General features: G+C 63.7%; 51 protein-coding genes. 28 read left to right on the forward strand and 23 right to left on the reverse strand.

Translation table 11 applies throughout. The annotated features are described in order from the left end of the window. Positions 1–490 precede the first annotated feature (490 nt). On the reverse strand, positions 491–1,441 hold the full coding sequence (gene uriH, locus QMK22_RS16595; RefSeq protein ID WP_283498760.1) for a uridine-preferring nucleoside hydrolase UriH: 951 nt from the start codon (positions 1,439–1,441) through the stop codon (positions 491–493). A 204-nt stretch (positions 1,442–1,645) separates the two neighbouring features. On the opposite strand from uriH, the gene QMK22_RS16600 reads away from it, so the two are divergent. Genes QMK22_RS16600 through QMK22_RS16610 form a run of 3 tightly spaced genes read left to right on the forward strand, consistent with a single transcriptional unit; the run spans position 1,646 to position 3,517 of the window. Further along, complete coding sequence (locus QMK22_RS16600) at positions 1,646–2,764, forward strand: adenosine deaminase (protein WP_283498761.1); 1,119 nt, start codon at positions 1,646–1,648, stop codon at positions 2,762–2,764. Between the two features lie 31 nt (positions 2,765–2,795). Beyond that, positions 2,796–3,245: a PTS sugar transporter subunit IIA gene (locus QMK22_RS16605; RefSeq protein WP_283498762.1), complete on the forward strand. Its 450-nt coding sequence runs from the start codon at positions 2,796–2,798 to the stop codon at positions 3,243–3,245. Then, positions 3,242–3,517, forward strand: coding sequence for a PTS sugar transporter subunit IIB (locus tag QMK22_RS16610; RefSeq protein WP_283498763.1), 276 nt, complete (start codon positions 3,242–3,244; stop codon positions 3,515–3,517). The genes QMK22_RS16605 and QMK22_RS16610 overlap by 4 nt, the downstream gene beginning before the upstream one ends. A 114-nt stretch (positions 3,518–3,631) precedes the next feature. Here the strand turns inward: QMK22_RS16610 and QMK22_RS16615 are convergent, their stop codons facing one another. Beyond that, complete coding sequence (locus QMK22_RS16615) at positions 3,632–5,365, reverse strand: phospho-sugar mutase (RefSeq protein ID WP_283498807.1); 1,734 nt, start codon at positions 5,363–5,365, stop codon at positions 3,632–3,634. 566 nt (positions 5,366–5,931) lie between these two features. Then, positions 5,932–6,765 carry a purine-nucleoside phosphorylase gene (locus tag QMK22_RS16620; protein WP_283498764.1) on the reverse strand — a complete coding sequence of 278 codons (834 nt, stop codon included), beginning with the start codon at positions 6,763–6,765 and terminating at the stop codon, positions 5,932–5,934. A gap of 182 nt (positions 6,766–6,947) precedes the next feature. On the opposite strand from QMK22_RS16620, the gene QMK22_RS16625 reads away from it, so the two are divergent. After that, positions 6,948–8,384 (forward strand): NAD(P)H-quinone dehydrogenase, encoded by a 1,437-nt coding sequence (locus QMK22_RS16625; RefSeq protein ID WP_283498765.1) that lies wholly within the window; start codon positions 6,948–6,950, stop codon positions 8,382–8,384. Between the two features lie 443 nt (positions 8,385–8,827). Here QMK22_RS16625 and QMK22_RS16630 read toward each other — a convergent pair whose 3' ends face one another. Beyond that, entirely contained in the window at positions 8,828–10,600 is a 1,773-nt protein-coding gene (locus tag QMK22_RS16630; RefSeq protein WP_283498766.1) for an acetyl/propionyl/methylcrotonyl-CoA carboxylase subunit alpha, read from the reverse strand. Between the two features lie 79 nt (positions 10,601–10,679). Further along, entirely contained in the window at positions 10,680–11,366 is a 687-nt protein-coding gene (locus QMK22_RS16635) for a Maf family protein (protein ID WP_283498767.1), read from the reverse strand. Between the two features lie 113 nt (positions 11,367–11,479). On the opposite strand from QMK22_RS16635, the gene QMK22_RS16640 reads away from it, so the two are divergent. The 4 genes from QMK22_RS16640 to QMK22_RS16655 are packed head-to-tail and all read left to right on the forward strand — an operon-like array spanning position 11,480 to position 15,909. Then, the gene (locus QMK22_RS16640) at positions 11,480–12,799 is read left to right on the forward strand and encodes a class I SAM-dependent RNA methyltransferase (RefSeq protein WP_283498808.1); all 1,320 of its coding nucleotides are present in this window, start codon (positions 11,480–11,482) and stop codon (positions 12,797–12,799) included. 38 nt (positions 12,800–12,837) lie between these two features. Continuing rightward, positions 12,838–13,545: a response regulator transcription factor gene (locus tag QMK22_RS16645; RefSeq protein ID WP_283498768.1), complete on the forward strand. Its 708-nt coding sequence runs from the start codon at positions 12,838–12,840 to the stop codon at positions 13,543–13,545. Between the two features lie 43 nt (positions 13,546–13,588). Then, positions 13,589–14,869: a sensor histidine kinase gene (locus tag QMK22_RS16650; RefSeq protein ID WP_283498769.1), complete on the forward strand. Its 1,281-nt coding sequence runs from the start codon at positions 13,589–13,591 to the stop codon at positions 14,867–14,869. Then, the gene (locus QMK22_RS16655; RefSeq protein ID WP_283498770.1) at positions 14,866–15,909 is read left to right on the forward strand and encodes a DUF8320 family protein; all 1,044 of its coding nucleotides are present in this window, start codon (positions 14,866–14,868) and stop codon (positions 15,907–15,909) included. Before QMK22_RS16650 ends, QMK22_RS16655 begins: the two co-directional genes overlap by 4 nt. A gap of 381 nt (positions 15,910–16,290) precedes the next feature. On the opposite strand, the gene QMK22_RS16660 is transcribed toward QMK22_RS16655, so the two are convergent. Both QMK22_RS16660 and QMK22_RS16665 read right to left on the reverse strand, forming a co-directional pair. After that, positions 16,291–16,524 (reverse strand): acyl-CoA carboxylase subunit epsilon, encoded by a 234-nt coding sequence (locus QMK22_RS16660; RefSeq protein ID WP_283498771.1) that lies wholly within the window; start codon positions 16,522–16,524, stop codon positions 16,291–16,293. Then, entirely contained in the window at positions 16,524–18,128 is a 1,605-nt protein-coding gene (locus tag QMK22_RS16665) for an acyl-CoA carboxylase subunit beta (RefSeq protein WP_283498772.1), read from the reverse strand. The genes QMK22_RS16660 and QMK22_RS16665 overlap by 1 nt, the downstream gene beginning before the upstream one ends. Positions 18,129–18,340: 212 nt before the next feature. Here QMK22_RS16665 and QMK22_RS16670 point away from each other — a divergent pair, with 212 nt between their 5' ends. Both QMK22_RS16670 and QMK22_RS16675 read left to right on the forward strand, forming a co-directional pair. After that, the gene (locus QMK22_RS16670) at positions 18,341–19,183 is read left to right on the forward strand and encodes a biotin--[acetyl-CoA-carboxylase] ligase (protein ID WP_283498773.1); all 843 of its coding nucleotides are present in this window, start codon (positions 18,341–18,343) and stop codon (positions 19,181–19,183) included. A gap of 8 nt (positions 19,184–19,191) precedes the next feature. Further along, entirely contained in the window at positions 19,192–19,776 is a 585-nt protein-coding gene (locus tag QMK22_RS16675) for a PH domain-containing protein (protein WP_283498774.1), read from the forward strand. Here QMK22_RS16675 and QMK22_RS16680 read toward each other — a convergent pair. Then, positions 19,753–20,307 carry a GtrA family protein gene (locus tag QMK22_RS16680; protein ID WP_283498775.1) on the reverse strand — a complete coding sequence of 185 codons (555 nt, stop codon included), beginning with the start codon at positions 20,305–20,307 and terminating at the stop codon, positions 19,753–19,755. The two genes, QMK22_RS16675 and QMK22_RS16680, sit on opposite strands and share 24 nt — an antisense overlap. Positions 20,308–20,432: 125 nt before the next feature. On the opposite strand from QMK22_RS16680, the gene QMK22_RS16685 reads away from it, so the two are divergent. From QMK22_RS16685 to QMK22_RS16695, 3 genes are all read left to right on the forward strand, one after another. Then, the gene (locus tag QMK22_RS16685; RefSeq protein WP_283498776.1) at positions 20,433–21,587 is read left to right on the forward strand and encodes a 5-(carboxyamino)imidazole ribonucleotide synthase; all 1,155 of its coding nucleotides are present in this window, start codon (positions 20,433–20,435) and stop codon (positions 21,585–21,587) included. Positions 21,588–21,696: 109 nt separating this feature from the next. After that, positions 21,697–22,164 (forward strand): 5-(carboxyamino)imidazole ribonucleotide mutase, encoded by a 468-nt coding sequence (purE, locus tag QMK22_RS16690; RefSeq protein ID WP_283498809.1) that lies wholly within the window; start codon positions 21,697–21,699, stop codon positions 22,162–22,164. A gap of 50 nt (positions 22,165–22,214) precedes the next feature. Beyond that, on the forward strand, positions 22,215–23,525 hold the full coding sequence (locus tag QMK22_RS16695) for an LCP family protein (protein ID WP_283498777.1): 1,311 nt from the start codon (positions 22,215–22,217) through the stop codon (positions 23,523–23,525). Between the two features lie 134 nt (positions 23,526–23,659). Here QMK22_RS16695 and QMK22_RS16700 read toward each other — a convergent pair whose 3' ends face one another. The 4 genes from QMK22_RS16700 to rfbB are packed head-to-tail and all read right to left on the reverse strand — an operon-like array spanning position 23,660 to position 27,070. Next, positions 23,660–24,085: a GtrA family protein gene (locus QMK22_RS16700; RefSeq protein ID WP_283498778.1), complete on the reverse strand. Its 426-nt coding sequence runs from the start codon at positions 24,083–24,085 to the stop codon at positions 23,660–23,662. Positions 24,086–24,088: 3 nt separating this feature from the next. Continuing rightward, a complete protein-coding gene (locus QMK22_RS16705; RefSeq protein ID WP_283498779.1) occupies positions 24,089–25,231 on the reverse strand; it encodes a glycosyltransferase family 4 protein in 1,143 nt (380 codons plus the stop codon). Beyond that, the gene (gene rfbD, locus QMK22_RS16710) at positions 25,228–26,082 is read right to left on the reverse strand and encodes a dTDP-4-dehydrorhamnose reductase (RefSeq protein ID WP_283498780.1); all 855 of its coding nucleotides are present in this window, start codon (positions 26,080–26,082) and stop codon (positions 25,228–25,230) included. The genes QMK22_RS16705 and rfbD overlap by 4 nt, the downstream gene beginning before the upstream one ends. Position 26,083: 1 nt before the next feature. Next, the gene (gene rfbB / locus QMK22_RS16715) at positions 26,084–27,070 is read right to left on the reverse strand and encodes a dTDP-glucose 4,6-dehydratase (protein WP_283498781.1); all 987 of its coding nucleotides are present in this window, start codon (positions 27,068–27,070) and stop codon (positions 26,084–26,086) included. A 72-nt stretch (positions 27,071–27,142) separates the two neighbouring features. Between rfbB and QMK22_RS16720 the strand changes: the two genes are divergently transcribed. Both QMK22_RS16720 and rfbA read left to right on the forward strand, forming a co-directional pair. Continuing rightward, the gene (locus QMK22_RS16720) at positions 27,143–27,751 is read left to right on the forward strand and encodes a dTDP-4-dehydrorhamnose 3,5-epimerase family protein (protein WP_283498782.1); all 609 of its coding nucleotides are present in this window, start codon (positions 27,143–27,145) and stop codon (positions 27,749–27,751) included. A 2-nt stretch (positions 27,752–27,753) separates the two neighbouring features. Then, complete coding sequence (rfbA, locus tag QMK22_RS16725) at positions 27,754–28,623, forward strand: glucose-1-phosphate thymidylyltransferase RfbA (RefSeq protein WP_283498783.1); 870 nt, start codon at positions 27,754–27,756, stop codon at positions 28,621–28,623. Between the two features lie 2 nt (positions 28,624–28,625). Here the strand turns inward: rfbA and QMK22_RS16730 are convergent, their stop codons facing one another. Then, complete coding sequence (locus tag QMK22_RS16730) at positions 28,626–29,489, reverse strand: glycosyltransferase family 2 protein (RefSeq protein WP_283498784.1); 864 nt, start codon at positions 29,487–29,489, stop codon at positions 28,626–28,628. A gap of 155 nt (positions 29,490–29,644) precedes the next feature. Here QMK22_RS16730 and QMK22_RS16735 point away from each other — a divergent pair, with 155 nt between their 5' ends. The 3 genes from QMK22_RS16735 to QMK22_RS16745 are packed head-to-tail and all read left to right on the forward strand — an operon-like array spanning position 29,645 to position 32,826. After that, positions 29,645–30,934, forward strand: a complete 1,290-nt coding sequence (locus QMK22_RS16735; RefSeq protein ID WP_283498810.1) for a rhamnosyltransferase WsaF family glycosyltransferase — start codon at positions 29,645–29,647, stop codon at positions 30,932–30,934. Next, complete coding sequence (locus QMK22_RS16740) at positions 30,927–31,856, forward strand: NAD-dependent epimerase/dehydratase family protein (RefSeq protein WP_283498785.1); 930 nt, start codon at positions 30,927–30,929, stop codon at positions 31,854–31,856. The genes QMK22_RS16735 and QMK22_RS16740 overlap by 8 nt, the downstream gene beginning before the upstream one ends. Next, positions 31,825–32,826, forward strand: coding sequence for a glycosyltransferase family 2 protein (locus QMK22_RS16745; RefSeq protein WP_283498786.1), 1,002 nt, complete (start codon positions 31,825–31,827; stop codon positions 32,824–32,826). The genes QMK22_RS16740 and QMK22_RS16745 overlap by 32 nt, the downstream gene beginning before the upstream one ends. Here QMK22_RS16745 and QMK22_RS16750 read toward each other — a convergent pair. From QMK22_RS16750 to QMK22_RS16760, 3 genes are read right to left on the reverse strand one after another with little or no spacing between them, the layout of a single operon-like run. Next, positions 32,791–33,978 (reverse strand): polysaccharide pyruvyl transferase family protein, encoded by a 1,188-nt coding sequence (locus tag QMK22_RS16750; RefSeq protein WP_283498787.1) that lies wholly within the window; start codon positions 33,976–33,978, stop codon positions 32,791–32,793. The two genes, QMK22_RS16745 and QMK22_RS16750, sit on opposite strands and share 36 nt — an antisense overlap. A gap of 39 nt (positions 33,979–34,017) precedes the next feature. Next, on the reverse strand, positions 34,018–35,205 hold the full coding sequence (locus QMK22_RS16755; RefSeq protein ID WP_283498788.1) for an ABC transporter ATP-binding protein: 1,188 nt from the start codon (positions 35,203–35,205) through the stop codon (positions 34,018–34,020). A gap of 3 nt (positions 35,206–35,208) precedes the next feature. Beyond that, the gene (locus tag QMK22_RS16760; RefSeq protein WP_349361307.1) at positions 35,209–36,069 is read right to left on the reverse strand and encodes an ABC transporter permease; all 861 of its coding nucleotides are present in this window, start codon (positions 36,067–36,069) and stop codon (positions 35,209–35,211) included. A gap of 660 nt (positions 36,070–36,729) precedes the next feature. Here QMK22_RS16760 and QMK22_RS16765 point away from each other — a divergent pair. Both QMK22_RS16765 and QMK22_RS16770 read left to right on the forward strand, forming a co-directional pair. After that, complete coding sequence (locus QMK22_RS16765; RefSeq protein ID WP_283498790.1) at positions 36,730–39,036, forward strand: hypothetical protein; 2,307 nt, start codon at positions 36,730–36,732, stop codon at positions 39,034–39,036. 177 nt (positions 39,037–39,213) lie between these two features. Beyond that, a complete protein-coding gene (locus QMK22_RS16770; protein WP_283498791.1) occupies positions 39,214–40,584 on the forward strand; it encodes a glycosyltransferase family protein in 1,371 nt (456 codons plus the stop codon). 35 nt (positions 40,585–40,619) lie between these two features. Here the strand turns inward: QMK22_RS16770 and QMK22_RS16775 are convergent, their stop codons facing one another. Continuing rightward, the gene (locus tag QMK22_RS16775; RefSeq protein WP_283498792.1) at positions 40,620–41,027 is read right to left on the reverse strand and encodes a DUF2304 domain-containing protein; all 408 of its coding nucleotides are present in this window, start codon (positions 41,025–41,027) and stop codon (positions 40,620–40,622) included. Beyond that, positions 41,024–41,761: a glycosyltransferase family 2 protein gene (locus QMK22_RS16780; protein ID WP_283498793.1), complete on the reverse strand. Its 738-nt coding sequence runs from the start codon at positions 41,759–41,761 to the stop codon at positions 41,024–41,026. Before QMK22_RS16780 ends, QMK22_RS16775 begins: the two co-directional genes overlap by 4 nt. Before the next feature lie 55 nt (positions 41,762–41,816). On the opposite strand from QMK22_RS16780, the gene QMK22_RS16785 reads away from it, so the two are divergent. The 7 genes from QMK22_RS16785 to QMK22_RS16815 all read left to right on the forward strand — a co-directional run bounded on the left by QMK22_RS16785 (position 41,817) and on the right by QMK22_RS16815 (position 49,297). Further along, a complete protein-coding gene (locus QMK22_RS16785; RefSeq protein WP_283498794.1) occupies positions 41,817–42,815 on the forward strand; it encodes a glycosyltransferase family 2 protein in 999 nt (332 codons plus the stop codon). Between the two features lie 51 nt (positions 42,816–42,866). Then, positions 42,867–44,120: a polysaccharide biosynthesis protein gene (locus QMK22_RS16790; protein ID WP_283498795.1), complete on the forward strand. Its 1,254-nt coding sequence runs from the start codon at positions 42,867–42,869 to the stop codon at positions 44,118–44,120. A gap of 133 nt (positions 44,121–44,253) precedes the next feature. Then, positions 44,254–45,024, forward strand: a complete 771-nt coding sequence (locus QMK22_RS16795; RefSeq protein ID WP_283498796.1) for a glycosyltransferase — start codon at positions 44,254–44,256, stop codon at positions 45,022–45,024. Between the two features lie 79 nt (positions 45,025–45,103). Beyond that, positions 45,104–46,195, forward strand: a complete 1,092-nt coding sequence (locus QMK22_RS16800) for a glycosyltransferase family 4 protein (RefSeq protein WP_283498797.1) — start codon at positions 45,104–45,106, stop codon at positions 46,193–46,195. After that, a complete protein-coding gene (locus QMK22_RS16805; protein WP_283498798.1) occupies positions 46,192–47,163 on the forward strand; it encodes a GDP-mannose 4,6-dehydratase in 972 nt (323 codons plus the stop codon). Before QMK22_RS16800 ends, QMK22_RS16805 begins: the two co-directional genes overlap by 4 nt. 110 nt (positions 47,164–47,273) lie before the next feature. Further along, complete coding sequence (gene gmd / locus QMK22_RS16810) at positions 47,274–48,305, forward strand: GDP-mannose 4,6-dehydratase (RefSeq protein WP_283498799.1); 1,032 nt, start codon at positions 47,274–47,276, stop codon at positions 48,303–48,305. A 2-nt stretch (positions 48,306–48,307) separates the two neighbouring features. Next, positions 48,308–49,297: a GDP-L-fucose synthase family protein gene (locus QMK22_RS16815; RefSeq protein ID WP_283498800.1), complete on the forward strand. Its 990-nt coding sequence runs from the start codon at positions 48,308–48,310 to the stop codon at positions 49,295–49,297. Between the two features lie 272 nt (positions 49,298–49,569). On the opposite strand, the gene QMK22_RS16820 is transcribed toward QMK22_RS16815, so the two are convergent. The 5 genes from QMK22_RS16820 to QMK22_RS16840 all read right to left on the reverse strand — a co-directional run bounded on the left by QMK22_RS16820 (position 49,570) and on the right by QMK22_RS16840 (position 55,722). Further along, positions 49,570–50,853: an O-antigen ligase family protein gene (locus QMK22_RS16820; RefSeq protein ID WP_283498801.1), complete on the reverse strand. Its 1,284-nt coding sequence runs from the start codon at positions 50,851–50,853 to the stop codon at positions 49,570–49,572. 29 nt (positions 50,854–50,882) lie between these two features. Continuing rightward, positions 50,883–52,289 carry an O-antigen ligase family protein gene (locus QMK22_RS16825; RefSeq protein WP_283498802.1) on the reverse strand — a complete coding sequence of 469 codons (1,407 nt, stop codon included), beginning with the start codon at positions 52,287–52,289 and terminating at the stop codon, positions 50,883–50,885. Between the two features lie 131 nt (positions 52,290–52,420). Then, a complete protein-coding gene (locus QMK22_RS16830) occupies positions 52,421–52,858 on the reverse strand; it encodes an SRPBCC family protein (protein WP_283498803.1) in 438 nt (145 codons plus the stop codon). Positions 52,859–52,880: 22 nt separating this feature from the next. After that, on the reverse strand, positions 52,881–54,365 hold the full coding sequence (locus QMK22_RS16835; RefSeq protein ID WP_283498804.1) for a phytoene desaturase family protein: 1,485 nt from the start codon (positions 54,363–54,365) through the stop codon (positions 52,881–52,883). A 178-nt stretch (positions 54,366–54,543) separates the two neighbouring features. Beyond that, a complete protein-coding gene (locus QMK22_RS16840; protein WP_283498805.1) occupies positions 54,544–55,722 on the reverse strand; it encodes an acyl-CoA dehydrogenase family protein in 1,179 nt (392 codons plus the stop codon). A 125-nt stretch (positions 55,723–55,847) separates the two neighbouring features. Between QMK22_RS16840 and manA the strand changes: the two genes are divergently transcribed. Beyond that, positions 55,848–57,176 carry a mannose-6-phosphate isomerase, class I gene (gene manA / locus QMK22_RS16845; protein ID WP_283498806.1) on the forward strand — a complete coding sequence of 443 codons (1,329 nt, stop codon included), beginning with the start codon at positions 55,848–55,850 and terminating at the stop codon, positions 57,174–57,176. The last annotated feature ends 252 nt before the right edge of the window (positions 57,177–57,428 follow it).

Consider the following 57,428-nt stretch of genomic DNA (forward strand, 5'->3'; position numbering starts at 1 on the left):
AACACGGGTGACACCACACAGCTTGACATCGCGCGCGCGCGGGAGTTGCGCCTGTGCGGGGGTGGCGCACGTCCCGCGCACTGGCGCACCTCCCGCGCATCGCGATCAGGGGCAGGGGCGAGGCCATGTGATCGTGAACGGATGCCGCCGCACCCGCAACACCGGTACCCGCCTCGCCAGTCCCTGCAACACCGGTACCCGCCGCACTGCCCATGCTGTGGGCCGTGAGCTGGGCGGCGAGCATGACGAGCCCGAGAGTGTTGGAACAGGTGCAGGGCGTTCGCGGGCCGGACGCGCCCCGATCCCGGACCCAGGCCGGGGACCACCAGACCCCCCGCCCCCGCGCAGGGACCTGCCCCTACCGTGACCTGCCCCTACCGTGCCCGGGCCCGGGCCCGGCAACTGGGCCCACGATAGATCATGGGCCCAGTTGCATAACATGGGCCCAGACGCGTCCGGGGCCCGACCGCGCTCGGCGCGCCCCGCCGGCCTAGGCCTGGTCCGGGTCGCCGATGCGCTCGAGGGCGTCCACGATCAGTGCCCAGAACTTCTCGTGATCGAGGTCGACGGCTACCTGCGTGGTGCAATCGGCCGGGGCCGGCGCCCGAAAATCGGCCACGGTCATGCCGAGCGTCAGGGTACCGGCCAATTCCACGTCGAGGGGAGCCTTGCGTACGGTGATCACGGTCGGGTCGATCACGTAGGCGACCGCGCACGGATCGTGCACCGGCGGGTAATCGAAACCCTGGGCATCCTTGTAGGTATGGGCGAAGAATTCGAGCAACTCGCCGACGAAGCGGGCCGGCGCCGTGCCGATAGCGGCGATGCGCCGGGCGACGTCGGGGGTGGCAAGGGCCTGGTGGGTCAGATCCAGCCCGATCATGGTCAGCGGCCACTTCTCGTTGAATACAATGTGGGCGGCCTCGGGGTCGATCACAATATTGAATTCCGCGGTGGCCGACCAGTTGCCCACGTGATAGCCGCCGCCCATGAGCACAACCTGCTTGACCCGTTCGACGATGCGTGGCTCCTTGCGCGCGGCGAGGGCAATATTGGTCAGGGCGCCGGTGGGCACGAGGGTGATCTCGCCGGGTTCATGCGCCATGATCGTGTCGATGATGAGGTCGACGGCGTGCCGTTGATCCAGCTCGAGGGTTGGTTCGGGCAGCACCGGACCGTCAAGGCCCGACTCGCCGTGAATGGTCGGTGCCGTCTCGATCTGCCGCACCAGCGGGCGCGGGCATCCGGCCGCGAACGGTACCCCGGTGATGCCGGCCACACGTGCGACGGCCAGTGCGTTGCGGGTGACTTTGGCAAGCGTCTGGTTGCCCATGACCGTGGTCACGGCAACGAGATCGATGTTCGGGTTGCCGTGGGCGAGCAGCAACGCGATCGCATCGTCATGGCCAGGGTCGCAGTCAAGAATTATTTTGGTGGGCACACTCGAGCCTAAGTCCTCGCGCCGACGCTTTCCGGGCCCGGGCCCGGAAACCGGGCCCACGTTAGATCATGGGCCCCGTTGCCGGGCCCGGGCCCGGTGCATCAAAGAGGGGGAGAATCTCCCATGGTCCGCTCAGAACGGCTCCGATAGGCTGGACGCGCGGCTGTAGTTCACATCCGCCCCCGTACCGAGGAGCTTGTTCGTATGACTTTGATCGAGGAATTCCTCATGCCCGGCGGCGGCACGAGCATCAACACCCTGCCCAAGATTTCGCTGCACGATCACCTCGACGGTGGCCTGCGCCCGCAGTCGATCATCGAACTGGCCGACTCCATCGGATTTGTGCTTCCCACAACGGATGCCGGCGCGCTCGGTGAATGGTTCGCCGACCAGTCCAACGCCGGCTCGCTCGTGGAATACCTCAAGACCTTCGACGTCACCACCGCGGTCATGCAGACCCGCGAGGGCCTCAGCCGGGTCGCCCGCGAATTCGTAGAAGACCTCGCCGATGACGGCGTGATCTACGGCGAGATCCGGTGGGCGCCCGAGCAGCACACGGCCCGCGGACTCACCCTCAACGACGCCGTCGAAGCCGTGCAGGACGGCATTGAAGCCGGCATCGAGAACGTCGAGCAGTCGGGTCGCAGCATCCGCATCGGCCAGCTCATCACCGCCATGCGTCACGCCAACCGCAGCCTCGAAATCGCCGAGCTTGCTGTGCGCTACCGTTTCGACGGCGTCGTCGGATTCGACATCGCCGGTGCCGAGGCCGGCTTCCCGGCCAGCAACCACCGTGCCGCCTTCGACCTGCTGGCCCGCGAATTCATGCCGGTCACCGTGCACGCCGGCGAGGCCGACGGACTCGACAGCATCCGCAGCGCCCTGTTCGACGGGCGCGCGCTGCGCCTCGGCCACGGTGTGCGCCTCGCCGAGGACGTCACCATCGAACGCCAGGACGACGACAACACCTTCGTCACGCTCGGCCCGGTGGCGCAATGGGTGCGCGACCGTGAGCTTCCGCTCGAACTGAGCCCGTCCTCGAACCTGCAGACCGGAGCGGTCGCAGCGTGGGGCGAGGACCTGTTCGACCACCCGTTCGATCTGCTCTACCAGCTCGGCTTCAAGGTCACCGTCAACACCGACAACCGCCTGATGAGCGACACCACCCTGACCCAGGAACTCGCTCTGCTGTCGGATGCCTTCGGCTACGACCTCGGCGACCTCGAGACGTTCCAGCTCAACGCGGCCCACGCCGCGTTCCTGCCGCTCGAAGACCGCGAGGAACTCGTTGAAGCCATCGAAGCCGGCTTCGGCGACGCCTGACGCCAGCTCGCCCGCTGATCCGAAAGTGACCATGCCACTCCCGCACCTTCCGCTTGATGCCATCACCATCGGCGCTCATGTCGACGACTGGCCGGCCGCGATCACGGCCGCCGGTGACGCCCTCGTGCGTTCCGGCGCCGCCACATCCGCTTACACCGATCGCATGATCGCGGTGATTGCCGAGTTCGGCGCCTACATCGTGATTGCTCCGGGCCTGGCGCTCGCGCATGCGCGCCCCGGAGCGGATGTTCTCGCCGATGGGCTCTGCGTTGTTACCCTTGCCGAGCCGGTCGCCTTCGGACACCCGCACAACGACCCGGTCAGCGTGATCGTCGGTCTGGCCGTGGCCAACGCCGACGACCACCTGCAGTTCGTCGCCGAACTCGCCAATGTGTTCAATGACCCCGCTGTGATTCCCGCGCTGGCCAGTGCGGCCACCGCGGAATTCGTGCAGAGCGTGTTCGAGAAGATCGATTCATGAAGATTGTCGTGATGTGCGGCATCGGCCTGGGGACCTCGGCCATTCTCAAAGTCAACGCTGAGCGAGCCCTGGAACGACTGGGCATCGACGCGGACGTTCAAGCCACGGATGTTGCGGGCGTGAGTGTGGCGGCCGCTGACGCTCAGGTCATTCTGACGTCGTCGGAGCTCGTCGAGGCGATCGGCAAGACCAACGCCGATGTCATCGTCATCAACAACTACTTCGACGTCGACGAACTGGCCGCCAAGCTCGAAGTAGCCTTGGGCTCCTAGCTCCTCCTGTTTCCGGGCCCGGGCCCGGAAACCGGGCCCATGATAGATCATGGGCCCGGTTGCATAAGGTGGGCCCGGGCGGGCGGGGCCGAATGCCCGCAGGCCGGTGCAGCGTTAGGCGATCAGCTCGCGCATTCCGCGGTCGAGTTCGTCCAGGGCGGCCTGCGCGGCCGCGCGACGCTCATCCAGGGTGCCCACCTTGCTGCGCGTGTCGATATAGACCTTGAGCTTGGGTTCGGTGCCGCTCGGGCGCACCATCACGCGTGATCCATCGGTCAAGCGGATGCGCAACACGTCGCTCGGCGGCAGGTCACCGAATCCCCAGCGAAAGTCATCGATCTCGTCCACGCGAATGCGTCCGACGTGAGTGGGCGGGGACTCGCGCAGGCGGGTCATCACCAAGGCGATCGTGGACAACTCGCTCACCCGCACCGAGATCTGCCCCGACGCGAAGTGTCCGAACTTCTCGCTGAAGCGGTCGAGATAGCCGGCCAGGGTCGTACCCTCCGACTTGAGGTCGCTCACGAGCGAGAGCAGTGCGACCGCGGCCGAAATTCCGTCTTTGTCGCGCACGGTGTCGGGATTGACCAGATAGCCGAGCGCCTCTTCGAAGCCGTAAACCAGATTCGGCACCCGGGAGACCCACTTGAAGCCGGTGAGGGTTTCTACGAAACGCAGACGGTAGGCATCCGCTACCGCGCGCAGCGAGGGGGACGAGACGATTGAGCAGGCCAGCGTGCCGGCGTTCTCGGCGAGGCCGTCGTCGGTGGTGAGGCCGTCGTCGGTGTCGAAAGTAGGGGAGGCAGCCAGCGCGGCGGCCCGCCAACCGAGGATGGCGCCAACCTCATTGCCGCTCAGCCGGCGGTAACCGCTGGCGCTGGACAGGTCGGGAATGGCCACGGCGAGGCGGTCGGCATCCGGATCGTTGGCGATAATGAGCTCGGCGCTCACCTCCCGTGCGGTCTCATAGGCGAGATCCAACGCGCCGGGCTCCTCCGGGTTCGGAAATGCGACGGTCGGAAACGCGGCGTCCGGGGCGATCTGCGCGTCGACGAGAGTCGGCAGGTCGAATCCGGCCTTCACGAGCACCCGGCGGGTGGTGTCCCAGCCCACGCCGTGCATGGCGGTGTACACCGAATTCACCTGTGCGCGCGGCGTGTGGGCGATGCCCGCCGTGGCGCTGATGTAGGCCAGCACGACGTCTTCTTCGGCGGTTTCGTACTGGCCGCGCGGCAGGAGCGGCACCTGTTCGTCGGCGGCGACGCGCAGAATCTCGTCGGAAATCGCCTTATCGTCGGGGGAGACAATCTGCGCGCCGTTGTTCGCGCCGCCCAGATACACCTTGTAGCCGTTGTCGTTGGGCGGATTATGCGAGGCGGTCACCATTACGCCGCAGCTCGCGTCGAGGTGCCGCACCGCGAAGGCGAGCACCGGCGTGGGCAGCAGACGCGGCAAGAGGATGGCGCGCACCCCGGCGCCCGCCATAATCGCCGCCGTGTCGGTCGCGAAGACGTGCGAGTTCTTGCGTCCGTCGTAGCCGATGACCACCGACGGGGTTACCCCGGTCACGGCGTGCCGCCAGAGGTAGGTGGCCAGGCCGGCCGCGGACTGCGACACCAGAACGCGGTTCATTCGGTTCGGTCCCGCAGAAATCTCGCCACGCAGTCCGGCCGTGCCGAACGCCAGCCGGGTATCGAACCGGGAGTGCAGCTCGGAGAGGGCCACGGTGTCGCCATCATCGACGGCATTGATGAGCGCACGCAACTGGGCCTGCGTCTCGGGATCGGGATCCTGGTTCAGCCAGGCCCGGGCCGTCTGCAGCAGGGCGGCGGTGCGGTCGCTCGGGATATCGGGCTTTTCCTGATCGACCGGCGCGGTCGCAAGGTCATCCACCTCGCCGCCACGGGCGCCCTCGCCGGTGGCTGCACCGTCCGGCGTGCCATCGGGCGTGATCGTCGAAATCGCCACCGTCGGTGCTGAATCGTCGCTGTCGCTGTCGCTGTCGCTGTCGCTGTTCTGCACGATCGTCTGGATAGCGATGGTCGGCTCCGAGCCGGCATTGTCGCTGTCCTGCACGATCGGCATGGCGCGGGTCGGAGTTTGGATCTCGTCGGCCTCGTCGGCCTCGTCGGCCGCGTCGGCCGTGTCGGCCGCAGCGTGAGCAGCAGTTGCAGCGCCGTCGCCGTCGCCGCTGTCAGCGTCAGCAGCGTCAGCAGCGTGAGCAGCGGCGTCAGTCTCTGCGTCGGCGTGGGTGCCCGCGTGCGTCATGGGCGGTGTGACGGGTGGCGTGACGGGCGGGGTCGCATCCACGGGCGGGCCGGAGTGGCGACCGCCGGTGCGCTCGGCCGGCCGCTCGGCCGGCTGCTCGTCGTTCTCATCGTGACGGTCCGCGCCGGTCACGTCGTCGGCGCCGGTCACAGCGCGGCTACGATCCGCGCGAGGAGCGCGCTGATCACGGGCTCGGCCAGAGCGCCGGCCTCGATGACTTCGCCATGACTGAGCGGTGTGGTCTGAATGCCGGCGGCGAGGTTGGTGATGAGTGAGAGACCCAAAACCTCCATGCCGGACTGCCGGGCCGCGATGGCCTCAAGCGCCGTCGACATCCCCACGATATGGCCGCCGATCGTCTTCGCCATCTGCACCTCGGCGGGCGTCTCGTAGTGCGGCCCACGAAACTGGCAGTACACACCCTCGTCCAGCGTCGGGTCGATGCCGCGCGCCAGATCGCGCAACCGCTTCGAATACAGGTCGGTCAGGTCAATGAAGGTCGCACCCTCGAGCGGTGAATCAAAGGTCAAGTTGATGTGGTCGCTGATCAGTACCGGCGTGCCCGGTGTCCACGACTCACGGATGCCGCCGGCCCCGTTGGTCAGAATCATCGTTGTCGCCCCGGTCGCCGCCGCCGTGCGCACGCTGTGCACGACCCGGCGCACGCCATGACCCTCGTAGTAGTGCGTGCGGGCGCCGATCACGAGAGCGCGCTTGCCGCCGGGCAGCAAAATGGAGCGCAGCGTGCCCGCATGGCCCGCCAGCGCGGGGGCGCTGAAGCCGGTGATGTCCGCCGCATTCACGGTGTGTGTGGTCTCGCCGATCAGGTCGGCCGCCTTCGCCCAGCCGCTGCCGAGCGTGAGAGCGATGTCGTGCCGCGCCACTCCGGTGATGCCGGCGATCTCCGCGGCCGCCGACTTCGCTGCCTCAAACGGATCTGTTTCGGGCAGGTCTAGCGGGTTGATCTCGTTCGTGAACATTTCACTACTCTAGAACCCCGATGATCGCAGCGGAGATTCTGCGCGCAATCCGTGCATCAGCGCACCAAACGATCGACAAGACACAAAACCGGTCGCTTTTAGCCCAGTTCGGGGCACAAACCGGGCTGGAGCGGCGTTCACGCGGTTTTGCGGGTGCTGCGCGGGTTGAGAGAATAGAGCACATGGCCTATGAGTTCGAACGCAAGCAGCGCATTGCAGTACTAGGTGGAGGGCCCGGCGGATACGAAGCGGCCATCGCCGGAGCACAACAGGGTGCCGACGTCACCCTCATCGAAAGCGTCGGTGTTGGCGGTTCGGCCGTCATAACCGACGTCGTCCCCTCCAAATCGCTGATTGCCACGGCCGAGGCCTCGAACTCGATCGGAGAAGCCACCGATCTTGGTGTGCAATTCTTCGTGCGCGGCGAAACCGGAAAGCCCCTGCGGCCGGAGGTCGCCATCAACCTGGCCGCCGTGAACAAGCGTCTGCTCGCTCTCGCCCGCCAACAGTCCGAAGACATGAAGGCCACCCTCATTCGGGCCGGCGTGCGCTACGTGCAGGGGCACGGACGCCTTGACGGCACCACCGGCATCATCGTCGCCACCTCCGGCGACGCGACCGGCACCGACTTCGACCGGATCGACGCCGACACCCTCGTCGTCTCCGTCGGAGCCAGCCCCCGCGTGCTGTCCTCCGCGCTGCCCGACGGTGAGCACATCCTCACCTGGACCCAGTTGTACAACCTCAAGGCCATTCCGGAGCACCTGATCGTGGTCGGCTCCGGCGTCACCGGCGCCGAATTCGCATCCGCTTACCGCGCCCTCGGCGCGAAGGTCACCCTCATCTCCAGCCGCGACCAGGTTTTGCCCGGGGAAGACGCCGACGCCGCCAACGTGATCGAAAACGTCTTCAAGCGCAACGGGATGACCGTGCTCTCCAAATCGCGCGCCTCCTCGGTGGAACGCACCACGCACGGCGTCGTCGCCACCCTCGAAGACGGACGCACGGTCGAGGGCAGCCACTGCCTCATCGCCGTCGGCTCCATCCCGAACACCGCCAATATCGGCCTCGAGCAGGCCGGCGTGCAGATCACCGACTCCGGACACATCCAGGTGAACCGGGTCGCCCGCACCTCGATTCCCAACATCTACGCGGCCGGCGACTGCACGACCGAAATTCCGCTGGCATCGGTGGCCTCGATGATGGGCCGCACCGCGGTGTTCCACGCCATGGGCGACACCGTGAACCCGATCGAGATTCGCAACGTGGCCGCGAACATCTTCACCCAGCCCGAGATCGCGACCGTCGGGTACACCCAGAAGCAGATCGAAGACGGCCTCGCCCAGGGTGAGATCTACAAGCTGCCGCTCTCGTCGAACCCGCGGGCGAAAATGATGGGAATCAAGGACGGCTTCGTGAAGCTGTTCGCCCGCACCGGCAGCGGCACGGTCATCGGCGGCGTCATCGTCGCCCCCAAGGCCAGCGAGCTCATCTTTCCGCTCGCTCTCGCGGTTGAGCACCGCCTCACGGTCGACGAGGTCGCTCGCACCTTCCCGGTCTACCCTTCCCTCACCGGCTCCATAACGGATGCCGCGCGAGCGATGCACGTCGTTCTCTAGTCCTTGAGGCGGTCACGAGTTTTTTGGTGAGGACGCCGCTGGAAACGGGTCATCCGCTCCCCGCTCAAACATTGCGATGTTCCGGTGGCCTTGCGCGAAAGGCGTGCGCAAGACCGCCGAAACACCGCAAAACTCGCAACTCCGCGAACAACCCGTTCCCCTCGGCTGGGTACAGCGAGGGGAGCCACAGAGATGGGTTGCGGCGGTTTACCGTGCTGTTTCGCGAGCTATCTGCGAATCCGGGCGGGGGCGGGGTATTCGCGGGGTGACGAGTTATGCCGGTTTTCAGGAAGGGATCCGAACGCTTTTCTCGGATCTCTTCCTGGAAACTGGCATTGTTTGAGCTGAGGAGCGGATGCCCTGCCCCCAACCCCGTCTACGAAAGCATGCGGCAGTCTCGGAAACGGGCGGCCGACTCGAAAACGAGGCGCGCGGGCGGAAGGCTAGGCGGCGTCGGAGACTGTGAGCAGAACGCTGCCGGAGGAGACCGTCTCGCCGACGATGGCAGCGACGTTACCGACCGTGCCGTCGCGGTGGGCGACGAGCGGCTGCTCCATCTTCATGGCCTCGAGCACGAGCAGCAGGTCGCCTTTGACGACAGTGTCGCCGGCGGCGACGAGCAGCTTGACGATGGTGGCCTGCATCGGCGCCTTGATGGCGTCTCCGGTGGCGGTGTCGACGGCGTGCAGGTCGCTGCGGCGCTTGGGCGCTGGGCCGACCGAGCGGGCACTCGCGCCGCCGGGCAGCAGGCGGGTGGGCAGGGTCACCTCGATGCGGCGTCCCTCAACCTCCACGACGATGCTGTGACGTTTCTGCGGGCCGACGGCATCTTCCATGCTGCCCGTCCACGGTTCGATATCGTTGTCGAACTCGGTCTCGATCCAGCGGGTGAACACGGTGAACGGCTTGCCGTCGGTCGGCGCGAACGCGGGGTCACGTACGACCTTGCGGTGAAAGGGCAGCACGGTCGGCAGCCCGGCAACCTCGAACTCGTCGAGGGCCCGGCGAGAACGTTCGAGGGCTTCCTCGCGGGTCGCGCCGGTGACGATCAGCTTGGCGATGAGCGAGTCGAACGATCCGCTGATCACGTCGCCGGACTGCACGCCGGTGTCAACGCGCACACCGGGGCCGCCCGCCGGCTTGAACACGTGCACCGGGCCGGGTGCTGGGAGAAAGCCGCGGCCGGCATCCTCGCCGTTGATGCGAAATTCAAAGGAGTGGGCGGATGCGACGGGGTCGCCGTAGGTGAGGGCGCCGCCCTCGGCGATGCGGAACTGTTCGCGCACCAGGTCAATACCGGTGACCTCTTCGGAGACGGTGTGCTCGACCTGCAGACGGGTGTTGACCTCGAGGAACGACACCGTTCCGTCCTGGCCGATGAGAAACTCGCACGTGCCGGCGCCGAGGTAGCCGACCTCCTTGAGGATGGCCTTGGACGCCCGGTACATTTCGGTCGTCTGCGCTTCGGTGAGAAAGGGCGCCGGCGCCTCTTCCACGAGCTTCTGGTGCCGGCGCTGCAGCGAGCAGTCGCGGGTGGAGACAACGACGACGTTGCCGTACATGTCGGCGAGGCACTGGGTCTCGACGTGGCGGGGGGAGTCAAGGTACTTCTCCACGAAGCACTCGCCGCGGCCGAAGGCGGTGATGGCCTCACGGGTTGCGGAGTCGAACATCTCGGCGACTTCTTCGCGGGTGCGGGCCACCTTGAGGCCGCGTCCGCCGCCGCCGAAGGCGGCTTTGATCGCCACGGGCAGGCCGTGCACATCAACGAAAGCGAGCACCTCGGCGGCATCGGTGCAGGGGTTCAGCGTGCCGGGCGCCATCGGTGCATTGACCTTCTCGGCGATGTGCCGGGCCGAGACCTTGTCGCCGAGCTGTTCGATCGCCTCGGGAGACGGGCCGATCCAGATCAGGCCGGCGCCGATCACGGCACGGGCGAAGTCGGCGTTCTCGGCGAGAAAGCCGTAGCCCGGGTGCACGGCGTCAGCGCCGCTGCGCCGGGCAATGGAGAGAATCTTCTCGATGACCAGGTAGGTTTCGGCGCCGGACGTGCCGTCGAGACCATACGCCTCGTCAGCGAGACGGGCGTGTAGGGAATCGCGATCCTGGTCGGCGTAGACGGCGACAGAGAGAATTCCACTGTCTTTCGCGGCACGGATGACCCGAACGGCGATCTCGCCTCGGTTGGCGATGAGGACCTTCGTTATGAGTGACACAATCACCTAGCCTATTGCCCACCACCACATCCACTTTGGTTCTCTCCAACAAAAAGACCCGGCAGATTCTTGCGGATGTCTACAAGCCGAGCGCTCCCGACCGGTTCCACAGGGTCGGCCACTCGTGTCCGAGGGAGCGCACCAGCCGCCGGAGCGTGGGCAGCGAGAGCCCCACCACGGTCGACGGATCGCCGACGATGCTCGAAATAAAGGGGGCGCCCAAGCTGTCGATGGTGAATGCTCCCGCAACGTACAGCGGCTCACCGGTCGCGATATAGGCATCCAGCTCGGCGTCGTCGAGGTCGTCGGCGAAGGTCACCTCGGCCACCGCAACCGCGCCGATCGCCCGGCCGGGCCGGCCGTTGATCACCTCGATCAGCCAGTGGCCCGAGTACAGCGTGCCGGTGCGCCCGCGCTGGCGCTCCCAACGTTCCCTGGCCGCGGCCGCGGTGTGCGGCTTGCCGTAGATCACGCCGTCGAGCACGAAGACCGAGTCGCCGCCGAGAACCAGGCCGTCGAGTGCGAGAGTGTCGAGAAGCGTTCTGTTTTGCGGTTCGGTCGGCGGCGCGGATGTTGCCGCTTCCGCTTTCGCGCGCGCCAACAATTGCACGAGGGCTCTCGGTTGCAGGGCTGCACCGGCCGCCGCTTCGGTCTCTGCCACGACCCGGGCCTCATCGACATCGGGGTTGATCAGCACCGGTTCGATGCCCGCCGCGCGCAACAGGGCGAGCCGGGCGGGTGACGTGGAGGCCAAATAGAGGCGCATGGGGTCCTTCGTGTCGGTGAGCTGGTGCATCCATTCAAGCAGGCGATCCGCGTCGAACCGCGTCAAACGGGGCAGCCGGTGAGGGGGTGTGGGATCATCAGTAGATGAGCAACATGAGTCACCAGCCCGCGAACCCCGCCCCGACACCCTCCGTGACACCGAGTGCAAATGTCGGCGATGAGCTGGAGCTGGACATCACCAACGTCGCCCACGGCGGAATTTTCATCGCCCGCCACGAAGGCCGCGTCATTTTCGTCAGCGACACCCTTCCGGGGGAACGCGTGCGCGCCCGACTCACCGAGGCCAATCACAAGAGCTTCTGGCGGGCCGAGACGGTTGCCGTCATCGATGCCGCCCCCGAACGGCAGCCGCACATCTGGAGCGCGGCATCCATTGATCGCGCGCCGGAAGACCGCGCCGGCGGGGCCGAGTTCGGTCACATCGAACTCGGCTTTCAGCGCGAGCTCAAGCGCCAGGTTCTCGCCGATGCGCTGCAGCGCATGGCCGGGCTGGAAACATCCGTTGTGGTCGAGCCGGTCGCGGTCAGCGCGAAATCCAGCCCCGGCGACGCGATGGACGGCACCGGATGGCGCACCCGGGTGAGCCTGCACGTGGCCGACGACGGAACCATCGGCCCCTACGCGGCACGCAGTCACCGGGTGATTCCGGTCGATGACCTGCCGCTCGCCGAGCACGAGCTCGAACTGCGCGCCCCGCTCGACACCCTCTTTCACAACGCAGCCTCGGTTGATCTGGTCGCGCCGAGCAAGGGCGATGTGCAGGTGCTGGTGTCGGCCAAGGACGCCAACGGCAAGCCCAAGCGCGTGCCGCACGGCCTGATCCACGAGATCGTGGCCGATCGCGAGTTCGAACTGGACCGTTCCGGCTTCTGGCAGGTGCACTCGATGGCGGCCGACACGCTGTACCACGCCGTGCAGGGCATCATCGATCCCGAATCGTTCGACCCCCGCGCTTCCAACCTCGACCTGTACGGCGGAGTCGGCCTGCTCGCGGCGGCCGTCGGCGATAAATTCGGCCCGACCACCCGCATCACCACGGTGGAGAGCGACCCCGAAGCGGTTGCCTTCGCCGCCCGCAACCTCAAAGAATGGGCCGGCGCTACCGCCGAGGCCGACCGCGTCGACCGTTTTCTGCAACGACTGCTGCGTGAAGCGGATGCTGCCGAGCTGGCCCGACTCGCCGCCGCCACCGTGGTGCTCGACCCGCCGCGTTCCGGTGCCGGCAAAGCCGTCGTCGACCAACTCGTCGCGCTGGCACCGGCACAAATCGTCTACGTGGCCTGCGACCCGGTTGCTCTGGCCCGCGACGTGTCGCTGTTCCAGAAGCAGGGGTACCGGTTGCGCACGCTGCGTGCCTTCGACCTGTTTCCCAATACTCATCACGTCGAATCCGTCGCACTGCTCTGCAAGTAGCTATCGTTGAGACCAGACAACCTGAAGGCAGCCACACCGTGAGTGACGCAGCAACTGATCCCGCACCATCCGCCCCCGCCCAGGCACCCGTTCGCGTCGGCATCGTCGACGACCACGAGTCGGTGCGATTGGGCCTGCAGGCCGCCTGCGAGAACGCCGGCTACGAAGTACTGTTCGCGGCGGCGACGGCGCAAGAGCTCGTTGACGGCCTCGCTGGTCGAAAATGTGACGTGATCGTGCTTGACCTCTCGCTCGGCGACGGCTCGCTCGTGACCGATAACGTGCACCTAGTGCAGACCACCGGCTCTGCCGTGCTCGTGCACAGCATCGCCGACCGCGTCGCCTCGGTACGTGAGGCCCTCGCGGCCGGAGCGGCCGGAGTCATCCCGAAATCCTCGCCGACCACCACGGTGATGGCCGCCGTCGCCTCGGTGGCCCGCGGTGACGTGCTCAACAACCTCGAGTGGGCTACGGCCATCGACGCCGACCGGGACTTCGCCAAGGCGCAGCTCGGCCGCCGTGAACGCGATGTGCTGCACCTCTACGCCTCAGGACTGCCGCTCAAAATGGTGGCCATGCAGCTCGGCATCGCGCATTCCACCGCTCGCGAATACCTCGACCGCATTCGTGTGAAGTACGTCGAGGTCGGGCGCCCCGCCCCCACCAAGGTCGACCTGCTGCGTCGTGCCGTCGAAGACGGAATCCTGCCCGGGCTCGACGCCACCGAAGCTGACCGCGGTGTCTAAACGGGCCGCCCATCGGGGCGACCATAGTGGCACGGGCACGTTGATGTCAGCGCCAACGCAGCCGCTCGGCGACGCCGACCCGCAAGCGTTTGCCGAGGACGGAATGTTCGGCCGCGCCCGGCAGCCGCGCAACCCGATCAGCCACGCGCAGATCGAAGTCGTGCTGTCCCGGTCGGTAGCGGGGATCGGCCTGGTCTTCGCCGCGCAAACCCTGCCGCTTATGCTCGAGCAGCTGACGGTGCGCAAAACCGAAGAGAGCCTTCTCATGGCGGGACTGCTCGGATTGTCCATTCTGGTGTTCGTCGTGGCGACGATCATTCAGCGCGGCATTCGCGCCACCGCTCTGGCGGTGTCCGGCCTCTACCTGATCGCGCTCGTTATCTGGCCGGTGCTCATGGTCGACCCCACCGCGGTGCTCGACGGCAAGCCGTGGCTCTGGTACATCTGCACCGTCGCTACCTCGTGTGCGGCGATCGCCCTTCCGCTGTTCTGGGCCGCCGCGTACACCGTCGTCGCCCCCGTCGTTTATGGCCTGCTGCGGATACTGCCCTCCGGCGGTAATGCCGAGCCCCTGCTCGCCCTGCTCGACGTGTGTTACGCCGTGCTGCTCGGCGGCGTCGTGCTCATCATCATCTATGTACTCCGGGCGGCCACGACGAAGGTTGATATCGCCCAGTCCAACGCTCTTTCGAAGTATTCCGTGGCGGTGCGCCATCACGCCACCGAAGTGGAGCGGGTCGAAGTCGACTCCATCGTGCACGACAGTGTGCTCGCAACCCTGCTGTCGGCAGCGGGGGTGCACAACGCCAAGAGTGCCGAACTGGCCGCGACGATGGCTCGCAGCGCGGTCATCCGCTTGCAGGAAGCGAGTGCGGAACGCGGTCTCAACGACGCCTCGGTTGCGGTGGGCACGCTGGTGGAGCGCCTGCGCGCGGCGGCGTTCGAAACGGGCGTGTTCACCATCACCGAGCATTGCGTCGCCGGGCTGAGCATTCCGGAGCCGGCGGCCGAAGCGCTGTACTGGGCCAGCGTGCAGGCCATGGTCAACAGCGTGCAACACGCCGGCCCCGCGCAATCGCGTCGGCTCACGGTGGGCGGCAACGATCAGAGCGGATGCACGATCGAAATCAGCGACACCGGCTGCGGCTTCGACGCGAGCGTCGCCAGCGCCCGGCTGGGGCTGCGGGTGTCCATCCACGACCGTATGGCCAGCGTCGGTGGCATCGCCGTACTGCGGACCAGCCCCGGGCAGGGGACGACCATCACTCTTGACTGGCCGCAGCCGGGTGCGCGCGCCGGCATTGATCCGGTGGTCGAGGCATGATCTCCGGCGCCGTCATTGTGCCGCGCACGGTCACACTCATCGTGGCGGCCCTGTTCTCGGGCTATCACGTCGTGCTCGGCCTGTATTCACTCAACCAAACGGATTCATCGGTGCCGATTCTGGTGGCGATGGCACTCTACGTTGTGGCGACGGTTGCCAGTCTCTGGCCGTACAGTCCTCTGCGCATGTCGCTGCCGTTGGCCCTGTTCAACGTGGCCGTGTGCGTCGCGATTCCGTTGATCGTGGGCAGCCAGCTCGACGGCTCGCTCGACACCCTCGGCTACGCGACCTGGTATGTGGCCGCCGTCGGCACTCTGATGACGATCACGGCTACCCGCAAACGCCCACAGCTGGCATTGCTCGGGGTCGGCGCTCTCGTCGTGCACACCGTCGTGTGGGCCGGCGTTGGCGAGCTCGGGCACATGGGTGTCATCGGCAGCGTCGTCTGGGTGGTGGCGGCCGCGCTGCTGTCCCGCGCGCTGGTGAAGGCCAGTCGGGATGCCCGCCAGTATGCGCGGGCCGAGCGGGAGGCGAGCGGATGGCATGCCGCCCAGGAGGCGCACCTGTACGAGCGCCAGGTGCGGCTGACCCAGACCATGCGCCTGGCCATGCCGATGCTGCGACGCATCATCGAGACCGACGGTCAGCTCAGCGACGCCGAACGCCAGGAGTGCCGGCTGCTGGAGGCCGCCATTCGGGATGAGATTCGTGGGCGCCGGCTGCTCAATTACGGGGTGCGCGAGCAGGTCATGGCCGCCCGGCGACGCGGAGCCAGCGTCACCCTGCTCGACGAGGGCGGGATCGACGATCTCACGCCCGCCGACCTGGAGATCGTGCTCAACACGCTTGCGACCGCCCTCGGCGGCACGACCGCTGACAAGATCATCATCCGGACATCGGCGGACAGCGCGACGATCGCGGTGACCGTGGTGGGTCTAAGCAGCCCTGACCCGGCCGTGAGCGCCCTCGGACCGGATTCCTCGGACGAAGAGGTCGACCTGTGGATTGAGATCCCCCGGCAGGTCGCTGCGGCCGTCTGAGCCGGAGCAGGGCGTGCCGGAGCAGGAGTGCCGGGCACACGCGAAAGGGGACCAGCCGAAGCTGATCCCCTAACGACTATTCGAGAAAGGACGGCAACCCGAATGCCATCCGTTCTCGCCCCCAACGCGTTCACTCGCTTACCCTAGTCAGCGAACGGTTGGTGGTGAAACTCCAGGAGCATCACCGAGCACCTTCAGTCTGCACTACCGCCGCATCGCGCACAGTCGGCATTTGAGGGGACAGACGGACCGGTAGTTGCGCCACATTCGCGTGGCGGCCCCAGTTTCCGGGCCCGGGCCCGGGCCCGGAAACTGGGCCCATGATCTATCCTGGGCCCGCTTTCCGGGCCCGGGCCCGGGCAGAAAAAAGGCGGGCGGGGACTAGCCGGTGAAGCCGCGCCAGTGGCCGGCGCCGGGGTAAACCGGCCGCCGAATGGCTCGCTGGTTCTGCTGCCAGGCACTCTGCTGGTGTTCGGGCGCGGCCCGACGCTCGTCGGATTCCTCCCGCAACAGACCACGGATGACGGCGGTCACCGCCGACACCTCGGTATCACTGACGTGGGTGGTCACGAACACCAGCTCCGACGGATCGAACTCTGAGGGCTTGGATGGCATTAGAGGGGAATGTTTCCGTGCTTCTTGGCGGGCAGGGTCGCCCGTTTGGTGCGCAGAGCCCGCAGCGCCTTGACCACCGATACCCGGGTGGCGGCCGGTTCAATAATGCCGTCGAGCTCGCCGCGTTCGGCGGCGAGGAACGGGCTGGCCACGTTGTAGGTGTATTCGTTGGCGAGGCGCGTGCGCACCGCTGCAACGTCTTCGCCGGCCTGCTCGGCCGCCTTGATCTCGGCCCGATACAGAATGTTCACGGCACCCTGACCGCCCATCACGGCGATCTCCGCGGTCGGCCAGGCCAGGTTGATGTCGGCGCCGAGCTGCTTGGAACCCATCACGATGTACGCGCCGCCGTAAGCCTTGCGCAGAATCACCGTGACGAGCGGCACGGTGGCCTCCGCGTAGGCATAGAGCAGCTTCGCGCCACGACGAATGATGCCGGTCCATTCCTGGTCGGTTCCGGGCAGAAAGCCGGGCACGTCCACGAGGGTGAGAATCGGAATGGAGAACGCGTCGCAGAACCGCACGAAGCGGGAGGCCTTTTCACCGGCCTCGATGTTGAGTGTGCCGGCCATGGCGTTGGGCTGGTTGGCGACGATACCGATCGAGCGACCCTCGACCCGGGCGAACCCGACGACGATGTTCGGTGCGTACAACGGCTGCGTCTCAAGAAAGTCGCCGTGGTCGACGATGTGCTCGATGACAGTCTTCACATCGTAGGGCTGGTTGGGCGAGTCGGGGATGATCGTGTTCAGCCCGCGGTCGGCATCCGTTGTCTCAAGCTCCACCTCGCTGTCGAACACGGGCAACTCGGACAGGTTGTTGTCGGGCAGGTAGCTGAGCAGGGCGCGGGCGAAGTCCAGCGCGTCGGGCTCATCGCTCGCGAGGTAGTGCGACACGCCCGACACCTTGTTGTGGGTGAGGGCGCCGCCGAGCTCTTCCATGCCCACGTCTTCACCGGTGACGGTCTTGATCACGTCGGGGCCGGTGACGAACATCTGGCTGGTTTTGTCGACCATGATCACAAAGTCGGTCAGGGCGGGGGAGTACACCGCGCCACCGGCGGCGGGACCGCAAATGATGGAGATCTGCGGGATGACGCCCGATGCGGCCGTGTTGCGGCGAAAGATCTCGCCGTATTTGCCGAGGGCCACGACGCCCTCCTGAATGCGCGCTCCGCCGGAGTCGAGGATACCGATGATCGGCACACCGGTTTTCAGGGCCAGGTCCATCACCTTGATGATCTTCTCGCCGGCGACCTCACCGAGCGAACCGCCGAAAATGGTGAAGTCCTGCGAGTACACGGCTACCTGGCGACCGTGAATGGTGCCGGTGCCGGTGACGACCGCGTCGCCGTATGGCCGCTTCTTTTCCATGCCGAACGCCACCGTGCGGTGCCGCACGAACTCGTCGAGCTCCACAAAGGAACCCTGGTCGAGCAACAGATCGATGCGCTCGCGGGCGGTCATCTTGCCCTTGGCGTGCTGCTTTTCAATGGCGGTGGCCCCGCTGGCGGTCACGGCTTCGTGGTAGCGCAGCTTGAGGTCGGCGAGTTTTCCCGCCGTCGTATACAGGTCTGGTGCCGCGGCGGGCGTCTTGTCAATCACCGTTTCACTCTACCGGCACGCCCCGGCAGGGCCCCGTTGACGATGGTGAACAACTTTGCGCCGCAATACTGGTCGTTTCCCCTCTGCCCACCCCGCTCGGCTCCACCCTCCGGGGCGTAACTCCTGCAATCTGGCCAAAATCCGCTCAAATACGTGTTTTGCGGCCAAATTCGGGAGAATTGCAGGAGTTATGCACACGAAAGGGTAGCCAGATGGAGTTTTCGCTCAGCCGCACCGAGGTGAACCGGTTCGAGTACCGTTCCGAGGCCACCTCCACCAACGACGTGCTCAAAGAACATGCCACAACGGATGCCGCCGCCTGGCCCGACCTCTCGGTGGTCGTCACCGACAACCAGACCCAGGGGCGTGGCCGGCTCGGCCGCGTCTGGCTGGCCCCGACCGGCAAGGCCCTGGCCGTCTCCGTGCTCGTGCGTCCGCGCACCGCCGCCGGGGACTCGATACCGCCCAACCAGCTCGGCTGGTTTCCCCTGCTGGCCGGTGCCGCCATGACCCGCGCTGTGCGCGCCGTGGTCGAGGCCAGCATGGCGCCCGTTGAAGGAGTAAAAGAAGCCGAGGATCCCCGCCACGAGGTCACCCTCAAATGGCCCAACGACGTACTCATCGACGGATACAAGGTGTGCGGCATCCTGTGCGAGCTGCTGCCTGACGCCTCCGGCATCATCATCGGCGCCGGACTCAACCTCTCGCTCGACGAGCATGACCTGCCCACCCTCACCTCCACCTCGTTGCTGCTGGTCACCCGCACGGCGCCCGACCCCGACGCGGTGCTTGCCGCCTACCTGCACGAACTCATCAGGCTGTACCGGGCGTTCGTGGGCGCCAACGGCGACGCGCTGCGCAGTGGTTTGCACGCCGAAGTCTCAGCGTTGTGCGGCACCCTCGGTGCCGACGTGCGGGTAGAACTGCCCGGCGGCACCGACCTGATCGGCACCGGCACGAGCATCGACGCCGAGGGTCGATTGAACGTGGTCAACCAGGCCGATGGCGAAGAGCGGTCTGTCGCCGCCGGTGATGTCACCCACCTGAGGTATTAATAGAGGTAATGAAACAGAAGAAGAAAGCGCCCGAGGAGACAAACGAGACCGAGCCTTCCGGATATGCCCGGGAGAGTCGGCCGGAGAAGGTCGTCGCCCGTCTGCGCCCGCATGCCCGGGTGCTGCTCTGGCCCACCCTGTTTCTGTTTGCCCTGGCCGGCGCCACCGGCTACTTCTACGGCAACATGCCCGAGCCCTGGCAGAACCCGGCACTGCTGGCCGGCGCCATCGTGCTGGCCGTTCTCGGCTGGCTGCTGCCGTTGGCCGCGTGGCTGACCAAGCGCTACACGATTACCACCCGCCGCATCATCTTTCGCCACGGCTTCTTCGTGCGCACCCGTCAGGAGCTGCTGCACAGCCGCGGCTACGACGTGAGCGTGCGGCAGAACTGGCTGCAGGCCGGGTTCCACTCGGGCACTGTGCTGATTAATTCGGGGCTGGAGCATCCGCTCGTCTTGAAAGATGTGCCCAACGTTGACCTCGTGCAGAGCGTGCTGCACGACCTCATGGAGAAGGCGAGCACCGTGATGGGATCGCGCCGGCAGGAGCAATCGGCCCACGCCGACGACTCAGCTTTCTGGGGTCGCAGCTAGCCGGATCGCGCCGGTGCGCGTTGGCACACCGCCGATACCAGCGGATGCCGTGGCCCCGGCAGCAGCCGGAGTCGGCGCGCCGCTGCGGCTCGGTGCAAACACCCAGTAGCGGTAGAGCGTGAAGCGAAACACCGCGCCGAGCAGCAGGCCGACGATATTGCCCGAGATATTGTCGGCGAGCACGCTCGTATAGCCGAGCACGTAGTGGCTGAACCACAGGCAGGCGATGCCGATGCCCATGCCCACCAGGCTCACCGCGAGAAACTCCAGCCCCTCGCGCATGGTGTGGTTCTGCCGGTTTTTGCTGAAGGTCCAGTAGCGGTTGCCGAGCCAGTTCACCAGGATGGCCAGCACGGTCGAGATGACCTTGGCGTAGAGGGGGCCGGCGTGCACGTCGGCCGAGTCCAGCACGGTGGTGCGCAGCAGGTTGAAGACGGTGAAGTCCACCACGAAGCCCAGCGCACCGACGGCGCCGAACTTGAGTCCCTGACTCAGAAAGCTGAGCAGTCGCTGCTTCACGGTGATCGACATGCGTCCGTCCGACGTTCGGTAAAGTAGTAAAGCACTGAAGTCTCGCAGTCTACGGCGTGCAGAAATTCCCGGGCTGAGTATCAACATGCGTTTAGCTGAACGCTTGCACAGAAAATGGTGAACAGATGGCTTTGACCGTCGGTGTAATTGGCGCAGGCCAGCTGGCCCGCATGATGATTCCCGCGGCCGTCAACCTCGGCATTGAGCTCAAGGTGCTCGCCGAGGCCGACGGCATGTCGGCCGGGCTCGCCGCCGTCAGCGTTGGCGACTACCGCGACCTGCCCACCGTGCTCGCCTTCGCGAAGACCGTCGATGTGATCACCTTCGATCACGAACACGTACCGCAGGAGATTCTGCGCGAGCTCGTGCGTGAAGGTGTTGCAGTGCATCCTGGCCCCGACGCCCTGCTCTACGCCCAGGACAAGCTGCTCATGCGTGAAAAGCTCGCCGAACTCGGTCTGCCGGTACCGGACTGGGCGCGCATCACCGACGCCTCCGGCCTGGCCGATTTTCTGCAGAATCACGGCGGCCGCGCCGTCGTCAAAACCGCCCGCGGTGGCTACGACGGCAAGGGTGTGCGAGTGGTCGGCCACGAACACGACGTCGACGACTGGTTTCTGGCGCTAGCCGAAGACGGCAATGGTGGCGCGCTTCTGGTGGAAGAGCTCGTGGAGTTCACCCGAGAGCTTGCCCAGGTGGTCGCCCGCCGCCCCAGCGGTGAGATCGCGGTCTGGCCGGTCGTGGAGACCGTGCAGAAAGATGGCGTCTGCGCCGAGGTCATCGCACCGGCCCCGCAGTCGATGGGGCGCCTGGCCGACGTGGCTACCGATATCGCCATGGCCGTGGCCGAGGGCATCGGCGTCACCGGGGTGCTTGCCGTTGAACTGTTTCAAACAACGGATGAGCGCCTCCTCGTGAACGAGCTGGCGATGCGCCCGCACAACAGCGGACACTGGTCTATTGAGGGCTCAACGACCAGCCAGTTCGAGCAGCACCTGCGCGCGGTGCTAGACCTGCCGTTGGGTGCGACGGGCGCCCGCGACACGTGGACGGTCATGGTGAACGTCTTCGGCGGGCCGGCGTCGGGCTCGATGGGCGACCGGTATTCGACGGCTCTGGCGGAGCATCCGCTTGTCAAGGTGCACAACTACGGCAAGGCCAGCCGGCCCGGGCGCAAGGTCGGCCACGTCACCGCGGGCGGCGACGATCTCGACGAGGTTGTCTATCAGGCGCGCGCCACCGCGCAGCTCTTTCAAGACCCGGCACCAATAAATCAGTAATAGGATCATCTGCGTGCCAGCGAACAACATGCCCGAAAAAGACGTGCCCGAAAACGGCGATGCGTTCAGCGCGCCCGACACCGCCCAGGCGCCACTCGTCGGCCTGGTCATGGGCAGTGACTCCGACTTCACGGTGATGAGCGCTGCGGCCCAGACCCTGAAAGACTTCGGGGTGGCACACGAGGTGCAGGTGGTGTCGGCGCACCGTACCCCGGAGAAGATGCTCGACTACGGTCGCAGCGCGCAGGCCCGCGGCCTCAAGGTGATCATCGCCGGAGCCGGGGGCGCCGCGCACCTGCCCGGCATGCTCGCCGCCATGACCACGTTGCCGGTGGTGGGGGTGCCCGTTCCACTCGGGCTGCTCGACGGCCTCGACTCGCTCTTGTCGATCGTGCAGATGCCGGCCGGCGTGCCGGTCGCCACCGTCTCCATCGGTGGGGCAAAGAACGCGGCCCTGATCGCGATCAAGATTCTGGCCACGAGCGATGACGCGCTGCGCGTGCAGCTCGAAGACTATTCCGTGCAACTCGCAGACCTGGTCGAGCAGAAGAACCGGGACCTCCAGACGCGATTATGAGTAGTACGACAAACCCGATCCGGTACCCGAATTCCGGCTCCGCACGTGTCATGACAACGCGTGCGTGGTGGCTTGTCGTGCTCAATTTCATTCTTCCCGGTTCGGCGCAGGTACTGGCCGGCAACCGGCGGCTGGGCCGATTCGGTCTTCGGGCCAGCCTCACGCTCGTGGTGCTCGCGATCATCGCCGGTGCTATCTACCTGTTCTGGCCCGAGGTCGTGCTCACCGTGTTCACGAACAGCATCGGTTTGTGGGCCGCCGCCGCCGTGCTCGTGTTTTACGCCCTCACCTGGTTTGTGCTCACCGTCAACACCCTCAGCCTGATCAAGCTGTTCCAGGCAGCGCCCGGCGCCCGCCCGCTGATCGCGGGTTTCTCGGCCGCGCTCATGGTCATCGTCTGCGGCACCGCCGGGTACGGTGCCTTTGTCGCCACCTCGGCGAGCGGATTCCTGTCCTCCGTCTTCGTCGCCGGACCGAGCGAACCGCCGGTCGATGGCCGCTACAACATTCTGCTGCTCGGCGGCGACGCCGGCGCCGACCGCGACGGCCTGCGCCCCGACAGCATCTCCGTGGTCAGTATTGATGCTACGACCGGCCAGGCCACGACCATCAGCCTGCCGCGCAACCTCGAGAAGGTGCCGTTCTCGGAGGGCTCCTCGCTCGGCGCTCTCTACCCAGACGGCTACGGTGCCATCGACGGATGCGACGTGTCGGCGTGCATGCTCAACTCGATTTTCACCGAGGCCGAGGTGAAACGTCCCGAGTACTATCCCGACGCGGTGGCCCAGGGGAGTTCCCCGGGTATTCAGGCCACGCTTGAAGCGGCGCAGGGCATCACCGGACTGACCATCCAGTACTTCGTGCTGATCGATATGCAGGGCTTCTCCGACCTGATCGACGCCCTCGGCGGCGTCGACATCGACGTGAAAAACCGCGTTCCGGTGCACACCGATGAAACCTTCACCAAGGTGCTGTTCTGGTTCGAACCGGGCATGCAGCACATGGACGGGTATCACGCCCTCTGGTACGCCCGCTCCCGCCACGGCACGAGCGACTACGACCGCATGCAGCGCCAGACCCAGTTGCAGGAGGCCCTGCTCGCGCAGGCCAGCCCGGCGAACGTGCTCGCCAAGTTTCAGGGCGTAGCAGCCGCCGGCACTCGGGTCGTCAAGACCGATGTGCCGCAGGGCATGCTCGGCTACTTCGTGAACCTCGCCTCCAAGACCAAAGAACTGCCGGTCATTTCGGTGCCGATGATTCCCGATAACGGTGTCGACCCTGAAAACCCCGACTACGCCGCCATCCAGGCCATGGTTGCCAAAGCTCTCGCGCCCGCGCCGACCGCCACGCCAACCCCCTAGCTATCGCGCCGCAGGGCCCGGCCGGCCGAGACCGGCCAAACACCAAACACCGTCACCCCTGCTGGTCGAGCCGGTCGAGACCGCAGTCCACCCTGTTGCGGCACCAATCGCGGCAGCGGATGCCGCCGAGCGCCTCAGCCCAGCTCCGCCGCACTGCGCCGGAAGGAGAACTTCTGGTGCCCGAAGAAGCTGAGCAGGGTCGTCGCCACAAGAATCATCAGCTGGGCGAGCAGCGGCGGAACGTCGGCGACTTCCACCAGCAGCGGCAGCGCGGCCGCGTTGATGCCAATAGCCACCAGGTACACGCTCACGAACCGGGTAAAGTCCCGCAGCAGGTGTCCGTGCACCGGAAAAACGAATCGCCGGTACAGCACGAAGGCGAGGGTGATGCCGACCACGTAGGACAGTGCCAGGCTCAGTAGGTAGCCGAGGTAAACATCCGCGAACACCCACAGGGTGAATGCCGAAAAGACCAGATATCCGACCACCGTGTTCGTGACTCCGACCGCGAGAAAGCGAACCCGCTGGTCTCTCGCCAGTCGGCCGATGACGGTGCGCACGGGCTAGAGGTCGGCGTGCAGCTGCCAGACCCGCTCGGCGGAGTCCGTCCAGCTGAAGGCGCGCGCCCGGTCCCCGCCAAAGATGCTCATGCGGTTGCGCAGTGCGCTGTCGCCGAGCACCCGGTTGACCGCCTCAACGAGTCGCGCGGGGTAGTCCTTGCCGTTGGAACGCTCCACCGCGAGACCGGCGTCACCGGCTGCTTCGAGCAGCGCCGGGGCGTCGGAGTGCACGACCGGTGTGCCAAGGGAGAACGCCTCAATGATGGGCAGGGCGAAGCCTTCTTCTAAGCTCGGATAGACGAACACGCTCGCCCGGGCAATCACCACGGCCAGGTCGGAGTCGCTCAGTCCCGACAGGGCGCGCACGCGACCCGGGGCCAGTCCGGCTTCATCGGCCACGGAGGCCAGGTCGAGCTCGCCCCAAGTGTCCGGCCCGAGCACGATCAACGGCAGGTCCGGCGCGTCCGGCAGCCCGAGCGCCGTGATCAGTGCGGCCACGGCCTTGCGCGGGTCTAGCGAGCCGGAGGTCAGAATGTACTGCGCGGGCAGCCCCAGCGCCTGCAGGCGCTCTTCCACGACGGAATCAGCCGGCAGCACGAGGCCGCGGCCCACGGCGTTGCCGATGACGCGCACCCGGTCGCCGAGGTCCATGATCTCGGTGAGCTGACTGGCCACGGCGTGGCTCGGCACGACAATCGCGTCGGCGTGCTTGCGCGAGCGCTTGAGCATACCCTTGGTCCAGGCGACGGTGGCCGGGGTCAGCGACGACGGATGCGTCCACGCCAGCACGTCGTGCAGGGTCACCACAATCTGGGTACCGTCGTCGCCCCGGCTGTGGCGGCGCAGCGGCGCGAGCAGCCCGGGGGCATGAATGAGCCCGGTGCCCGTTCCGGCGGTCACACCGAGAGCCCAGGCCGTGGCCAGTTCGCGGCGAGCGAGCGTGGTCTTGTGCAGGTTGGCCAGGCCGGGCAGCGCGGCCTCAATGAGTTCATACTGGGCGGGCGGCGACGACGAGACAATACCCTCAACGTCGCACCCGGCTGGCGCGGTCGCAATCAGCGCGCGCGCGAGTTCCTCGGTGTAACGCCCGACCCCGCCCGGAACCGGGGCGACCATCTGGTCGACGACTACCCGCAGAGTGATCATGGTGTCTCGAAAACCCCCGCGGCGAAGGCGGCGGCCTGAGCCTCCTGCCAGGGGCGCATCGGCGCGAGGCCGGCGGCAGCCCAGTTGGCGTGGCCGAGCACCGAATAGGCCGGGCGCGGCGCGGGCAGCACAAAGGCCGAGCTGTCGGTGGGCAGTATGCGTTCCGGGTCGAGTCCGGCGAGGACAAACACGTCGCGGGCCTGGTCGAACTTCGACGCGAGGCCCGAGTTCGTGCCGTGGTAGATGCCGGCGGGGGCGTCGGCGTCCAGCAGCAGCACGATCTGAGCGGCGAGATCCACCGTCCAGGTCGGCTGGCCGACCTGATCGGTGACCACGCTCAGGGTGTCGCGCTTTGCAGCGGCATTGAGCATGGTCTTAGCGAAGTTCGGTCCGTTCTTGCCGTACAGCCAGGCGGTGCGCACGATGTAGCTGCGCGCTGCGTTCTCTGCCTGCACAAAGTCTTCGCCGGCGGCCTTGGTGCGGCCGTAGGCCGAGATCGGGTTGTGCTGGGTGTTCTCGGCGTAGGGCGTGGTGGCACTGCCGTCAAAGACGTAGTCCGTTGAAATCTGCACGAGCTTCGCCTGCAGAGCGGATGCCGCCACCGCAAGATTACGCGGCCCCACCGCGTTCACCGCGTAGGCCTCGTCTTCGTTCGTCTCCGCGTCGTCGACCTTGGTGTACGCGGCGGCGTTGATGATGACGTCGTGGCCGGCGACGGCGGCCGTGACCGCGGCCAGGTCGGTCACGTCGAGGTCGGCGCGGCCGAGAGCGGTCACCTCGCGGCCGGCCAAAGCCGTCTGCAGGTCGCGCCCCAGCATGCCGGTGGCGCCCGTGATCAGGTAGCGGGTCATATTAGTTCAGCGCCGCCCGAGCCTTGAGCGGCTCCCACCACTGGCGGTTGTCGCGGTACCACTGCACGACGTCGGCGAGGCCCTGTTCGAACGGAACCTCGGGGGCGTAGCCCAGTTCGGCCTGAATTTTGCTGATGTCCACCGAGTAGCGCAGGTCGTGGCCGAGACGGTCGGCGACGCGGTCAACGTACGACCAGTCCTTGCCGGTCGAGTCCAGCAGCAGCTGGGTGAGTTCCTTGTTGGTCAGCTCGGTGCCGCCGCCGATGTTGTAGATCTCCCCGGCGCGGCCGCCGACGAGCACCATGGCGATCGCACGGGTGTGATCGTCAACGTGCAGCCAGTCGCGAATGTTGTTGCCCTCGCCATAGAGAGGAACGTGCAGGTCGTCGATCAGGTTGCTGACGAACAGCGGGATGACCTTTTCGGGAAAGTGGTACGGGCCGTAGTTGTTCGAGCAGCGCGTGATCGATACGTTCAGGCCATGGGTGCGGTGGTAGCTGCGGGCGAGCAGGTCGCTGCCGGCCTTCGACGCGGAATAGGGGGAGTTGGGCTCAAGAGCCCGCTCCTCGTTCCAGGAGCCTTCGGCGATGGAACCGTAGACCTCGTCGGTGGAGACGTGCACGAACCGGGCCAGGTTGTGGCGCAGGGCCGCGTCGAGCAGCTGCTGGGTGCCGAGCACGTTGGTCTCAACGAAGATCGTCGAATCCATCACGGACCGGTCCACGTGGCTTTCGGCGGCGAAATGCACCACCGCGTCCAGGCCGGGAAAGAGCGTGTCGAGCAGCTTGCCGTCGCGAATGTCGCCGTGCACGAAGGAGTAGCGCGGTGAATCGGCGATCGGGGCGAGGTTTTCGAGGTTGCCCGAGTAGGTCAACGCGTCGAGTACAACAACCTCGGCGCCCTCCAGGCCCGGGTACTTGTCTTCAATCGTGCGTCGGACAAAGTTGGAGCCGATAAAACCGGCGCCGCCGGTGACGAGGATCTTCATATAGGAGTACCGTTCCGTTCGCTTGGGTGGCCTCCGCGATTCTACCGGAACCCAATTGCTAGACTGCCAAACGTGCAGATTCGAGAGCTTTCTATCCCCGATTCCTATGAAATCACCCCGAAGCAGTTTGGTGACGACCGGGGAGTGTTCCTCGAGTGGTACCGGTTTGACAAGCTTGAAGAAGAGGTCGGGCACAAACTCGACCTAGCCCAGGCCAACACATCGGTCTCGAAACGCGGTTCCGTGCGCGGCATCCACTTCGCCGATGTACCGCCCAGCCAAGCCAAATACGTCACGGCCGTTCACGGCGCGGTCCTCGACTACATCGTCGATATTCGCGTCGGGTCCCCGACGTACGGTCAGTGGGACAGCGTGCTGCTCGATGACACCGACCGACGCGCCGTCTACATCGCTGAGGGCCTCGGCCACTGCTTCGTAGCACTGACCGACAACGCCACCGTCAGCTACCTTGTCAATAGCACCTTCAGCCCGGGTCGCGAACACGGCATCAATCCTCTCGACCCGGAGGTCGGTTTGGTCTTTCCGCCCGAAGCCGGCGAACTCTTGCTGTCGCCCAAAGACACAGACGCCCCGAGCCTGGCTGACGCCGCGGCCAGCGGCCTGCTGCCCACGTGGGCCGCGGCCCGCGCCTACTACGACACTCTGAACGACAGGAAGTAATCATGCGCGGAATCATTCTTGCCGGCGGTTCAGGCACGCGCCTGTGGCCGATCACCAAAGGCATCTCGAAGCAGCTCATGCCCATATGGGACAAGCCGATGATCTACTACCCCTTGTCGACGCTCATGATGGCGGACATCAAGGAAATCCTGATCATCACGACGCCCGAATACAACGACCAGTTTCGCGCCCTGCTTGGCGATGGCTCCGACCTCGGCATAAGCATTGAGTATGCAGTTCAGCCTTCCCCTGATGGTCTAGCCCAAGCTTTTATCATCGGCGAAGAATTTATCGGTGAAGACAGCGTTGCTCTCGTGCTCGGCGACAACATCTTTCACGGTGCCGGACTCGGATCAGCGCTGCGGGGCAATGCCGAGATCGAGGGAGCGCGCATTTTCGCGTATCACGTGAGCAACCCCACGTCGTATGGCGTGGTCGAGTTCGACGAAAACGGCACGGCGATCTCCATCGAAGAAAAGCCAACGAAGCCCAAGAGTAACTATGCGGTGCCGGGGCTGTACTTCTACGACAATTCGGTCGTTGAAATCGCGAAAACCATCGAGCCTAGCGCGCGTGGCGAGTTGGAGATCAGCACCATCAATGAGCGCTACCTCGACGCCGGTACACTGCACGTTCAGGTACTTGACCGCGGCACCGCCTGGCTCGACACCGGCACGTTCGAGTCGATGATGCAGGCTTCCGAGTACGTGCGTGTCATTGAAGACCGCCAGGGTTTCAAGGTGGGCTGCATCGAGGAGATCGCTTGGCGCGCTGGTTGGATCACGGATGCGCAGCTCGCAGTACTCGCCGCTCCGTTGCTCAAGAGCGGATACGGACGATACCTCGCGGGCTTGATCGCCACGGCAGATTGACTTTAGTCGGATCGAGCGAAGAGGTAGGCCCTTAGACGAAGTCCGACTTTGAGCGCCCAGCGAATAGGTGCCAGGTATGGGGCCGAGTACTTCTTCTCCAGATATCGATAGGCGCTGTCGTGGTGTGCGCGGAGCATCTTTCCGGACTCCGCGCTCGTTGACGCCGCTCCGGCATGGATAACAGACGCCTTGGGTGTGTAGATGTTCTTCCATCCGGCTTGGCCCAGGCGAAACCCGAGGTCAACGTCCTCGAAATACATGAAGTAGTTCTCGTCGAACCCGGCTAGCTGTTCGAACGCGCTGCGTCGAACGAGCAAGCACGACCCCGATAGCCAACCGACCTCTCTGCGGTAGTCAGCACCATCAGACTCGGCTCGATAGGTCCTGCTCCACGGATTCTGGTGCCAGATGTGGCTGAAGAGTGCGTGGCCAATTCCAGTTCGGAGGGACGGCAGCTCTCGTCCGGAGGGATAAGTCGTGCCGTCTGAATTCAGAACACGAGGGCCGACGGATCCCACGCGCGGATCCGCAGCCATCTCGTCCAGCAGCGCACTCGTGGCCAAGCGCCCAATCTTCACATCAGGATTGGAGATTAATACATATTTGATGTCACTGGGCAGCGTGCGGACCGCTGCATTGATAGCGCCGCCGTATCCGTGATTTTGCTCTAGTGGCAGCAGCGTTCCACCGTGCAATGCCGTAATGTCGCGCGTCGTCGCGATATCGGCAGAATTGTTGTCGGCGACGACACAGGCGAGAGAATCAATCTCACTCGATGTCACCGAAGCCAGAAATTCATCGAGTTGTGAACTCGAGTTGTACGTCACGGTGACCACTGCCGTGGAAGGTAGGAGCGGACTAGACATCACTCTTCAGCATAGTCGTCGTCACTTCCTCCCGGTCCGACCGCACTGGGAGGACTCAGGCTCGACCATGTATCAGTTGGTAGAGTTCAAATTGATGTGCGCACACATGTGGGCCAACTTACTTACTCGGTGCGAACCAGGGAGATTTTTTGAGCGTGTTGGGTAGAGGTTTCCGCATTATTCGAGATCACGGACCGAAGGTCTTCATGCAGAGGGCTGCACACGTCGTCCTTCGGCCAATCCGCATAGCCAGGGCCGAGGGCACTCGATCCTTAATCGCTCGCGGCTTCGCCAAGGCCGGTGCCATTATTACCCCACACACGGTCACCATGCTTGTCGCGACGGAAGATGCGGAACGGCTTGACTGGACCGAGCCGGCACCATGGCAGGCTGATCCCATCACCGTTGATCAGGGTCCGGTCGATATCGCCTGGATCATGTCACCGCCCGGTCTGGAAAGCGGCGGGCACCAGAACCTTTTCCGTTTCATCGACCTGGCGGAGAAGGCCGGCCATCGATGTTCCATATACCTTTATACGACCAATACCACGCCGGTCAGCTTCACCGATATTCGGAGCATGCTGCATACTGCGGCCGCGTACCCGGAAGTATCGGCATCAATTGAGATGTACGACCGTGACCAAGGCGTTCGAGCCGGAACCCAGGCAATCTTTGCGACCGGATGGGAAACGGCCTACCCGGCCTACCTGGACAAATCGAATGCGCGCCGATTCTATTTCGTTCAGGACTACGAAGCCAGTTTTTATCCCCTTGGAACAGAATCCTTGCTTGCCGAGAACACGTACAGGTTCGGCTTCCACGGCATCACCGCGGGTGGCTGGCTAGCAAACAAACTGTCGACCGAATTCGGTATGAACACCGACCACTTCGATTTTGCAGCAGACAAAACCCACTACAGCGTCACCAATCTCGAGCGACGCAACGAAGTATTCTTCTACGCCCGTCCGGTCACTGCCCGTCGCGCCTTCGAATTTGGTCTGCTCGTGCTTGCCGAATTCGCGCGGATTAAGCCTGACGTGCGCATCAATTTTGCAGGATGGGACGTTTCGAACTGGGCTATTCCGTTCGAACACACAAACCTTGCAAGCCTCGATATCTCGGAACTCAATGCCGTCTATAACCGCTGCGCTGCGGGCCTCGTGCTATCACTGTCCAATATGTCGCTGCTGCCTCTGGAACTCCTATCAAGCGGAGTGACGCCTGTCGTCAATGACGGTCCGAACAACCGCTTGGTCTCCGACAACGCCTATATTGAGTACGTGCAGGCATCACCACTGGCAATTGCCAGGAAGATGGCAGAGGTGTTTGACCGCCCTGATGCCGTCGAGCGTTCAGTGGCGATGTCCAAATCCGTGGCGACCTCTACATGGTCAGACTCCGGTGACCAGTTCCTCGCCGCCTTCGAGAGGGCTATGCGTGGCTAAGACTCTGGTTATCGGCGGAAACGGGTTTATCGGTTCCCACCTCGTCGATGCGCTCGCCTGCGACGGGCACCGCGTCACGGCCTTCGATCGTTTCGGGTCCCGCACCCCAACGTTCAGTGCGCCCGACGTGTCTATCCTCACGGGGGAATTTCTCAGCAGGGCTGACCTCGATGAGGCCGTGAAGGGGCAGGACTATGTGTTTCACTTCCTGTCGACAACGTCGCCCGCGACAGCGGAAAGTGACCCGACCCTCGATATCCGCACCAACGTGGCGCAGACTGTTGAGCTGCTGGAATCCTGCGTGGAAGCCGGAGTGAAGCGATTCTACTTTGCGTCCACGGGGGGAGCCATCTACGGGCCGCAAGGTCAGGCCGACTACTCCGAAACAGATCGGGCTCTTCCCATCTCCCCATATGGGATTGGAAAGCTCTCGATTGAGCACTATCTGCACTATTTTCAGACCAAACACGGGCTTCAATCGACGTCACTGCGGATCTCGAACCCATACGGCACACGGCAGAAGGCGAATAAGAAGCAGGGCCTCATCCCAATCGCTCTGCGACAGATATCCCTCGGACGGCCGGTCATTCGATTGGGATCGGGTTCCATGATTCGCGACTACGTCTTCGTTCAAGACCTGGTTCGCATGATCACACCTATGGTCGGTGTCGACACAGCATTCGATCTATATAACCTCGGTAGCGGTATTGGGCATTCCGTGACGGAAATCATCGATTCCATTGCTCGTGTCGTCGGAGATGAATTCGCCGTAATCGAGCAGCCGGTTCCCCCCACCTTCGTTGATCGCGTTGTGTTGAACACTGCGCGCTACACCACCGAATTCGGCAGTGTTCCCCTCACCCCTCTCGACGAGGGAATTCGCCTCACCCATGAAGAAATTCGAGGACAGCTCAATGGCTGAAACACCCTTGGCCACCGTCGCCATCCTGACCTACAACGGTGAGGTGTATCTCGAACGCATTCTGCGTGACGTGCTCGCGCAGGAAGTCGACGGGGAATTCGAGGTACTCGTTCTCGACTCCGGATCCACGGACGCGACGCTGGACATTGTGCGGCGGTTCCCCACCGTGCGCCTTCACGAAATTCCAAATTCGGAATTCGGTCACGGCAAGACGCGCAATCTGGCAGCACAGCTCGCGACGGGGGAGTTTATCGCCTTCCTGACGCACGACGCAATCCCGGCATCAACGCAGTGGCTCCGTGAGCTCCTGAAGCCGTTCGAGCTGGACGACAGCATCGTTGCTGTCATGGGCAAACAGATTCCTCGCCCTGGGTGTTTCCCCCTCCTCAAGTACGAAATCCAAGGAGTCTTCGCGGGATTGGGGCCGGATTTCGGGACGTCCGTGTTTTACAAGGACAACTTTGTGCAGAGTGAAGGTGTCCTAAATGCCATCAGTTTCTACTCCGATGTGAACTCCGCGGCGCGGCGGGACTTTTTGCTCACGACTATTCCCTACCGGGACGTGCGCTACGCAGAAGACCAACTCTTCGGAAAAGATCTCATCGAGGCTGGGTATCGAAAGGCGTACGCTGGACGCGCGGCGGTCGAGCATTCGAATGATCTATCGCTGCAAGAGTATCGTCGACGTATCTTTGACGAAACAGTCGGACTGCGCCAAATTGGATTCCCGATTCCGGTTCTGGAGCCGCGCGGGCAGCTGCGGCTGACGCTCCGCGGGATAGTCGGTGATGGCCTTCGGATTCTTCAGGATTCTGACTTCAGCTGGAAGAGGAAAATCTACTGGATGGCAGTCAACCCGGTTTTTCAGATTGAAAAGTGGAAGAGCTACCGTGCGTCGACACTAGTTGATATCAACGACGCGGAAGCAGTCCGGTCAGGGTCGCTTGAACACCGACGCAAGTCGGCCTAGCTCGCGTTTGGCGCGACGGTAGATTCTGGCCGAGAGGCGCTGGTCCCGACGGTTCAATTCCGCCTGCAGCGTCTCCTGTGCAGAACGGGACAGCGTCAACGCGTCGTTGAGTATCGCATTATCCTGCTGGAGGTCGATTGCAACTCTTCTTGATTTAAGCCGTCGTGATTCAGAATAGCCCAGGGCCAGGTCACGGTCGCCTATGACCATCTGCGCCTGGTCGAAGAGCACCGTCTGCTGGCGTGCGAAAGACAATGGATCGGTAGTCGGCGCAAGTCGCTGCTCAGTGGTGCCCAGAATCTCCGCGTAACGATCGAAAGCCTGGTTGACACGTCGGCTGTCGCTAGCAATCTGTTCCGAGAAATCAAAGGTCTCCGATTCCAGCCTCGCCAGCATCGCTCTGAGCTCACGATCATTCCGAACCAAGTGTGAGCTAAGGTCCCTGTCCTGAAAGTAGTATTCGGCCTTCTTCTGATGGACTGAAGCAAATGGAATGTTCTGACTGTACGCATAGATTGAGGCGTGCAAGGACGAAACCACGACGTAGTCCATCTGGCGAATCACGGAATGTAGTTGAAGAGGATCAAGCTTGTCGAGCAGAACACTATTCTTCATGTTGAACGGAAGCGTCTTCATAAAAGATTGGTCGCCGTTGTAATGCGTGAAGGGGATGAAGACTTTCTTGTGAGGGATAGCGTCGATTATCGGAATGAGGTCTTCAAGGAGTCGGAGCGAGTGGGGCACCATGTGGATTCCCACCACGGGTTCGTCGGCATCAATTCCTGGTATGACGAAGTCATCGCTCCGAAGTAGGGTTGTCGCGCACGGGAGAACCTCTGCACGCGAAACAAAGGAGCGAAGCACCTGCACCTCATGCTCCGAGCGTGCAGAGACGAAGGCGTACTCGTTCAGGTAGCCCAAATCATCGGCCGACGACCATACGCCGGCCGCGTTGAGGATATGTCCGCCCGTCTGGCGGTAGGCATCATAGAAAGGGTCTCCCTTGACGCGCACGAGCTCACCGCCGCCGATGACCAAGGGGCTTGGGAAGATCTCGCTGAACGGATTGACAATATGAGAGGTCACTCCGCGCGCAGCGAAGAGCTGCTCGGCGGCTACGCCTATTGCGATGTCACCAGTATTGCGGCTCACGGAGTCGTAGAGGAGGTTTGCTAAAGGGACTGGCACGGCTCACGCAACCCGAGGGTTAATATCGAGGCGGGGTTCGAGACGCAGGATCCCTGCGCCGAACACATCGCTCGGCATGTCAAAGGCGGCGGCGCTGCCGCGTCGGTCGATTGTCTCGCCCGTGGGTAACCCCAGTCCGACGCTGATCAGGTATTTTCCTGCACCGAGTCGGATATCGGGCAGAGTGACCTCGACGACGTGACGGCCGCGAGTCGTGGGGAAATCCATGCCCATCGTGAAGGTGTTCATGGCATAGAGGCGCAGCCCGAGGGGGGTGTCAATCGCAACCCCGATTCCCCAGCCGGGCGTGATCTCATGCACGTCGACCGTCGTCCTGACAATGACATCGGTTTGGTCCGAACCCACTACGGTACGAGCTTCTACTTCGCCAAGAGTTAGCCTCTTGGCGTCGCTACTTTCAACGGGGGAGGCCTTGATGTGGTTGACGCGATCCTCTTCGTAACCATCGCGGAGCACGCGGATTCCCTCGGCCGGGTCGCCGTCGTGAATCATTGAACCCGCGTGCATGACAACAACACGATCGCACAGGCGACCGACCTGATCCGATGAATGGCTGACTAAAACAATCGTTCGACCTTCGGCTTGGAACTCGGCGATCTTGTCCATGCATTTTCGTTGAAACGGTTCGTCGCCCACAGCGAGCACCTCATCGACGAGAAGCAGGTCAGGATCCACGTGGACGGCTACAGAGAAAGCGAGACGCACATACATCCCGGAACTGTAAAACTTCACCTGGGTATCAATGAACTCTTCGATGCCGGAAAACTCCACGATTGCATCGAAGTGCAGGTCTGTTTCCTGACGGTTGAGGCCCAGAATAGCCGCGTTCAGATAGACATTCTCGCGACCCGACAGATCCGGGTGGAAGCCAGCACCAAGCTCAAGCAATGCGGCCATTCGGCCCCGCCGAACGACAGATCCACTGGTTGGCTGGATGATCCCCCCGACGACTTTGAGTAGCGTCGATTTACCGGAGCCGTTGTGTCCGACGAGGCCGACCGTCGTGCCGGTCTTGATGTCCAGGCTCACATTTCGCAACGCCCAGAAGTCTTCCGCCTGCTTTCGTGCCCGGCCAATGAACATGAGTCGCTCTTTGACGGACTTGTCCTTGTGAAGGATAAAACGCTTCGAGACATCGTCGACTTGGACAATGCTGGGGGAAATCGTCATGGCTTACAGCTCCTGCGCGAAATTGCCCTGCAACCGCGAAAATATTCGTTGACCCACCCAGAGCAGTACCGCGCTGATTGCAAGGGAAATCCAGAGGCGTACGGCGAGGTCCGGCGGAAAATTCATTTGCGTTGATTCGGTCGTTCCGGCGAGCCAGAACGCCTTCTGCATCCCGAGGACGCTCAGGGTCACCGGATTGGCAAGATAGATTTGCTCCAACCATGTGCCACCAATGGCGGCATGTACGAATGCATAGGAATACACGATGGGGGAGCCCCAGAAAGCCACAGTCAAGGCCACTTCGACGAGGTGCTGAATGTCGCGAAGATACACGGTTGCCGCTGACAAAATCATGGCTAGGGCAGTTCCAAACAGAATGACATTTAGGACTGCGAGGGGGGCGATGGCGAGATCTGGGGTGAGCGGAATCTGGCCCATCGCAATCGTCGCACCGATCAGAATAACGAGCTGGAGGGCGAAGTTGAACAGTCCGCCACCGAGACTGCCCAAAGGAAAAATCTCTCGCGGTAGGTAAACCTTTTTGACCAGACCCGAATTGTTTATGATCGACATGGTTCCACTGGAGATGATCTCGGTAAAAAGACCCCATATGGTCAGGCCAACAAATACGAAAATGGCGAAGCTTGGAATGTTGCGAGCTAAGCCGAGGACTTGACCGATGGCAAAGTAGTAAACCAGCAGCTGCGAGAGTGGCTTGACCAAGCTCCACACCAGGCCGAGCGAGCTGTCCTTGTATCGCGCCTTAATCTCCCGGCGCACGAGTAGCCCGAGGAGCTCGCGGTGTGCCCAGACTTCTCTAACGGATGATCCGGTGCCGCTGACGAAGCCCGTGGACTGACCCACAGGTAGGAGCGGCTCCTGAGCGATTCGGAGGGCTCGTTCTTCGGCATTCAGGCTAGACATAGGTCACTTTCCATAGTGATGAAGGGACATCAGGAGTCTAGGTGAAAAATCTGGGAGGACGGGATCTGAGCATTTTGAACAAATGAGGGGTAACGTTAGCACTCTTGTCTGGCAATATGATCGGTAGTCTCAAGAAGTGAAACACGCACCTCCGATAGCCACTCGCCCGTGGAAAGCGTTTGTAGTTCGTGCCCTATGCACCGGCTCAATGGTTGGCTGTGCCTCGGCAGACGTTCCTGTGGATGAATCGCATGGCTCTCCGTTGTCGCCATCGAATACAGGTACTGCGACATCCACGGTACCGCTGGCTGGTGAAGCGGTTATCACTGTTGCGGGAGTCGACGCAGATGGGCTGAACGTTAGCGCGTCAGGCTACGTTTCAGAGGTTGTTGAAGATGGCGGCGTGTGCACGTTCAACTTCAGCAGGACTAAACGTGAGAAGTCCGTGGCCACCGTCGGGGCATCCGACGCGACGACCACATCCTGCGGTTTCGTTCAGGTCCCGATCGGTGATCTGGCTAAGGGCACGTGGCAGGTTGTGCTTACCTACACGTCCGACATTTCGACCGTTTCGTCATCGCCCACAATCTTGGAGATCCCGTGAAAATCAAAAGACTACTCGGGATGGTGCTAGCAGCTTCGCTTGCTACAGCGCTGCTCGTGGCTATGGCGCCGTCGTCCCAGGCCGAAGCCGCAAACGCTTCTTCGTTCGATCCCGGAAACATCATCAGTGATGCTGTCTTCTTCAATGGCAACGCTATGACTGCCGATTCCGTTCAACAGTTCCTTAATGCGAAGGTGCCGACCTGCAGTTCTGGATATGTGTGCTTAAAGTCGTATACGCAGGACACGCCGAATCGTGCTGAAGTATTCGGGCGATGTGCAGCTTATTCTGGCCGCGCAGGCGAAAGCGCTGCCAGCATCATCTCCCGAGTGGGGATCGCCTGTGGTATAAGCCAACAAGCGTTGATCGTTCTCCTAGAAAAGGAACAGGGTATCGTCTCGGATTCCACGCCGAGTGCGCGACAGTACCGCAGCGCAACAGGTTACGGATGTCCTGACACGGCTGACTGCGATACCTCCTACTACGGCTTCTTTAACCAGGTCTATGCTGCTGCACTGCAGTTCCAGTACTACGCCGCCAATCCCACTCGATGGAGTCACGTCCCGGGACGGGTCAACGCGGTCCGATTTCATCCAAATTCATCGTGTGGCTCAGGGTCCGTCTATATCCAGAATCAGGCAACTGCTGGTCTGTATAACTACACGCCCTATCAGCCCAATGCGGCGGCACTAGCGAACCTGTATGGTTCGGGCGATGCTTGCAGCAGCTATGGCAACAGGAACTTTTTTCGAATTTTCAGTGACTGGTTCGGTGACCCCCAGCGAGGCACATCTCTCGTCCGGAGCGTAGACAACGTCACGGTGTACCTCATCTCCGGCACACAAAAGCATGCGATTCCCGACTGGAACACGCTCAACGCCCTATACCCGCTCGGGGCGATCGGCTACGTCTCGCAGCAATATCTCGACAACTTCACAACGGGCGCCGGCCTCGGCCGCGTCATACGTTCGAGCGCCGGAAAAGTGTATTTTTTCGATGTGGGCGCGAAACTTCAATTCATGACCTGCGACGATGTGTCCGCCTACGGCTATCCCTGTGGCGATTCCATCCTCCTCACGGACCAACAGATCAGTTCTCTGCGCGACGGACCGGCTATGTCACGCGTTTTCAACACAACCGACCATAAACGATTCTTGATAGAGGCTGGCGCGCGTCGGGAAGTTCTCGATGACGCGTCTTTGGCAGCCGTGCCACACCCCGAAAATTCAGTGACTCTTTTTGAGCCGGCAATCGCATATCTCCCGTATGGGACTCCCGTCGCGAGAAACGGCGTGGCCGCAGAGACACGCGGCTCGAACGCGCTGGGCCTGCTGGTCGCCAACAGAATCACGCCGATCACCGAACCCATGCTCGTTCAGTCGCCGCTGCGATTGACCTTTTCCACGGGGAGCCTGGACAGTGAGAGCATTGTCAAGCTCAACCCGAGTGCTGGGATCACGGGCTTCATGAAGGATGCCGACAAGCGACTTTCGGTCATGACGACCGAAGGACGCATCGAGGTCGCAGCTGCAACGTACGCGGGTATTCCTTTCCTAGAGACGGATGCGACCGTGCTGGCGAACTTACCGGTGAAGGCGAAGACGACAGGGCCACATTTCGTGAAGGAGGCCTCGTCGTCGAGTCTGTACTTGATCGCCGACGGCAAGAAGCAGAGGCTCTTGTCTTGGGCGCCATACGGGCTTTACGTTCAGGACCATGGAGTGCCCGCGACGATTTGGACCGTGCCGGATGGGGTTCTCACATCGATCCCCGAGGGTGCAGCACTCGCGGGACTTGCATCCGGGCAGTTGGTCAAGTCTGCTTCAAGCCCCCGGATATATCTCGTTGACGGGAGCCGACTCTTGGCCTTGTCCACTTTTGGCGTCTCGGTGGGGCTCGGGTTCGGTGGGGCCTACAGCGTGGTTTCTGATGCAACGATCGCCTCCTATGATGCGACGACATGGATTGACAGTCTGGGAGTGAAGTGCGGTCCAGATTTCCTCGCAGGAATTGGAGGGAAGGCTGCGCCGATTTACGATCCGACTCTGGTGAAGGCGTTTGGGCTCAAGTTCGTACAACTCAGCACCTCCACGTGCGCTGCGATGCCGAAAACCTCCACCCCGATGACGTACTTCATCCGCGGAGAAACCGGAAAGATCTACTGGATTGATGGGGGGCAGAAGCGTCCGATTAACACGTGGTCGGAGATCGAGCGCCTCGGCGCCATGAACAAGTGGATTGATGTGAGTGGCGATTTGCTCGATGCGATTCCGACCGGCGCATCGACGGCCCCGGGGACGTGATCCTCAGCGTCACCGCGTGGAGCGACATTCGATTTCTTCGGGTTTCGCTCCTCGTCTGTGCTGCGGCGTGGCCTCTGCTGGATCGTTTCCCGAGATAACCTGATGATGTGGCCGAGTTAACGGTCTGCACACGCAAGACGTGAAAGGCACTATCCCGTGACAAGCAAAGAGACCACCATGACGGTGCCCCGATCGGATCGAATGAAAAGATTCCTAACGGCCTTTTGGGTGCCTATAGTGCTCGTGATGGTTGCACTGGGAGTCTCCGGAACTGTCGCCGTTGTGCATACCGACCAGATGTCCCCGGTCGATGAATGGGTTTATATCGACTACCTGGAGAAGTTGCCGACGCAAGGTATCGTGCATCGCGGCGAAGACATCGGCGCAGCGGCCCTTGACCAAATGGCGTGCTCCGGCGTTAAGATCTACGGCCCGATGGGGCCGCCCTGCGGCAGCGACTACGAAGCTCACATTAGGGACTTTCCGTACCAGGGGCAGACCTCTGCCGACCTATACACGCCGATCTATTTCGGAGCGACCTGGGTAGTGGGGGGAGCGATTCATCTGCTCACGGGAACAGACCAGGTAACCTCATGGCGCCTGACCGGTGCACTTTGGCAGGCCTTGAGCATGGTTCTGATGTTCTTTCTATTCCGTCTGTGGAACGTCCGACCTCTCGCAACCCTGGCACTTGGTCTTGCGGTGATCGCGTCTCCGTTCTCGTGGTGGACCTACAGTTACGTCAACACGGACGCCCCGTCATTTGCGCTCGGTGTGCTGCTCCTGTTGGCTACGACGAAGTTCATCCGAGGCCACTGGAGCGGATGGTGGATAGTGGCCGTTTCAGCGCTCGCGATGGGGATCAAAGCGACCAATATTCTAGGAATTTGTGCCGTAGGCCTATACCTCGTCGTGCAGTGGCTTTACGAGCGCCGATCGATTACCTGGCGGGGGCTCAAGACAACTCGACCCGAACTGCCTGCTCGCTCGTGGTTCGCTCTCCCCGGCTTTGCACTGGCCGCCGGTGCTGCCGGCGCTGTCGTCACGGGGGTGTGGACCGTGATCAGGTCGATGGTCGCGCTGACGGATTCTCCAGATCAGGGAACAACAGTTCCTTTCGGTCCGGTGGAGCTGACAGATCAGTTGATCAATTTTCTCCCAAACACGATCGCTGCCAATGTGGATCTCGTCGGGACAACGGCTCTGGCGTACCCCGTTCCCGCAATCATGTCTGTCCCACTGACATTCCTTACGGTTGCCGGGGTCATCGGTGCATTCTGGACCCTGAGGAAGGGAAGTGCGGAAGTTCCGGTGGTGACGGCAATCGCCATCGCATCCATCGTCGCCGCACCTTTTCTCGCCCTTGTGCTGTTCACGACCCAGGGCGCGTACTTTCCGCTGCCACCCCGGTACGGTGCCTCGATCCTCGGGGGGATGCTGCTGCTGGCCGGAATGACAATGCGTTTCCGCCCCGCAATTTGGGCGACGCTTGCCTACTCTGCTGGACTTACCGTGGTCGTTCTGGCTACGGCCGCCCATTACGGATAGGGACCTCGGCTTTCAGGCTTGCCCCGGCACCAACGTTACTGACGGGCGCCGAAACCGTCAGGCTTGTTCGCCGATTGATTCTCAGGCTTGCTGCATTCTTTCTCCAACTCGTTAAGGCGAGCGTCATGCAGAGCGCACTCTTCAGCCAGGACGCGGGTTTTGCTCTCCAGATCGGTCAGTTCGGTGCTCTGCTGAATGCAGACAAAGAAAAGCACCAATACACTGAGAAAGAACGCTAGATTCGTCGGAATTTCGACACCAACGGCATTGGCGGCCCAGACCAGTGTCTGCGGGAAGATACCGATAATAAGGGCCAGGGCTCCAGCCACAATCCACCAGACCGCGTGACGTTCCCGCAGCCGACGCAGCCGCAGCATCTCAATCACGACGGACAGAGCGAGAAGAGCTGCGACGATGCCGAAAATGTAACTTGCCGTGCTCATGCGATACTTTCTTCGATCTTCAGTGGAACTCGCGGGCGCATAAGAGCAATCAGGAGGGCCATACCGGCCCGGCCCAGGTACGCGGCAGCTTTGAAGGGGTTGTGTGAGGGTACGCCCCCGGCGCGAGGACGCATAGAGACCGGAAGCTGCCGGATAGTGCATCCCGCACGAGCGGCGATGACGAGTGATTCTATGGTGTCGCCGAGATACTCGGCGGGATAATGTTCGGCGAAGAGCCGAACCGCACGTGGCCCAGTGGCACGGAAACCGGAAGTCGTGTCCGTCAGCTTAGTTAGAGCCAATCGGCTGATGATCCTTGCCAGCACCAGCATGGCCCACTTGCGCGGCCCGGTGACGAGATAGTCTCCTTCACCAGCAAAGCGGGCACCGAGTACGAGGTCGGCTGTTTCGAGGCCGGCCAGAAGCTCCGGAACACCGGACGGATCGTGCTGGCCGTCGGAATCCACCTGAACGACATTCTCGAACCCATGGATCAATGCGTATTTGAAACCGGCACGCATCGCGCCGCCGACGCCGAGATTGAACGGCAAGCTGATGACGGTGGCTCCGGCACTTCGCGCCTTGACCACGGTTTGGTCGGTTGAACCATCGTCTACGACTAGGACACTCACGCCGGGGAGCTTTGTGAAAACTTCGGTGACGACAGCTGCGACTGACTCCTCCTCGTTGAGTGCAGGCATCACAATTAACGTGGCCTTGAGGGAGCTTGTCATAGTCAAATCCTACCAAACGGGGGAACACCCACCCGTTCTTGGCTAGGCTCGGCGGGTGGATAGTCCAGCAATAAACATGCCCCGCCCGACTGTCTCGGTGGCACTTTGCACCTATAACGGGACGGCCTTTGTGAAAGCGCAGCTGGAGAGTATTCTGCTCCAGACGCGTCTGCCCGACGAAATTGTGATCAGCGACGATGCTTCGTCGGACGACACCGTCACTGTCGTGCGGGAGGCTCTCGCTTCGTGCGAAACCGTCAGAGTCATCGTGTTGCGAAACGACAAGGCTCTCGGTGTGACGGCCAATTTCGCCCAGGCTCTCCGTGCCTGCACGGGGGACCTGATCGCTCTATGCGATCAGGATGACCTCTGGGCCCCGACAAAGCTGGAACGACTGACTGATGAATTTGCTCGGCGGCCGCACCTTGTGTTGGTGCATACCGATGCGCGGATTGTGGATGCGGCAGGCGAATCGATGGGGTCGACGCTGTTGGAAACTCTCTCCGTTACGGTTGACGAGAAGCGTTCCGTGCACACCGGGGACGCGCTGCGGGTTTTGCTCCGACGCAACATTGTGACGGGCGCGACAGCGATGATGCGGCGAGAACTGTTGGAAAGTGCTGGCTCATTTCCTTCGTCTTGGGTGCACGATGAGTGGCTGGCCGTCGTTGCCGCGGCCACGGGTGAGATGGATGTAGTTGAGGAACAGCTCATTGACTATAGGCAGCACGGCGGCAACGAGATCGGTGTGGCCACGCTCAGCCTTCGAGGGCGGATCGAACGGTTAACGAGGCCGCGTGCCGACCGCAACGCGCGTTTGCTGGCTCGCGCGCAGTCACTCGCGGTGCGACTTCGTGAGCCCGGCTTTGCGGCGAACACGAGCGTTGCCAGATTGACCGACCAGAAACTCGAGCATGAGCGAGCGCGGAGTGCGCTGCCGACACGGCGTGTGAGCAGAATGTGGCCCGCATGGGTGGAGTGGCGTACCGGCCGTTACCACCAATATGGCCTCGGGTTGCAGGACCTTGTGCGGGATTTGGTTCAGCCCGAATAGGTACTCACGTGGAATACGACCGTTTTTTGGGCCCTAGTTAGGATGAAACTCGTGAATACACCCGAGACTGCACGGCGTCCGCGCGCGCGATTGTCCGGATTCGCTCTCATTATGGGAGCAACCGCTATCGCCGGCGTTGCGTCTTACGTGGTGACGTGGCTCGTGCCGCATCAGATTGGCTTAGCAAGCTACGCGATTTTTGCCGTCTTTTGGTCGTTTATCTATTTGGTCGTTGGCACGCTGTCCGGCATTCAGCAGGAGATCACCCGCGCTACTCTGCCGATCGAAACGTCACCCGGTGGGCGCGCAAGCCGGGCCCGCAATTTCGCTTTCACCGCTGGGAGCACGGTCTTCGTGATAGTCCTAGGGACGGCCCCACTCTGGGTCGGTACGGTCTTTCCTGCCGAGGGCTGGCGCCTTGTTTGGCCGCTCGCCGTTGGGTCGGCTGCCTTCGTGACGGTGGCCGTGCTTGCTGGTACGCTCTACGGCGCGTCCCTGTGGATGCCGGTGGCGCTCATGATCGCGGTGGATGCGGTCATACGTCTGGCAGCGTTGTTTATCGTTCTGATATTCACGACAGATGTCGTACTTCTCGCTTGGGCAGTGGCCCTTCCCTTTCCGGTGACGCTCTTGGTGCTCTGGCCCTTCATACGTAACGCAGTGGTGGGGCGTACGCAGCTCGACGTCGGATATCGGGTGCTCACCTGGAATGTGTCGCGCACCATGCTGGCGGCGGCTTCCACTGGCATCATGGTCAGCGGCTTTCCCCTGATACTGGGCCTCACTGCGTCGGCAGAGCCGAAGGAACTCGTGGGGCTCTTCATTCTCACGATCACGCTGACCCGGGCGCCCCTCATCATCGTGGCCATGAGCTTGCAGAGCTATTTCGTGATTATGTTCCGTGACAACGTCGAGAGCTTCTGGAAACGGTTTCTCGCTCTGCAGGCACTAATTGTCGGGGCAGCACTGGTTCTTGCCCTGGCGGGCTGGCTACTGGGCCCCGCGGTGTTTGAGTTTCTCTTTCCGGGACAACTGAAACCGGAGGGCTGGTTCATTGCCGTTCTCGTATTTTCTTCTGCCCTCGTAGGGGCCATGTGCGTCAGCGCCCCCGCGGTTCTCGCTCGGTCGCAGCATTTTGTCTATACAGCGGGCTGGAGCGTCGCGGCGCTCGTTACCGTGATTTCACTTCTCATGCCCCTTGACTTCACGGCACGCACCGTGCTGGCCCTTCTGGCCGGTCCCGTCGCCGGATTGGCAGTGCATGGGGGCTACTTGGCCCTGAGCAGAAGCCCATCCACCCGTTGAGACTCTCGGCATGGCCCTCGGTATACTCGGCCTTACGCACTGTCGTTCCGAAACGCATAGTCACACGCGTTGGCGTGGGGCCGTTTCGAACCCCCGATCCCACATTTGAAAGGCGCGCGGTTTCCGCCAGCTCATGAGCAGTTCAGAAATTCTTGTTGTACTTCCCACCCTCGGTGATCGAATTGACAGCCTCAGGGAAACCCTCGAAGCAGTTAAACAACAGCGCCTCGACGTTGCTTTGACTCTTGCCGTAGTCGCTCCCGTCGGAGCCACCGAAGCGCGTGCAATGGCCGTCGAGTACGGTGCGATCGTCATCGACGACCCGAAGACAGGGATCTCCGCCGCCATCAATTGTGGTCTGGCCGCTCGCACTACGGAGCGCTACTATGCCTGGATCGGCGACGACGATCTGTTTCGTCCCGGCGGGCTGCAGCGGCTGCAGGCCATGCTCGACCAGGACTCGGCAGCCGTTTTGGCCTTCGGCGGTTGCGAATACATCGACCCCACGGGCAAGAAACTCGCGCTCAGCAATGCCGGCGGCCTGGCAACATTTCTGCTCGCGTGGGGCCCTGACCTCATTCCGCACCCCGGCACCATGATTCGCCTTGACGCGCTCGAAGCGATCGGCGGTTTCGATGTGAAGCTCAAGTACGCCATGGACCTCGATGCGTTTCTCAAGTTGCGCAAGTATGGCAAATTCATCTCGACACGAGTGCCTGTGTCGGCCTTCCGCTGGCACCCTGACTCCCTCACCGTGGCCAACCGATTGAATTCCAGTCTCGAGTCCGAAGCCGTAAAACGACGCCATCTTCCGTCCGGGCTTCGCCCGCTGAGCCCGCTCTGGAACTACCCGATCCGCTGGGCTTCGGCGTTTGCGGCCCGGCGGGTGAGCGCCCAGGCCTGAGAATTCGGCTGCGGTAGGCTCGATCTTGGCCTTGCGCCGCGTCTTTGCCGCATGTCCATCGAATCGTGGAGTGAACCAAATGAAGGACACACTGCGCGTTGCGCTTTCTATGCTCACCCTGGTGCGCGGTGGGATGGGTGGCAGCGAAACGTATGCCCGGGCGCTCACCGGCCAGCTGAACAACCGAGCTGCTGTCGATGCGAAGGCCTTTGTGCCGGTGTCGGCCCAAGGATTTAGTGAGGGAATTCCCGAGCGAGTCGTTGAAGAGGTGCGCGTCGGACCCAGCACCCGCGAGCGTCTGGTCGGCCTGGCGCAGATCGCGGCTCGTTCTGGTGCCATCCGGCGCAGCATGGGCGGCGCCGACGTGGTGCACTTCCCATTCACGGTCCCGGCGCCGATGCCGGGGCGCGCACAGGCTTCCGTTCAGACTCTGCTGGACGTGCAGCACCTCGAACTGCCGCAGATGTTCAGCCGCGTGGAGCTTCTCTATCGGCGGCGCTTCTATGAGGGCTTCGCGGCCCGGGCTGATGCTGTGATCACGATCAGTCACTTCGCGAAGGCGCGAATGATCGACAGCCTGGGGCTGGATCCCGAGCGCATCCACGTGGCGCACCTCGGTGTCGATACCGATCGCTACCTGCCCAACCTCGGTGCCCGGGAGAACTTTGTTCTCTACCCTGCACGTGGCTGGCCCCACAAGAACCACGCACGACTGATCGAAGCCATGATGCTGGCACGACGCGAATTGCCCGGGCTGCGCCTCGTGCTCACGGGCGGAGGGCTTGACGATCTGGGGGAGCTGCCCGACTGGGTCGACCGTCGCGGGTTGGTCGAACCGGATGAGTTGCTTCGGCTTTACCAGAGCGCGGCCGCCCTCGTTTTTCCCAGCCTGTACGAGGGCTTTGGCCTGCCTCCTCTCGAAGCCATGGCCTCGGGATGCCCCGTCGCGGCATCGAATGCGGGGTCATTGCCCGAGGTCGTTGGCGACGCTGCCGTGCAGTTCGATCCTCGGGACCCTGAGGCCATCTCGGCGGGGATTGTTGAGGCGGTTGCCCGTGGCGACGAGCTGACCGCAGCAGGTCTGCTGCAGGTTCGGAAATTCACCTGGGAGCAGTGCGGCGACGTTCACGTGCAGGCATACCAGGCCGCTCATCAGAGGAAGAATTCATGACGAAAATACAGCGCGCCCTGGTGACGGGAGCGAACGGGCAGGACGGAATGTACCTCGTGAGACGGCTTGTCTCCGAAGGTCACGACGTGCACGGGATGTGCCATTCTGCTGAAGGGGCGACCCGTCTGGGGATGCAGGTGCCCGAAGTAACCGCGCACGTTTGCGATCTAAGCGACCCCCAGGGCATCGATGCCCTGATCGAAGAGGTGCGTCCCACAATCATCTTCAACCTCGCCGGGAACACGTCAGTGGCTCGCTCCTGGGACTTCCCCGCGGAGACTGCGGATGTGCTTGGCGTCGGCCCAGTTCGGCTTCTACAGGCGGCGTGGGTCTTGGGCGAACGTATGGGGACAACCATTCGGTTCGTTCAGGCGTCGAGCGCGGAGATTTTCGGCGACGCGATCGACGTTCCCCAAACGGAGAAGACGTTGCGTGACCCGGTCACGCCCTATGGCGCGGCGAAATCGTTTGCCCATGAAATGATCAGCGTTTATCGCAAGCGTGGCATGTTCGCGAGCTCGGCCATCCTGTACAACCACGAGTCGCCCACTCGGCCCGAATCCTTCGTTGCCCGCAAGATCTCCCGTGAAGTCGCACGCATTTCGCTGGGTCTCTCTGACCGGCTGACGCTCGGAAACATCGACGTTTTTCGCGATTGGGGCTATGCGCCCGACTACGTGGACGCGCTCGTACGCATCTCCCGGGCCGATGCGGCCGACGACTTTATTGTGGCCACCGGCATTGCTCACAGCGTGAGGGACTTCGTGGACACGGCGTTCGCGCACATCGGCGTGACCGACGCGAGCCGGTACGTTGTTATCGACCCGGCGTTCTACCGGCCTGCCGACCCTAAAGAACTCGTCGGCGATCCGAGACGGCTGAAAACTCTTGGTTGGGAACCTAGTGTGAACTTCGAACAGCTCGTCACGCTGATGGTTGATGCCGACGTCCAGTCCTTACAGCAGTAGCTGGGTGCCGCTTCCGTGATTGATCGGTAAGCTCTATGGGTCGAGGGTTTGGCTTCAGCGGATGACCGCGTGCCGGGCCGAGCCTTTTCAGCCACATAGTAGGGAACTTCATGGCCAAGCGCGCTTTCATTACCGGCATAACCGGACAAGACGGGTCATACCTCGCCGAACTGCTGCTCAGCAAGGGCTATGAGGTTCACGGCCTCATTCGCCGTGCGTCAACTTTCAACACGTCGCGTATCGACCACCTCTACGTGGATCCGCACGACACTGGGGCCAAGCTATTTCTGCACTATGGGGATCTGAGTGACGGCTCCCGTCTATCGACGCTCCTAGCCGAGATCAAGCCGGACGAGGTCTACAACCTGGCCGCGCAGTCGCACGTGCGGGTGTCGTTTGACGAACCAGAGCACACGGCGGACACGACCGGGATGGGCACGATCCGCCTGCTTGAGGCGGTGCGCATGTCAGGCATCCACTGCCGGTTCTACCAGGCGTCGAGTTCGGAGATGTTCGGCGCGACCCCGCCGCCGCAGAACGAGGACACCCCGTTCTACCCGCGCTCGCCCTACGGTGCGGCGAAGGTGTACTCCTACTGGATCACCAAGAACTACCGCGAGGCCTACGGCATGTTCGCGGTCAACGGCATTCTGTTCAACCACGAGTCGCCGCGTCGTGGCGAGACGTTCGTGACGCGCAAGATCACCCGCGCAGTCGCTGCGATCAAGGCTGGCACGCAGAACCACGTTTACCTCGGCAACCTCGATTCCGTTCGTGACTGGGGCTATGCCGCTGAGTACGTGGAAGGCATGTGGCGCATGCTGCAGGTCGATGAACCCGAGGACTTCGTTCTCGCTACGGGGGGCAATTTTACAGTGCGCGACTTCGTGCAGACCGCGTTCGAGCACGCGGGCCTGGACTGGGAAGAACACGTTCGCTTTGACGAGCGCTACCTGCGCCCCACCGAGGTGGATGCCCTCGTCGGCGACGCATCCAAGGCCGAGGCCAAGCTGGGCTGGAAAGCCACCGTGGACACGGCAGAGCTCGCCCGCATCATGGTGGACGCCGATATCACTGCGCTCAGCCACGCTGGCGGGCGCTGGATCGACGAGGTCAAACTTGCGAGCTGGGGCACCAAGTAACTATGACCGATTCGGATGACCGCGACCACGTTGACTTCGTTCCCGGCCCGCTGGACCGCTCTGGCACGTTCTACGTGGCTGGGCACCGCGGCCTCGTGGGCTCTGCCATCTGGCGGCGCCTGCAGTCCGAAGGGTTCACGGACCTCGTAGGCCGAACGTCGGCGGAACTGGACTTGAAGGACCGCGACGCGGTATTCGCATTTTTCGCGGAGGTGAAGCCGCGGTACGTCGTTCTGGCAGCGGCGAAGGTCGGCGGGATCCTCGCCAACAACACCTACCCGGTCGATTTTCTTAGCGACAACCTGCGCATTCAGGTGAACGTGCTCGACGCCGCGTTGAAGTACGGCGTCGAGCGACTTCTGTTCCTCGGTTCCAGCTGCATCTACCCGCGGCTCGCGCCGCAGCCAATTAGGGAAGATTCTCTGCTCACCGGGTACTTGGAGCCGACGAACGATGCGTATGCGATTGCGAAAATCGCGGGAATATTGCAGATTCAGGCCGTGCGCCGTCAATTCGGATTGCCGTGGATCTCAGCGATGCCGACGAACCTCTACGGCCCGGGAGACAACTTCTCGCCGGCGGGATCGCATGTTCTGCCCGCTTTGATTCGTCGCTACGACGACGCCGCGAAATCGGGCGCCGCATCCGTGACGAACTGGGGCACCGGCACACCGCGTCGCGAATTCTTACACGTGGATGACATGGCCGAGGCCTGCCTGCACCTGATGGAGCATTACGACGGTCCCGAGCAGGTAAACGTGGGTACCGGGCGGGACGTGACAATCAAGGAGATCGCCGAGACGATCGCCCAAGTTGTTGGTTACACCGGTACCACCGAGTGGGACACGGGCAAACCCGACGGAACCCCGCAGAAGCTTCTCGACGTGTCAAAGCTTGCCAACGTGGGCTGGAATGCTCGGATTGACCTTGAAGCTGGATTGCGCTCCACCGTGGACTGGTATCGCGAACACTCGGATACGCTCCGCCAGTAAGCGGATGCCGCGCACGGCACGCCATGCGCGTTTGTTGGCCCGGGCCGAAGCTCCGCAGCAACGGGGTTCTGGGTTTGAGCCGGCGGCATCCGCTGCAGGACGGGTTGCGCGATCCCCGTGCAGCCCGTCTGAGCTGGTCGACGCGGATCTCTCTGCCAGTGGGCGGCGGGCGGAGGCCGCTTTCGCGAAACGCGGGAGTTGCGCCGGTGCGCGGGAGGCGGAACTCGGGCGCACCGGCGCAACTCCCGCGCGGCGCGGTGCGCGCGGGCGACCTACGGCGCGTCGGGGTGGGGCTTGTGCGGCAGGGCGCTGCGCCAGCTCAGACCCTGCGCGGCCTTGACGGAGCAGATCACGAGCAGCAGCCAGCCGAACTCGAACAAAATGGTGCTTTCCGCCGCGCTGGTCACCAGCAGGGTCACCAAAATGAGCGGTGCCCAGACGTAGACCAGCGAGCGCTTGTTCGAGGCGAGCAGCCAGGAACGCACGAAGGCCAGCAGCACGAGGGCGAGAAAGGCGAGAAAGCCGATCAGTCCCAGCTGAAAGTACACGTCGAGGTAGGCGTTGAGCCCGGTGGTGTACAGGTGTCCGGTGGTGAATTCCAGCCAACCGTAGGGCGTGACATCCTGCGGCCAGAATCCGGCCCAGCCCCAGCCCTCGAGCGGATGCAGTTCCACCAGCCGCCACATTTCGGTCCACAGCGAGTATCGAACTTCAAACTCACTGCCCGCGTTGAGGGCGCTGATGATGGTCGTGCGGCCCACCCAGGCCGCGCCGGCGGCGGCCAGAGTCGCGGCCACGAGGCCCAGTTGCAGGCGCCATCGGCCGTCAGCGGGGGTACGGCGCAAACGGTAGAGGGCGAGCGCGGCGAGAACGACGCAGATGGCGACAACCACGATGACCGGGGAGCGGGTGAGCACCAGCGAGATGCCCGCGAGCCACATCGAGCCGATGCCGCGGCCGCGTGGAATGGATCGGGCGCGCAGCTCCACGTAGAAGGTGACGGCGGCGATGAGGGCGATGAGCCCGAACACGTTGCGGGAGCCGAAGATGCCCTGGATGGGGCCGAGTCGGTCGATATCGCCGACCACGCCGAGAAACGCGATCGGCAGGTCGAGTAGCAGCCCCGAGAGCACTTCGAGAAAAATGGAGACCCCGAGCAGTACTCGCAGCACATCACCGGTGGCGCGCACCACCTGAAAGGTGTCGCGCACGAGCGCCACATAGATGGCGAGAAACCCTACGGTGATTTGGTAGCTGACGCCGATGATGGTCTCGGAGACGTAGCCGCTCCACAACCCGGACAGCGCGCACCACGCCACGAACACGATGATCGAGATGGGCAGCAGGCCGTGCCACTCCACGATCGGGCGGCGGGCCAGCAGCGACAGCACAGCGAGCACAACGAGCCCACCGAGTATGCCGATCAGGCCGGGCCAGCCCATGACGCTGCGCAGCAGGTGGGTGCCAAAGGCGGTGGCCAGAATGATAAGCGTGAGCGAGGCCGCGAATTTCGGCGACGCGAGAACGCGGCGCAGGGCTTCGGGCAAGGTAGTCATCATGGCCCGTCTAATTTACCGCGTGAAACTTAGGGCATTGGTCGGGGCGCGTGCTGCTGCCGTTTGGTGACGACGGCGAGCACGATCAAAATTACCCACCCGCTCTCAACCAGCAGCCGACTTTCGGCCACACTCTGCGCGATCAGCGCGACGAGCAGCAGCAGCGGCAGCAACGCCGAGACCGCGAACGGTTCGTTGTCGGTTACGCCCCGACGCGGGCGATCCACGGCGAGAAACCAGGCCCGCCACAGCGTGGAGAAGACCAGCGCGGCGAACAGAATCACGCCGAAGATGCCCAGCTGCAGCCATACATCGAGCCAGGCGTTGTGCGCCTGGAGGTAGGTGACGCCCTTGCGCACGGCCAGATCGTTGAACGGTTCCACCCACGGCACCCAGTAGCTCACCCACCCCCAGCCGAACACGGGTCGTTCCAGGGCGAGCTGGGTGACGCTGGCCCAAATGTCGAAGCGGCCGGTGAGGTCCTCGCTGCGGCCGAGCAGCGCAAACAGCTGTGACGAGAACAGTGCGAGTGCTGCCACCACCACCCCAACGGATGCCGCCGCCACGACATACAGCGGCCGCCGGTGCTGGTCGTGCACGGTGCGTGCCCAGAGTGCGAACAGCAGGGCGGCGACAACGGCCGCCAGCGCCACAGTGACCGTGGCGGATCGGGTGAGCACGAGCATCCCGATGGCCACGGTGAGCCAGACCAGGCCGGCGCCGCGCTTGACGGTGTGGGCGCGCAGCTGCACGGTGAAGACGATGATGGCCAGCAGGGCGACGAAACCGAGCAGGTTGCGGTTGGCGACGATGCCCTCGATTGGGCCGCCGGCCAGCAAGAGGCCCCGGGACCAGTAGAAGGCGTTCGGTATGTGAATGGTGCCGTAGTCGACGAAGAAGGGCAGCACGGGGTGTCGAATGACGACGGCCACGATCAGCTCGAACACGAGCGAGAGGGCGAGCACCCAGCGCAGCGCGCCGGCCAGGGTACGCAGCAGTTCCGGCCAGGTGAGGGTGACGGCCAGAAACAGCGCGGCGAGGGTGGTGATGAGTTGCAGCGCGATTCCCAGAGCGGATGCCCCCGGGTAATACGACCACGCGATCGACAGGGTGGCCAGCAGCAGAAAAGCGGTGATGGTCTTGGGAAACTTGCGCCAGTTCAGCGGCGGCGCGAGGGCAGCCTGGTAGGTGCGGCCGCGGGCGATGTCGCGGTCGGTGGGTGGGGCATCCGCTCTGTCGGGGGGAGTGGCGGCTCGGTTGCGGGCGTTGGTGCGCTGGGTGCTGAGGCCGATGATGCTGCCGACCACGACGATGCCGGCGACGGCGCCAAAGCCCCACCAGCCGCCGAGGTTGCGCCAGAACTGGCCGGCCAGAACGGTGAACCAGACGAAGGTTGCGAAGAGTCGAATGACGAGGCGACTCTGCACGGTGGACATGGCACCAGATTACCGGTGTTGGTGTGGCCCGTTTCGCGACCCGTTTCGCTACTTCACGCGAGGGCGGAGAAAATGTTGCTTCCGGGCGGCCGCAGCAACAATTTTTCCGCTCGCGCGTGCAGGCGTCGCTTCTAGTCGGCGCGGCCCTCGGCCAGGTAGGCGAGGCGGCGCAGGGTCTCCGTGTTGCGGTGGGCGATGGCCAGATCGCTCAACGTGGTGGGAACCAGACGGGCCGGGCCGGCGACCACGTCTTCGGTCATGCGCACGAGGCATCCGTTGTCGCGGTCTTGAACGTCGATTGCCACGTGTGCCTCACCGACGGGCCAGCCGCGCGCTTTGAGCATGACGTGGCGGGGCGAGCGCCATTCGAGCACGGAGGTGGTGTCGTCGATCAGGGCCGGCCAGACTCCCACCGAGTGGTGGATGCGGCTGCCGACGGCGGGCCAGCTCGCGTCGACGTCGCGCATGCGGCTCGCGCCGACCACCCAGCTGGGGTACAGCCAGCCATTGGCCAAGACCGCGAAGACCTGTTCGGCGGTGCACGCAAAAGCTCGATAGTTCACGGCCATGAAGGTCTCCTATTCGTTGGGTTCAATCGGTAAGCGGATGCGCAGATCTCGGCGGTGACAGGTCGGGCGGAGTGTGCACGTTGAATTCGTGGCCGAGGGCGCTCAGCGCGGCGCGATAGCCGCACATTCCGTGCACACCGGGGCCGGGCGAGGTCGACGACGAGCACAGGTAGACGCCCTTCAACGGCGTGCTCCACGGGTCGCCCGACAGCACCGGACGGCGCACGAGCTGCAGCAGGCTGATCGCTCCGGCCGCGATGTCGCCGCCAATGTGGTTGGGATTGTGCTTCTGCATCTGCGCGGCGCTCTGACCGACCGAGGCGAGAATGGTGTCGCGAAACCCCGGGGCGAAGCGTTCGATCTGCCGGGTGATCTGCTCGGTCTGGTCGTGGGGGGAGCCGGCCGGAACGTGCGTGTAGGCCCAGAGCACGTGCTGTCCCGCGGGAGCGCGGCTGGCGTCGAGAATGCTCGGCTGCGCGGCGAGCACGTAGGGGGAGTCAGAGTGCCGCCCGTGGGCGACGGCGTTCTCCGCCCGCGCCTGGTCGGCACGGGTGCCGCCCACGTGCAGGGTCGGCGCTCGCCGCAGGTCGACAGCGGTCCACGGCACCGGTTCGGACAGCGCGAAGTCCACCTTGGCGACCCCGTTGCCGTAGCGAAACTGGGCCAGTGCTGCGGCGTAGCGGTCGGGCAGGGCTCCCGCGGTGAGATCGAGGAAGGCGCGCGGGGTGACGTCGAGCATCACCACGCTGGCCAGCGGTAGCTGCTGGAGGCTGGTGATGTCGACATCCGTCACGATTTCACCGCCGTGCGCGAGCAGGTCATCGGCGAGGGCCCGTGTGATGGCGCCGCTTCCGCCGGTCGGTAGCGGCCAGCCCCCGGCGTGCGCGTGGGCGGCGAGGGTGAGCCCGGCGCCGGCGGTCGAGAGGCTCGGCAGGCGCCCAATCGAGTGCGCAAACGTGCCGGTGAGCAGGGCCGGCGCGGTCTCGCCGGAAAAGCGCAAGTTCCACGCTGGGCTCCCCTGCTCGAGCGTGCGCAGCCCAAACCAGGCCAGCGTGAGCGGATGCCGCGGCACGCGCAGCAGCGCATCCCCGGTGAGGTCGGCCACATCGTTGATGTTCTGCACGAGGGGCGCGAGCAATCGGAGCCAGGCCGGGCCATCGCGGCCGAGGCCGGCTGCGGTGCGTTCGATGTCGTGCCAGGCCACCCCGGCCCGGCCGCCGGGCAGCGGATGCCCGTAGGAAATCTCGGGAACGGTGAGCTCGATGCGGTCATTGAGGCCGAATCTTTGAAAGAACTCGGAGGCGAGCGCGAGCGGATGCACGGCGGAACCCACATCGTGGTGAAACCCGGGCAGGGTGAGCTCTGCGGTCGCGGCGGCGCCGCCGATGGTGTGTGCGCGCTCGTAGACGCGCACGGAGAGCCCGGCGCGGGCGAGCGTGACGGCGGCGGCCAGGCCGTTCGGGCCGGATCCGACGACGACGGCGTCGATCCCCTGATCGGTGGTCACCGGAAAACCGGGCGGGGGGTGCGTCGAGGTCTCATTGCGACAATGTATCCCGGGCCGGTGCATGCGCACACCCCGGGCGGGGTGTGCGCATCCGTTTGTTGAACCCGTCGGGGCCAGAACCCGTCGGGGCCAGAACGGGCGTTCTTGACGAGTTCGTCGGGCAAACGACGGCTCGGCGTCAGACGAAGGCGGCCTGGCCGGTGATGGTGCGGCCCACGATGAGGGTGTTCATCTCCTGGGTGCCCTCGTAGGAGTAGATCGCCTCGGCGTCGGCGAAGTACCGGGCCACGTTGTACTCGAGGGTGACGCCGTTGCCGCCGAACAGCTCGCGGCACCACGCCACGCTCTCGCGCATGCGGCTGGTCGTGTAGGCCTTGGTGAGTGCGGAGTGCTCGTCGCGCTGCACTCCCTCGTCTTGCATCTGCGAGACCCGCACCACCATGCCGAGGCTCGCCGTGATATTGCCCAGGCTCTTCACCAGCAGATCCTGCACGAGCTGATGCCCACCGATCGGCTTGCCGAACTGCTCGCGCTCCTTCGCGTAGGCCACCGCCGCGTCGTACGCGCCGATGGCGTTGCCGACGGCCGCCCATGACACCTCGGCGCGCGTTGCCCGCAGCACCTTGGCGGTGTCCTTGAAGGAGTTGGCGTTCTGCAGGCGCAGGCTTTCGGGAACCACCACATCGGTCAGGGTCACGTCGGCGTTCTGCACCGCGCGCAGGCTGATCTTGCCCTCGATCTTGGTGGCGGAGTAGCCGGCCGTGTCGGTCGGAACGATGAAGCCCTTCACCTGGTTGTCGGCGGTGTCCTTGGCCCAGATGATGGTCACATCGCTGAAGGTGGCATTGCCGATCCAGCGCTTGGCGCCGTTCAGGGTCCAGCTGTCGCCGGTGCGGGTGGCGGTGGTGCGCAGGCCCTGCGCGCTGTCGGAACCGGAGAGCGGTTCGGTCAACCCGAACGCGCCCACGATTTCGCCGGAGGCGAGGCGCGGAATCCACTCGGCGCGTTGCTCGGCCGAGCCGGTGGCGGCAATCGACCCGGCCGCCAACCCGTTCTGCACGCCGACAAAGGTCGCAACGGATGCGTCCACTCGAGCGATCTCCAGCGCGACGAATCCGCGAAATACCGCTGAGTTCGCGAACGCTTTCGTTTCGTCCCAGGCGAAGGAATACATGCCGAGCTCAGCGAGCGGCTTGATGATCTGGGTGGGGAATTCGGCGCGTTCCCAGCATCCGTTGGCGATGGGCCGCACCTCCTGCTCGAGGTAGGCGCGCAGTTTCATGATGGCCGCCTGCTCGGGCGCGCTGAGCAGGTTTTCGTAGCCGAAGAAGTCGCTGCCGAGAAGGTCAAAGGTCATGGATGCTCCGTTGCAAGAAAAGGCGGCCGACACGCGACCGGGACTGTTCGCGAGCCTAGAGGGGTTGGCTGAACGCTCGAAGTCGGTTGGTAGTTTGGTCTAAACAGTTGGAGAAGGAGTCGAAAATGTTTGTGGGCATCGCCAATACCCCGCGTAATTATGCCTGGGGGGCCACGCACGCTATCGCCGACCTGTTGGGCCGGACTCCTTCGGGTGGTCCGGAGGCCGAGCTGTGGCTCGGCGCCCATGCCGGCTCGGCTGCGGTGATCGAGGACTCGTCGCTCGTGGGTGGAGCTGCCAACCTGGCTGAGTGGATTGCGGCGGAGCCGGAGACGGCGCTCGGCGCTGGGTGGGCGACGCGCGAAGCGGATGCCTTCGGTACCGGCTCGGGCGCGGCGGCGGGGAACGCCGACGCCCCGGCCCCCCGGCTGCCCTTTCTGCTGAAGATTCTGGCCGCCGGTCGCCCGCTGTCGCTGCAGGCGCACCCGACCACCGAGCAGGCCCGCGCCGGATTCGAGCTCGAGAACGAGGCCGGAATCCCGATCGACGCCGGCAACCGCAACTACCGCGACCCGTTTCACAAACCCGAGCTGATCTTTGCGTTGAGCGACACCTTTGAAGCGCTCTGCGGCTTTCGCCCGCTTGAGGAGGTGCGCGGCATCATCGCCGAGTTGCGGCTGCTCGACCTCTCGACCGAGGAACCGCAAAGCGCCGTGCTCGACCTGCTGGAGAATCACCTGGTTCGGGGATTGTCCGACACCGTCGACTGGCTGCTGCGCGACGGTCGCGGCGGCGACTCCGGCGAGGTGGAATGGCTGGTCGAACGGGTCGTCGCGCTCGCCGACCACGCCCGGCTTCTGGCCGAGGGGGGAGCCGCTATCGGCTACGCCCGCGAGCTGGCGACGGTTCGCGCCCTGGCTGCCGAGTACCCCGGTGACCCGGGAATCGTGCTGGCCCTGCTGCTGAACCGCATCTCCCTGAAGCGCGGCGAGGTGAAGTATCTGCCGGCCGGCAACATCCACGCGTATCTGTCGGGGCTCGGCGTTGAACTCATGGCCGCCTCGGACAACGTGGTGCGCGGGGGGCTGACTCCCAAACACATCGACATCGACGAATTGCTCGCCGTGCTCGACTTCACTCCGCAGCACCAGCCGTACCTCGCGCCCATCGCGGTGGCTCCCGGGGTATCGCTCTATCGGCCCGGCGTGACGGAGTTCGAACTCGTGCATATCGAAGCGGATGCCGACGCATCGTCGGCCACGCCGGTTCCGATGCGACAGATCACCCTGGCCGGGCCGGCCATCGCAATCTGCACCGAGGGCGGGTTTCTCGTGGCCGGTGGGCTGTCTTCGCGGCCGCTCAAGCGTGGGCAGGCCGTGTATGTCACGCCCGACGAAGGCACCCTCACTTTCGCCGGAACCGGCGAAGTCTTTCTGGCCACGGTCGGCGCCTAACGCGCGTTACGCCGGCACCTCGCGCTGCGCGGGAGTCACCGCGGCATTTCGCGGTGCGCGGGAGGTGCGCCAGAGCGCGGGTGGCGCAACTCCCGCGCACCGACGCAACTCCCGCCTGTCGCGGGACCGCGCGATGTCAAGCTGTGTGGAGTCACCGGAGTTAGTTTTTGACGCTTCTGTCGGGAAGATGATTGATTCCGACGACGCCGGCGGGTGCCGGTGTGGTGGGTCGTGCACAGAATCGTTCCGGAT

This window comes from Cryobacterium sp. PH29-G1, from assembly GCF_030063365.1.
Taxonomy (GTDB): Bacteria; Actinomycetota; Actinomycetes; order Actinomycetales; family Microbacteriaceae; genus Cryobacterium.

Bases quoted from the DNA above. Each gene is read 5' to 3' on its own strand.
- QMK22_RS16600 (WP_283498761.1), top strand. From the start codon at position 1,646: ATGACTTTGATCGAGGAATTCCTCATGCCCGGCGGCGGCACGAGCATC.
- QMK22_RS16605 (WP_283498762.1), top strand. From the start codon at position 2,796: ATGCCACTCCCGCACCTTCCGCTTGATGCCATCACCATCGGCGCTCAT.
- QMK22_RS16610 (WP_283498763.1), top strand. From the start codon at position 3,242: ATGAAGATTGTCGTGATGTGCGGCATCGGCCTGGGGACCTCGGCCATT.
- QMK22_RS16620 (WP_283498764.1), bottom strand. From the start codon at position 6,765: ATGTTCACGAACGAGATCAACCCGCTAGACCTGCCCGAAACAGATCCG.
- QMK22_RS16625 (WP_283498765.1), top strand. From the start codon at position 6,948: ATGGCCTATGAGTTCGAACGCAAGCAGCGCATTGCAGTACTAGGTGGA.
- QMK22_RS16635 (WP_283498767.1), bottom strand. From the start codon at position 11,366: ATGCGCCTCTATTTGGCCTCCACGTCACCCGCCCGGCTCGCCCTGTTG.
- QMK22_RS16640 (WP_283498808.1), top strand. From the start codon at position 11,480: ATGAGTCACCAGCCCGCGAACCCCGCCCCGACACCCTCCGTGACACCG.
- QMK22_RS16650 (WP_283498769.1), top strand. From the start codon at position 13,589: ATGTCAGCGCCAACGCAGCCGCTCGGCGACGCCGACCCGCAAGCGTTT.
- QMK22_RS16655 (WP_283498770.1), top strand. From the start codon at position 14,866: ATGATCTCCGGCGCCGTCATTGTGCCGCGCACGGTCACACTCATCGTG.
- QMK22_RS16660 (WP_283498771.1), bottom strand. From the start codon at position 16,524: ATGCCATCCAAGCCCTCAGAGTTCGATCCGTCGGAGCTGGTGTTCGTG.
- QMK22_RS16670 (WP_283498773.1), top strand. From the start codon at position 18,341: ATGGAGTTTTCGCTCAGCCGCACCGAGGTGAACCGGTTCGAGTACCGT.
- QMK22_RS16675 (WP_283498774.1), top strand. From the start codon at position 19,192: ATGAAACAGAAGAAGAAAGCGCCCGAGGAGACAAACGAGACCGAGCCT.
- QMK22_RS16680 (WP_283498775.1), bottom strand. From the start codon at position 20,307: ATGTCGATCACCGTGAAGCAGCGACTGCTCAGCTTTCTGAGTCAGGGA.
- QMK22_RS16685 (WP_283498776.1), top strand. From the start codon at position 20,433: ATGGCTTTGACCGTCGGTGTAATTGGCGCAGGCCAGCTGGCCCGCATG.
- purE (WP_283498809.1), top strand. From the start codon at position 21,697: ATGGGCAGTGACTCCGACTTCACGGTGATGAGCGCTGCGGCCCAGACC.
- QMK22_RS16695 (WP_283498777.1), top strand. From the start codon at position 22,215: ATGACAACGCGTGCGTGGTGGCTTGTCGTGCTCAATTTCATTCTTCCC.
- QMK22_RS16705 (WP_283498779.1), bottom strand. From the start codon at position 25,231: ATGATCACTCTGCGGGTAGTCGTCGACCAGATGGTCGCCCCGGTTCCG.
- rfbD (WP_283498780.1), bottom strand. From the start codon at position 26,082: ATGACCCGCTACCTGATCACGGGCGCCACCGGCATGCTGGGGCGCGAC.
- rfbB (WP_283498781.1), bottom strand. From the start codon at position 27,070: ATGAAGATCCTCGTCACCGGCGGCGCCGGTTTTATCGGCTCCAACTTT.
- rfbA (WP_283498783.1), top strand. From the start codon at position 27,754: ATGCGCGGAATCATTCTTGCCGGCGGTTCAGGCACGCGCCTGTGGCCG.
- QMK22_RS16730 (WP_283498784.1), bottom strand. From the start codon at position 29,489: ATGTCTAGTCCGCTCCTACCTTCCACGGCAGTGGTCACCGTGACGTAC.
- QMK22_RS16745 (WP_283498786.1), top strand. From the start codon at position 31,825: ATGAAGAAATTCGAGGACAGCTCAATGGCTGAAACACCCTTGGCCACC.
- QMK22_RS16755 (WP_283498788.1), bottom strand. From the start codon at position 35,205: ATGACGATTTCCCCCAGCATTGTCCAAGTCGACGATGTCTCGAAGCGT.
- QMK22_RS16770 (WP_283498791.1), top strand. From the start codon at position 39,214: ATGACGGTGCCCCGATCGGATCGAATGAAAAGATTCCTAACGGCCTTT.
- QMK22_RS16775 (WP_283498792.1), bottom strand. From the start codon at position 41,027: ATGAGCACGGCAAGTTACATTTTCGGCATCGTCGCAGCTCTTCTCGCT.
- QMK22_RS16780 (WP_283498793.1), bottom strand. From the start codon at position 41,761: ATGACAAGCTCCCTCAAGGCCACGTTAATTGTGATGCCTGCACTCAAC.
- QMK22_RS16795 (WP_283498796.1), top strand. From the start codon at position 44,254: ATGAGCAGTTCAGAAATTCTTGTTGTACTTCCCACCCTCGGTGATCGA.
- QMK22_RS16800 (WP_283498797.1), top strand. From the start codon at position 45,104: ATGAAGGACACACTGCGCGTTGCGCTTTCTATGCTCACCCTGGTGCGC.
- QMK22_RS16805 (WP_283498798.1), top strand. From the start codon at position 46,192: ATGACGAAAATACAGCGCGCCCTGGTGACGGGAGCGAACGGGCAGGAC.
- gmd (WP_283498799.1), top strand. From the start codon at position 47,274: ATGGCCAAGCGCGCTTTCATTACCGGCATAACCGGACAAGACGGGTCA.
- QMK22_RS16815 (WP_283498800.1), top strand. From the start codon at position 48,308: ATGACCGATTCGGATGACCGCGACCACGTTGACTTCGTTCCCGGCCCG.
- QMK22_RS16820 (WP_283498801.1), bottom strand. From the start codon at position 50,853: ATGACTACCTTGCCCGAAGCCCTGCGCCGCGTTCTCGCGTCGCCGAAA.
- QMK22_RS16825 (WP_283498802.1), bottom strand. From the start codon at position 52,289: ATGTCCACCGTGCAGAGTCGCCTCGTCATTCGACTCTTCGCAACCTTC.
- QMK22_RS16830 (WP_283498803.1), bottom strand. From the start codon at position 52,858: ATGGCCGTGAACTATCGAGCTTTTGCGTGCACCGCCGAACAGGTCTTC.
- QMK22_RS16840 (WP_283498805.1), bottom strand. From the start codon at position 55,722: ATGACCTTTGACCTTCTCGGCAGCGACTTCTTCGGCTACGAAAACCTG.
- manA (WP_283498806.1), top strand. From the start codon at position 55,848: ATGTTTGTGGGCATCGCCAATACCCCGCGTAATTATGCCTGGGGGGCC.